Raw genomic sequence first — 57,671 nt, 5'->3', positions numbered from 1 at the left:
AGTCGCCGTATGCCTGGTAAGCCTCGAGCATCGCGAACTCGGGGCTGTGCGTGGAGTCCGCGCCCTCGTTACGGAAGTTCCGGTTGATCTCGAAGACCCGCTCGATGCCGCCGACCACGCACCGCTTCAGGAAGAGCTCGGGCGCGATGCGTAGGAACAGATTCAGATCGAAGGCATTCGAGTGCGTCACGAAGGGCCGGGCCGTCGCACCGCCCTGCAGCGTCTGCAGCATCGGCGTCTCCACCTCGACGAAGCCGCGCCGCTCGAAGGAGTCGCGAACCGACCGCACGACAGCGGGGCGGAGGCGGGCCATGGTCCTCGCCTCCGGCCGCGCGATCAGGTCCACATAGCGGCGCCGCACCCGAAGGTCCTCGGAGAGCTGGGCGCCCTCGTAGACGTTGGGCAGCGGTCGCAACGCCTTGGCCGTGATGGCCCAGTCCTGCGCGAGGACGGACAGCTCGCCGCGTCGGGACGACACGATCTCGCCGGTGACGCCGATGTGGTCGCCGATGTCGACGAAGGACTTCCAACGCTCGAGTGAGTCGGGGCCGACTCGATCGAGGCTCAGCATCACCTGCAGCGGCGTCCCGTCGCCCTCGTGCACCGTCGCGAAGCACAGCTTGCCGGTCGTGCGCAGGAACATGACCCGCCCGGTGACCGAGACCCTCTCGCCGGTCTGAGTGTCAGGCTGGAGGTCCGCCCACCGGGTGCGCACCTCGGCGATGGTGTGCGTGCGGGGGTAGCCCACGACGTACGGCTCGATCCCCTCCGCGAGCATCCGCTCGCGCTTCTCGTGCCGGACCCGTAACTGCTCGGGAAGCTCTGCCGAGACGTCGGTGTCCTCCACCGGCGACGGATCCTGGGTCATGGCGGGCAAGGGTAGGACGCAGGACGGTGGGGGCGACACCTGGGGCAGTTCCGGGGGTGGCCCCGTTGGGTGGTCAGCGTCGGCTGCTGGCCTAGCCGATGACGCGGTAGTCGGCGAGCAGATGGCCACTGGGCGAGGTCGTGCTTCGGATCGACTCCAGCCGGATCGCCGGCAAGCCGTCGAGGAGCCTTCGTCCGTTGCCCACGACCGCCGGAGCGATCACGAGCCGGATCTCGTCGACGACGCCGGCGGCAAGCAGCGCCTGGGCGACCGAGATGCTCGCATGCACGCCGATGTCGGCTCCGGGCCCGTTCTTCAGGTCACGCACGAACTCGACCAGGTCGCCGTCCACCGCGCTCGCATTGGGCCACGCACGGTCCAGCGGCGAGGAGGTGGCGACATGCTTCGCGACCCCGTTGATGAAGGTCGCGAAGGGTTCGATGTCGCTGCCCGGCCAGTAGTCCGCCCACTCCTCATAGCTGCGCCGGCCCAGGATGACCGAGTCCTGAGCCGCGATGACGGCGTCGAGGTTCGCGTCCATCGCGTCATCCCACTCGGTGAAGAAGCTGTCCGGCATCTCGGCAACGCCGTCGAGGGAGACCAGCTCGTAGACGACGACCTTGCGCACTTCGGCACCTCCGATGGACAAGGAGCGGGCTCGTGGACACGGCGCGCGGGTGGTGGTCTCGCGTCCCGCCGATGGTCGCAGGCACCCATCGAGATCGGGCGGCGCGTCAGGGGACGTTGCGCTCGTAGACCAGCCGAAGGCCGAGCAGCGTGAGGTCGGGGCGGTGGTCGGTGATGGTCTCCGACTCGGCGACGACTGCGGGCGCCAGGCCGCCGGTCGCCACGACCGCGGTCACCGAACCGCCGAGCTCAGCGACGATCCGCCGCACGATCCCGTCGACCTGCCCGGTGAAGCCGTACAGGAACCCCGACTGCAGCGCCTCCACCGTCGACTTCCCGATGACCGAGCGCGGCCGGGCGATCTCCACCTTGACCAGGCGCGCCGCCCTCGCGGCGAGTGCGTCGATGGAGATCTCGATCCCAGGCGCGAGGGCGCCGCCGAGGAACTCACCCTTCGGCCCGACCACGTCGAAGTTCGTCGAGGTACCGAAGTCCACGACCACACAGGGACCACCGAACAGCGAGTACGCCGCGAGCGTGTTCACGATCCGGTCGGGGCCGACCTCCTTCGGGTTGTCGTACTGCAGCGCGACCCCGGTGCGCGCCCCGGGCTCGACGACCACGACGTGGACCCGCTGGTGCCATCGGTCGAAGACCTGGCGAAGCTCCCCGAGGACCGACGGGACCGTCGAGCACAACGCGACCCCGGTGATCCGCGGCTGGTCGCTGAGCAGGCCGCGCAGGGTCAGCATCATCTCGTCGGCCGTGGCGCGCGCGTCGGTACGCACCCGCCAGGAGCGATGCAGTCGCTCCCCCGCGAACAGCCCCAGGACGGTCTGGGTGTTTCCGACGTCGACAGCGAGGAGCATCACACCGCCCGGAGGTCGAGACCGATGTCGAGGACCGGCGCCGAGTGCGTGAGCGCGCCGACCGCGAGATAGTCCACACCCGTCGCCGCAACGTCGTTGGCGTTCTCCAGCCGCAGCCCGCCGCTCGCCTCGAGGCGGGCTCGACCGGCGGTACGACGTACCGCCTCGCGCAGGTCCGCGACGTCCATGTTGTCGAGCAGCACCAGGTCGGCGCCGGCGTCGAGCACCTCGTCCAGCTGGGCCAGGGAGTCGACCTCGACCTCGACGGCCAGGTCCGGCCAGGCACGCCGGACGGCGTCGAACGCCGCGGCGACGCCGCCCGCCGACACGACGTGGTTGTCCTTGACCAGCGCCGCGTCGGACAGCGACATGCGGTGGTTGACACCGCCGCCGGCGCGCACGGCGTACTTCTCGAGTGCGCGCAGTCCCGGCGTCGTCTTGCGCGTGTCACGGATCGCTGCACCGGTGCCTGCCACCGCGTCCACCCATCGCCGCGTGAGGGTCGCCACCCCGGACAGGTGGCCGAGGAAGTTGAGCGCCGTGCGCTCCCCGGTGAGCAGGGCGCGGGTCGTGCCCTCGACGCTGAGCAGCAGCTGACCGGGACCCACGAGGTCTCCGTCCGCGACGGGGCGTTCGAGCAGGACGTCGCCCTCCGTCACCACCTCGAGCACCGCCTCCGCGACCGGCAGGCCGGCGACCACGCCGGCCGCCCGGGCCACAAGGTCGCCGACCGACCGCTGCGCAACCGCGACGGTCGCCACCGAGGTGACGTCGACACCTCCGGCGAGGTCCTCCTCGAGCGCGGCGCGCACGAGCGCCTCGACCTGGCGGGGGTCGAGCCCGGCTGTCGAGAGACGGGCGGCGAGCTCGGGGGACAGGCTCACCGCACCGGCTCCTCGGCGAGCTCCACGACACCGTCGACGAGACGGCCGAGCAGGCGTACCCGCCAGTGCTCGTCGTCGCGCTCCGGGTAGTCCTCGCGCCAGTGCGACCCTCGGGTCTCGCGACGACGCCGCGCGGCCGTGGCCAGGAAGGTCGCGACGGTGTGCAGGTTCGCGGCCTCCCACTCCCCCGCGCCGGGCTCCGCGCTGCGTCGGCCGGAGAGCTCCGCCAAGTCGTCGAGGGTTCGGCCGAGGCTGGCGTCGCTGCGCAGGACGCCGGCGCCCTCGGTCATGGTCTCGGCGACGGCGGGACGTACCGACTCCGCGAGCAGGTACGGCGTTCCCGCCGCCCCGCCCTCGGCCGGCTCGCGCCGGTCCGGCAGCCCACGGACGAGGTCCGCGCCGATGCGCTCGGCGAACACCAGGCCCTCGAGCAGGCTGTTGGAGGCGAGCCGGTTGGCGCCGTGCACCCCGGTGCAGGCGACTTCGCCGCACGCGTACAGACCGGGCACCGACGTGCGCCCGTCGAGGTCGGTGCGCACCCCGCCGCTCGCGTAGTGGCAGGCCGGGGCCACCGGGACCAGCTCGGTGACGGGGTCCACGCCGTGGCTGCGGCAGGACGCGAGGATCGTGGGGAACCGCCGTGCCCAGGTCGCCTCGCCCAGGTGGCGGCCGTCGAGCCAGACGTGGGGCGCACCGGTCTCGCGCATGCGGCGCATGATGGCCTTGGCCACGACGTCGCGCGGGGCGAGGTCGGCGAGCTCGTGCAGGCCGAGCATGAACCGCTTGCCCTCGTCGTCGACGAGGTAGGCGCCCTCGCCGCGCACCGCCTCGGAGATCAGTGGCTGCTGGCCGCTCACGTCGGGCCCCAGCCACAGGACCGTCGGGTGGAACTGGACGAACTCGAGGTCGGCGACCACGGCACCGGCGCGCAGCGCGACCGCGACGCCGTCACCGGTCGAGACCCGCGGGTTCGTCGTCTGCGCGAAGACCTGGCCGAGCCCGCCGGTGGCGAGCACGACGGCTCGGGCGTGCACCGCCCCGACGCCGTCGCGCTGCCCCTCCCCGAGCACGTGCAGCGTGGCGCCGCAGACCGAGCCGTCGGCGGCGCGCAGCAGGTCGATGACCAGGGCGTGCTCGATCACCTCGATGGCCGGGTCGTCGAGCACCGCACGGACGAGCGCACGGGAGACCTCCGCACCGGTGGCGTCCCCGCCGGCGTGGATGATCCGGTCCCGGTGGTGGCCGCCCTCCCTGGTCAGCTGCAGCTCCCCCGACGCGTCCCGGTCGAAGCTCGCCCCGAGCGCGATCAGCCGCCGGACCGCCCCAGGGCCCCGGGTGACGAGAGCCCGTACCGCCGCCTCGTCGCACAGGCCCGCACCGGCCACCAGCGTGTCGGCCTCGTGCTGCTCGGGGGTGTCCTGCTCGCCGAGCGCGGCGGCGATCCCCCCCTGGGCCCAGCGCGTGGAGCCCTCGTCCACCAACGCCTTGGTGACCAGCAGCACCGAGCCCGCGGACCGGGCCTGCAGCGCCGTCGTGAGCCCGGCCACCCCGCTGCCGACCACGACGACGTCCGCGGCGAGGGTCCACCCCGCGGACGGGGCGGGCAGGCGCGCGGGCAGCGGTACGGCCATCAGCAGGTCAGCGTCGTGTTGTCGATCAGCCGCGTCGTGCCCACCCGGGCCGCCACCAGGAGAAGGAGGCTGCCGGTCGCATCGTCGGCGACCTCCACGAGGGTTGCCGGGTCGACGAGGGCGAGGTAGTCCACGACCACGTCCGGCTGCTGGGCGAGGACGTCGCGGGCGGCAGCGCGTACGGCCCGCGCGCCCTGCGGTGCCGCCGCCTCGCCGGCCGCCAGGGCGCGGGAGAGCGCCAGCGCGGAACGTCGCTGCTGCGGGTCCAGGTAGACGTTGCGCGACGCCGCGGCCAGCCCGTCGGGGTCGCGCACGGTGGGCACCGAGGCCACGTCGACGCCGATGTCGAGGTCGGCCACCATCCGACGTACGAGCACCAGCTGCTGGGCGTCCTTGGCGCCGAAGAGCGCCACCTGGGGCCGGACCTGGCCGAGGAGCTTGGCCACGACCGTGAGGACGCCGTCGAAGTGCCCCGGCCGGTGCGCTCCCTCGAGGACGTCACCGAGAGGTCCCGCCGACACCCGGACGCTCGGCGGGCCGCTCGGGTACATCTCGTCCACCGCCGGGGCCCACACCAGGTCGACGCCGTGCTCGGCGCAGACGGCGAGATCCGCGGCGAAGGGTCGCGGGTAGCGGTCCAGGTCCTCGCCGGGGCCGAACTGCAAGGGGTTGACGAAGATGCTGACGACCACCCGGTCGGCGAGGTCGGCCGCGCGGGCCAGCAGGGCGCGGTGCCCGGCGTGGAGGGCCCCCATCGTGGGCACCAGGGCCGTGCGCGTGTCGCCGAGCCCGCCCAGGGCCGTCGCGAGCTCCTCCCGGGTGCGCGCGACCAGGGGCTGGGTCACGGGTGCGCCTCGGTGCCCGCGAGCGCGTCGAGCAGCGCCTCGGCGTCGGCGGCCCGCAGCCGTCCGGACGCGAGGGCGCGGTCCGCGGTCGCGCGGGCCAGGGCCCGGTACGTGCGCAGCGAGTCGGCGTCCACCTCGACGAGCGCGGCGACATGCGCGGCCACGGTGCCCGCGTCCCCGCGGGCGACCGGTCCGGTGAGCGCGGCGTCACCGCTGCGCAACGCGTTGTCCAGCGCCACCGACAGCAGCGGTGCGAGCACCCGGTCGGGCTCGGTGGCCCCGGCGGCGCGCAGCAGGTCGAGGGACTGGGCGACGAGCGTGACGAGGTGGTTGGCCCCGTGCGCGAGGGCGGCGTGCCACAGCGGGCGGAGGCCCTCCTCGACCCAGACCGGCTCCGCGCCGATCTCGAGGACCAGCGCCTCAGCGGCCGGGCGCAGGGCCTCGGGCGCGGTGACCCCGAAGCTCGCGCCGCCGAGTCGCGGCAGGTCGGCCGTGGTGCCGCTGAAGGTCATCACCGGGTGCAGCGCCAGCGGCAGCGCGCCCGCCCGGGTCGCGGGTTCCAGCACCGCGACGCCGTACCGGCCGCACGTGTGGACGAGGAACTGGCCCGGGCGCACGCTTCGGGTGGCGGCCAGCCCCGCGACGAGGCCGGGCAGCTCGTCGTCGGGAACGGTGAGCAGCACGAGGTCGCTTCGGGCCAGTACCGCCGGCGGCTCGAGCAGCTCGGCGCCGGGCAGCAGGGCGTCAGCGCGGGCGCGCGAGCGCTCGGAGACCGCCGCGGCCGCGACGACGTGGTGCCCCGCCCTCTCCAGGGCCGCCCCCAGCACCGACCCGACGCGACCCACCCCGACCACGCCGACAGACAGGCGGGCCGGACGCCGCCAGTCCGAGGGCTCGCTCATGATCCAGCCAGCCTAACGACGCCTGCCGACCCGGTGCTCCCGCGCCCGCGGCGGGTGCGGGAGCGCGCTCGGCGCTAGCGTGGCCGAGATGGCGTACGTCCCCTGGGAGCAGGCGTGGCAGGACGCCCTCTACGGACCGGCCGGGTTCTTCCGGACCGCCGCGGGCGGGACCGCCCACTTCCGCACCTGCGCCACCTCGGCCGCCTTCGCCGGCGCGCTCCTCCGGCTGGCCCGCGACCTGGACGTCGCGCTGGGCGAACCGGACGGCTTCGTCGTGGTGGACGTCGGGGCCGGTGACGGATCGCTGCTCACGCTCCTCGCCGCGCACGCGCCGCAGCGGTGGCGGCTGATCGGTGTGGACATCTCAGGGCGACCGGCCGGCCTGGCGGGCCGGGTGGAGTGGGCGAATCAGCCGCCCGCCGACGTCGTCGGCCTGCTGCTCGCCAACGAGCTGCTCGATGCGCTGCCCTGTCCCCTCGTCGCGTGCGACGACTCCGGCGTGACCCGCCTCGTCCTCGTCGACCCGGCCACCGGCACCGAGCGTCTCGGCCCGGAGCCGGCGGCGGCGGACCTGGCGTGGCTCGACCGGTGGTGGCCCCTGGCGACAGGCGAGCGGGCCGAAGTCGGCCGCCCCCGCGACCTCCTGTGGTCCTCCCTCGCCGACCGGGTCGAGGCGGGAGCGGCGCTGGCGATCGACTACGGACATACGCGCGACGACCGCGCGAGCCTGCCCGCCGGCTCGCTCGCCGGCTACCGCGACGGCGCACGGGTCCCGCCCGTCCCGGACGGCAGCTGCGACCTGACCGCGCACGTGGCCCTCGACTCGTGCGCAGCCGCCTCGCCCTCGGACGGGTGGACGCTGCTCGCGCGGCAGGCGGACCTGCTGCCCGTCCTCGGAGTCAGCGCCCGCCTGCCGCCGGCGGCGGACGCCCGCACGGACCCGCGGACGTACGCGCGCCGCCTGGCCGAGGCGGCCGATGCCCGACTGCTGCTCGACCCCGACGGGCCGGGGCGCTTCGGCTGGCTGCTGCACGGTCGCGGCCTCCCCGAGCCCGGCATGATGCCTTCGTGACCGTGCACGTCGCGACGTCCCCGCTGGCGGCGCTCGTGCCCGGCGAGCCCGTGGACCTCGTCCTCGACCTGGGTTCCGCCCACCCGTCGAGCCACCCGGGTCTGCGGCTGTCCTTGGAGGTCGACGGCGACCTCATCACCACGGCCCGCGCGCACATCGGGCTGATGCATCGCGGCGCCGAGAAGCTGTTCGAGGTCCGCGACTATCGTCAGGCCCTCGTGCTGGCGAACCGGCACGACTGGCTGGCGGCGTTCTCGGGCGAGCTGGGAATCGCTCTGCTCCTCGAGCGCATGCTCGGCATCGAGGCGCCGCCTCGCGCGACGTGGGCCCGGACCCTGCTGGCCGAGGTCGGCCGGGCGCTCTCGCACCTCGCCTTCCTCGGCACCTTCCCCCTCGACGGTCCCGCCGAGCGGGTGCGCGGGATCGACGGACGCGAGGCGCTGCAACGGGTCCTGGAGGAGGTCTCGGGCGGGCGGATCCACGCGATGCTCAACCAGGTCGGTGGCCTGCGGGCCGAGATCCCCGAGGGGTGGACGTCTCGGGTCCGCGAGGCGCTGCGCGTGGCCGAGTCAGCCCTGGACGAGGTCTCGACGGGCCTGTTCGACGACCCGCGCTTCGAGGCCGCGACGCGAGGGGTGGGCGTCGTGCGGCCGGACCTCGTCGAGCCGTACGGCCTTTCGGGAGCGGTGGCCAGGGCGAGCGGCTACGACCTCGACGTGCGCCGCGACGACCCGTACCTCGCCTACGCCGAGCTCGGCGAGCGACTCGTCGTGCCGCTGTGCGACGAGGGGGACGCGCGCGCGAGGCTGGAGCTGCTCGCGGAGCAGGCCAGGGTCGCCCTGGACCTCGCGGAGGTCAGCGCGGATCGCGTCGACGCCTGCGGGCCAGGCCCGGTGTCGGTGCGCATGCCGAAGTCGCTGCGCGTGCCCGAGGGCGAGGCCTACGTCTGGACCGAGTCGCCCCTTGGCGCGGCCGGGTACTACCTGGTCTCCCGGGGGGAGCGCACACCGTGGCGACTGAAGATGCGGACCCCGTCCTACGCGCACCTGCAGCTGCTGGAGGCCCTGCTGCCCGGCACGCGCGTGGGGCAGCTGGTGCCGGTCCTCGCCTCGCTCGCGTTCGTGCTCGGCGACGCCGACCGCTGACGCGGGCTCGCCGTGTCATGCGTCCTGCGAAGGCCCCTGTCAAGGTTCATGACAGCGTCAAGGTGCATGACCGCGAGGTCAGAGGAGGCCGACGGGCACCTTGCCGAGACGGGCGAACGGTGAGGCGTGCGCCTGGAGGGCGTCGAGCACCGGGCTCGGCAGCGGCAACGGCCGGCAGCTCTTGTCGGCATGGCCGGCGCCGGGTCGGCGCGTCGGCAGTGCGCCGTTCCTGAGGTACCTCGCCACCGCGTCGTCCACGCACGCGTTGCCGTTGAGGGAGTTCGCGTGCGACGTACCGCCGACCACCGCGACCAGCCGCGACTTCGGGAACAGGTGTCGCACCCACAGGCTGCCGGTGTACGGCGTCGCCGCGTCCAACGTCTCGTCGATGAGCAGGACAGGCGGCGCCTTCGCGCCGCTGACGTGCACCGGGTGCCCGGACTTCACCGGCCACGTGCGGCAGGGCATGTTGTACCAGGCATTGCCCCACGTGATGAGCGGCGCAACCTTGTTGACGCGGTCGTTGTCGCGCTTCCACGTCGACCACAGCTTCGGCCAGGGCGCGTCGAGACACTGGACCGCGTTGTACATCGCGTACGCGTTGTCGTCGCCCGGCGTGTCGGTCGCCTCGTACTCGTCGATGAGCTCGTCCGCCTTGTGCTTGTGCACCCAGCGCGCGAAAGCGTCGGCGAGCTCGACCCACGTCGAGGTGTAGTAGCCAGCCTCGAGGAACAGGTCGTTCCACTCGTCGGGGCCTACGACGCCTCCGGCGGGCTTGTGCACCAGCGCGTTCATCTGCGCGTAGAACAGGCGCTTGACCGAGCGCTCGCTCCGGCCGAGGTCGTACGTCGCATGGTGCGACGCGATCCACGTGAACCAGGCCGCCATGGTCTTCTCGAACGCGACGTCCTGGTCGAGGTTCGCGTCGTACCACACCCGTCGGGGGTCGACGTTGCTGTCGAGCACCATCCGGTAGACCCGCGTGGGGTGCAGGGTCGCGTAGACCTGCCCGAGGTAGGTGCCGTAGGAGAACCCGTAGAAGCTCATCGTGCCGACGCCGAGCGCGCGACGGATCGCGTCCATGTCCTGGACGGTGTCGACCGTGCTCACGTGGGCGAGCAGCGCGCCCCCGTGCTTGCCGCAGGCGGTGGCGTACGCCGCGGAGCGGTGCAACCACGTCTTCACCAGCGCGGGCGTCGTCGGCCGGTAGTCCGGGCGATCCGCACGGAAGTAGTCGGGGATGCAGCGGAGCAGCGGCCGGCTGGCCCCGACCCCCCTCGGGTCGAAGCCGACCCAGTCGTAGGTGTCGCCGACGCCGTCGGGAACGTTCCCGCCCTCCGTGGCGAGCCACCGCCCCGGGTCGCCCGGTCCACCCGGGTTGGCGAGCATCACGCCCTGGTAGGCAGCCGCCGAGCTGGTGTGGCGCACCATCGACAGGGCGAGGGAGATCGTCGGCCCGGACGGGTGCTTCCAGTCAAGGGGGACCTTCAGCGTCGCGCACAGGGCCCCGGACCCCGCCATGTCGGGGTCGGTACAGCTCTTCCAGGCCAGCGTGGAAGCCAGCTTCGCCGACGCCGAGGTGCCGCCAGTGGCACCGGCGGGGGTGGCCACGACCAGCAGGCCCAGGGCCAGGGCGGCACCGGTCGCAAGAGCGACCAGCCTGCGCACGAGGTTCCTCCGAGAACGAGTGGGACGGACGGCGCTCAGGCCGGACGAGCGAAGTGGGTCGTCGACGTGCTCGTGAGGTCCACCAGCTCCGACGAGCGCGGCTCCGTGCCGTTGCCGGTGGCGGTGCTCGCCGCGCCGGTGGACGGCTGGGTGGGCGACTCCACCGGGACGAACAGCGGCGTGACGGGGGCCACGGGCGCGGGGACCAGGGGCAGGTCGAGCGACGGCTCGCGGCGCGGCGCGGGCACATCGGCGAGCGGCCACTCCAGCGAGGGAGGTGTGAGCGAGGCCGCGGGGGCGAAGGGACCCGCGGGCTCGGGGAAGGGCGGAACGGTTGGCCGCAGCAGCTGAGGCTGTTGGGTCTCAGGCGCGACGGAGGGCGTGGTCGGGGCGGCGCCGGCGTGGACCGAGGCGGCGATGAGCGCCTGGCGCGCGGCCAGCAACCCCTCGGTGGCGGCCGTGAGGGCGTACACCGCGGCCTCCGCTGAGGCGGCCCGCTGCAGCGCCCGCTGGGCCCGCGCGTGGGCCTCGTCGAGCTCGACCCGCATGCGGTACGCCTCGCGCCGCTGGGCCTCGTTGAGCTCCTCGATGCGGGCCCTGGTCCGTCGCTCGACGCGGGCGGAGAGCAGCGCGAGGGCCGCGGCGGACAGCGACGCCAGGCCGACCGCCGGCCGGGCCGCGTTGTCCACCGTGTTGGCCAGGTAGGCGCCGGCCACGAGCACGACGAAGGCGAGCGCGATGAACCACCCGCCCCCACGCCCCCCGGAGGGGCGCGCGTGCTGACTCATGAGGACAACGCTACGGGGTCGGTGACGCTTCGCGTACCGGCATCAGCCACTCCGAGCACAGGGATCACCGTACGCACTGAGGCGATGACGCATCGTGCATCTAATCCGGCGATTCCTGTCGGTCACCGGGCTTGGCCGATTCGTCGTGCGGCAGCCGCAGGGCGTGCTCGAGGAGCAGCGAGCCGAGGACGACCAGGGTCGCACCGCCCGCGCAGGCGAGGCTGCGCCAGAACACCGAGTGGCGAAACGGCGTCGAGAGGTCGCCGACGACGAAGAGCGCGTACCCGAGATAGGCGCCCGCCACGATGGCACCGGCCCGCGAGCCGGCCACCCCCAGGGCGGCCAGCCGGGCGGCGACCAGCGGCGGCACCGGCGTGGTTCCGGGGCGGCGGGAGAGGCGGGCGCGCGTTCGGCGCGCGGTGAAGACCAGGGCGACACCGGATGCGGCGAGCACGATCGCGGCCGACCACGGTGGCACGCCCACCTCGCCGCGGCGGCTCTCCAGCATGCGCGCGAAGAGCCAGCCGCAGGCCGTCGCGACGACGACGAGCGGGACCAGCGTGCGCCAGTCGTTCGGCCTCACCGGGGCACCTCGTCGAGCCGGAGCACGTCGGCCCCGGCGGTGCGTCGTACGCCGTCGACGCTCGGCAGCGCCGCGAGCAGGGCGGCGACCGTCCGCTCGAGGCCCGGGACGGCGTACTCGGGATCGACCTCGGCCCAGGGGACGAGCACGAACGCCCGCTCGTGGGCGCGGGGGTGCGGGAGGGTGAGCTGTGGGTCGTCGCTCACCACGGATCCCACGGACAGCACGTCGACGTCGAGGGTCCGGGCCCCCCAGCGGACCTCACGGACCCGGCCGTGGGCGTGCTCGACCGCGAGCGCCCGCTCGAGCAGCTCGGCCGGCTCGAGGAGGGTGTCCGCGACGACCACGGCGTTGAGGTAGGGCCCTTGCTCGGGCCCCCCGACCGGCTCGGTCTCATAGACGGAGGAGACGGCGACCACCCGCAGCCCGCCGGTCGCCGCCAGGCCGCTGAGCGCGGAGGCGAGGATCCCCAGCCGGTCTCCGAGGTTGGAGCCCAGACTCAGTGCCGCGCGCCTCATCCGCGCTCCCGCAGGATGCGCACCTCGACGTCACCGAAGGCGACGTCGAGTGGCGCCTGCGGCTTGTGCACGACGACCTCGACGGCCCCGACCCGTGGGTCGGCCAGGCAGACGTCAGCCACCCGCTGAGCGAGCGTCTCGATGAGCCGGACCGGCGGACCCTCGACGACACCGACCACCGCCTCGGCCACCGACGCGTAGTCGACGGCGTCGGCCAGGTCGTCAGAGGCGGCGGCTGGGCGAGTGTCCACGTGCAGGACGACGTCGACGACGAACTCCTGGCCGTTCGCCGTCTCGTGGGCGAACCAGCCGTGGCGCCCCTGTGCGCGCAGACCGGTGAGGGCGACCCGGTCGCTCATCGGCGGCGCGCCTCCCGCCACGCGGCGGCCACCCGGACGGCGTCGAGGCTGCCGAGGGTGTCGTGCACGCGCACGCACCACACACCCGACTCGGCGGCGAGGGCGGACACGGCGTCGGTCGCGGCGTCGCGTTCGCCGACCGGCCGCGGACCGGTGGCGTCCGCCAGGAGCTCCCCCAGGAAGCGCTTGCGCGAGGCGCCGACCAGCAGCGGGCGGCCGAGCTCGGCCAGGACGTCGAGCGATGCGAGCAGCGACCAGTTGTGCTCGGCCTGCTTCGCGAACCCGAGGCCCGGGTCGAGCACGAGGGACGCCGGATCGAGCCCGGCGGCCTCGGCCGCCTCGACCCTCGCGGACAGCTCACGGCAGACGTCCGAGACGACGTCGTCGTAGTGCGCCAGGGTCGCCATCCGGTCGCTGGGACCGCGCCAGTGCATCACGACGTACGGCACACCGAGCCGGGCGACGGCAGCGAGCATCGCGTCGTCGGCCAAGCCGCCGCTGACGTCGTTGACCATGCAGGCGCCGGCGTCGACGGCGGCCAGCGCGGTCTCCGCGCGCATGGTGTCGATGCTCACCGGTACGCCCGCCGCGACCAGGCCGCGGACGACGGGCAGGACCCGACGCTGCTCCTCCCGCGGGTCGACCCGGAAGGCCCCCGGGCGCGTCGACTCGCCACCGACGTCGACCAGGTCGGCACCGGCGGCGTGCTGGGCGACCCCGTGGGCGACCGCCGTGGCGACGTCGGGGTAGCGACCGCCGTCGGAGAAGGAGTCGGGCGTGACGTTGAGCACGGCCATGACGGCGGTGCGGCCCAGCCCCGCAAGAGCCTCCGGCAGCCTGGCGGGTTCCTTGGGTCCGCTCACCGGCCCAGGATGAGGCTCATCGCCTCGGCCCTGGTGGCGGGGTCACGCAGCTGCCCGCGGACCGCGGAGGTCGTTGTCGTGGAGCCGGGCTTGCGCACGCCGCGCATCGCCATGCACAGGTGCTCGCACTCGAAGACGACGACCACGCCGCGCGGGCCGAGGACGCGGACCAGGGCGTCCGCCACCTGCGTGGTCAGTCGTTCCTGCACCTGGGGACGCCTCGCATACAGGTCCACCAGCCTCGCCAGCTTGGACAGCCCGGTGATGCGTCCGTCCCGGGAGGGGATGTAGCCGACGTGCGCCTTGCCGAAGAACGGGACGAGGTGGTGCTCGCAGTGGCTCCAGACCTCGATGTCGCGCACCATGACGAGCTCGTCGTGACCGAGGTCGAAGGTCGTCGTGAGCACGTCCTCCGGCTCCTGGCGCAGTCCGCTGAAGATCTCGGCGTACATCCGAGCCACCCGCGCGGGGGTGTCGCGCAGGCCGTCGCGGTCGGGGTCCTCACCGATCGCGAGGAGCAGTTCGCGCACCGCGCGCTCGGCCCGTTCGTGGTCGAACGGGCCGACACGCTGCGTCGAGGGCAGGCTGATCGAGTCGGTCACGGGCGGGCGCTCACTCAGCGGGGCGAGTCAGGTCGTGGTGGCCGACGTCGGTCGGCTCGCCGCCGAGGCTCGAGTGACCGTTGGACCCGTTGGAGCCGTTGGAGCCGTTCGGCGAGCCGTTCGCGCTCGCGAGCTCGCGCGGGGACACGACCGGCGGGCGGTCGGACACCGGGCGGCGCGCGGAGGACAGCCACACCGGCCGCGATGGGCGCTTCTGCACCGGCGCGAAGATGGCGGCAACCGCCTCCTTGTCGAGCGTCTCCTTCTCCAGCAACTCCACGACGAGGGTGTCGAGGACGTCGCGGTTGGCGAGCAGGATCTCGTACGCCTCGTCGTGGGCGTTCTCGACGAGCTTGCGCACCTCCTCGTCGACGATCTCGGCGATGCCCTCCGAGTAGTCGCGCTGGTGGCCCAGCTCACGGCCGAGGAACACCTCGCCGGAGTCCTGGCCCAGCTTGATCGCGCCGACCCGCTCGCTCATGCCGTACTGGGTGACCATCGCCCGGGCCACCGCCGTCGCCTTCTCGATGTCGTTAGCGGCGCCGGTGGTCGGGTCGTGGAAGACGATCTCCTCGGCCACCCGGCCGCCCAGCATGTACGCCAGCTGGTCGAGCATCTCGTTGCGGGTCGTGGAGTACTTGTCCTCGTCGGGCAGCACCATCGTGTAGCCGAGCGCCCGTCCGCGGGGCAAGATCGTGATCTTGTGCACGGGGTCGGTGTTGGGCAGCGCCGCGGCCACGAGCGCGTGACCGCCCTCGTGGTAGGCGGTGATCTTCTTCTCCTTGTCGTTCATCAGCCGCGAGCGCTTCTGCGGGCCGGCGACGACCCGGTCGATGGCCTCATCCATGGCTGGCGGGTCGATGAGCTTCTTGCCGCTGCGGGCCGTCAGCAGGGCCGCCTCGTTGAGCACGTTCGCGAGGTCCGCGCCGGTGAAGCCGGGGGTACGTCGCGCGACGGCCATGAGGTCCACCGAGCCGGCCAGGGGCTTGCCCTTGGCGTGGACCTTGAGGATCTCGAAGCGGCCGGTGAGGTCAGGGCGCTCGACGGCGATCTGCCGGTCGAAGCGACCGGGGCGGAGCAGCGCCGGGTCGAGGATGTCGGGTCGGTTGGTCGCGGCGATGAGGATGACCCCGCCCTTGACGTCGAAGCCGTCCATCTCGACGAGCAGCTGGTTGAGGGTCTGCTCGCGCTCGTCGTGGCCCCCGCCGAGGCCGGCTCCACGGTGCCGCCCGACCGCGTCGATCTCGTCGACGAAGACGATCGCCGGTGCGTTGGTCTTGGCCTGCTCGAACAGGTCGCGAACGCGGCTGGCCCCGACGCCCACGAACATCTCGACGAAGTCCGACCCGGAGATCGAGAAGAACGGGACGCCCGCCTCGCCGGCCACGGCGCGTGCGAGCAGCGTCTTGCCCGTCCCCGGCGGGCCGTACAGCAGGACGCCCTTGGGGATCTTGGCCCCGACCGCCTGGAACTTCGCCGGGTCGGCGAGGAACTCCTTGATCTCCTCGAGCTCCTCGACGGCCTCGTCCGCGCCGGCGACGTCGGCGAAAGTGGTCTTGGGCGTGTCCTTGGACACGACCTTGGCGCGGCTCTTGCCGAAGTTCATGACCCGCGAGCCGCCGCCCTGCATCGAGTTCATGACGAAGAAGAACAGGACGACCAGCAGCAGGATCGGCAGGATGTTGACCAGCAGGGAGCCGATCAGGCTCGGCGTGGGGTGGGAGTTGTCGTAGCCACCGGGCAGGTTCGCCTCGTCGAGGGCCTGCACGAGGATGGGTCCGAGCGGGTCGACGTACTGGGCCCGCTGCTTCTCACCGTTCTTGAGCGTGACCTCGATCCGCTGGTCGGTGTCGACGACCTTGGCCGACTCGACCTGACCCGAGCGGATCTCGCTGAGGATCGTCGAGGTGTCGACCTTCTTGGCGGTCCCTCCGCTGGAGAGCAGCTGCAGGGCGACCAGGAGGGCGATGACGACGACGACGATCCACAGCACGGGACCGCGGAAGTAACGCTTCACTGGCATCTCGGGACGCTGGCGGCCCCGACCTCCTGAACCTCGGGATCGACTGCGGCTCGCCCTCACGCGCCGCGATGTGGCCAGGCGACATCGGGTCGTCCGGACCACCAGGGTAGCCCGGCGGCCCGAGAGTCGCCCACATGGATGCCAACGCTGAGATTCGCCAGGACGTTCCTTCAGCTGTACACGGAGGGGTGGAGGGTCCCGATGAAGGGGAGGTTCCGATATCGCTCGCCGTAGTCGAGGCCGTAGCCGACGACGAACTCGTTGGGGATGTCGAAGCCGACGTAGCGCACGGTGACGTCGACCTTCGCGGCCTCCGGCTTGCGCAGCAGCGTGAAGACCTCGACCGACTCCGCCGCCCGGGAGCGCAGGTTGCGCAGCAGCCAGGACAAGGTGAGCCCCGAGTCGATGATGTCCTCCACCACGAGGACGTCGCGCCCGGTGATGTCCTTGTCGAGGTCCTTGAGGATGCGGACGACGCCCGAGCTCTTGGTGCCCGAGCCGTACGACGACACCGCCATCCAGTCCATCTGCGCGGGCAGGTGCAGCGCCCTGGCCAGGTCAGCCATCACCATCACCGCGCCCTTGAGCACGCCGACCAGCAGCAGGTCGCGCCCGGCGTAGTCCCGGTCGATCTGCGCGGCCAGCTCGGCGATCCTGGCGTGGATCTGCTTCTCCTCGATGAGGACGCGCTCGATGTCCGCGCCCACGTCCTCAGCGTCCACGGGGCTCATCCTGCACAGCCGCTGCCCCTGCCACCGCACCGGGGGTGAGCAGCAGCGCGCCGCCGGCGCGACGCCCGCTCGCCCCCGCGGGCAGCGACACAGGGCCCTGGCCGTGCCACTCGGTGACCAGGCGGTCCAGCTCCTCGACGTGCTCGAGTGCGAGCGGGGGGACCCCGGCGTCGGTCGCCGCGAGCCGCAGGACGCGGGAGCGTACGGCTCGCGGTAGGCCGGCCAGCTCCCCGGCGTCCAGAACGGCTCCGGCCCCGAGGCCGCGCCACGCGCTCTCCGCCCACCCGTCGAGGGCGTCGGCGTCCGCACGCAGCAGTCGCGCCGACCGGGCCAGGGCTGCGGCGACCCCTGGCCCGACGGCCCGCTCGAGGGCGGGAAGGGCGTCGCGGCGGACTCGCACCCGGGCGAAGGAGTCGTCGGCGTTGTGCGGATCCTCCCAGGCCGGCAGCCCCTCGGCTGCGCAGGCCGCTCGCGTGGTCTCCCGGGGGATCCCCAGCAAGGGCCGGCGCCACAGCCCGCTCACCGGGGCCATGCCGGCGAGGCTGCGGGCCCCGGACCCGCGGCCGAGCCCGAGCAGCACGCTCTCCGCCTGGTCGTCGAGGGTGTGCCCGAGCAGGACCGCCGCCGCGCCGACGTCGTCGGCGACGAAGCGCAGCGCGGCGTACCGGGCGTCCCGAGCCGCCGCCTCCGGTCCGCCGCCACGTCCCACCTCGACCCGCACGATGCGCACGGGCGTCAGTCCGAGGGCCAGCAGCTGGGTGCGGACCGACGCGGCGACCTCGGCCGAGCCGGGCTGCAGGCCGTGGTCCACGACGACGCCGCCGGCCGGCAGTCCCTCCCGGGGCGCGAGGAAGGACGCAGCGGCGGCGAGGGCGAGGGAGTCCGCACCTCCGCTGCAGGCGACGAGCAGGTGCGACCCACGCGGCAGGTCGGCCACGCACCGACGTACGGCGGCCCGCACGAGCGCCACTTCGGTCGCGGGACCGCTCATCCAAGGACCCGGTGCACCCATTCGCCAGGCGCCTGGATCTCACGGTCGGACGGCAGGTTGGCCGGGCGCTCCCAGACCCGGTTGAACCCCTCCATCCCGGCCGCGTCGAGCACCCCGCGGACGAAGGCGGCGCCGTCGCGGTACTGGCGGAGCTTGGCGTCGAGCCCGAGCAGGCGCCGCATCGCCGCCTCGATACGGCCCGGGTGCTCACGGCGCTCCTGGAAGCGGGCGCGGATCTCGGCGACCGAGGGCACCACGTCCGGCCCGACGCCGTCCATGACGACGTCGGCATGGCCCTCCAGCAGGCTCATGACCGCCGTCAGGCGCGCCATCCGCTCCCGCTGCTCGGGGCTCTGGAGGATGTGGTCGACCGCGGGTGCGCCGCCACCGCGCAGGGCCTCGCCCACGGCCTGCGCCAGGTCCCGCAACCGCTCGGCCAGCTCCCCGGACTGCGCGTCCCTGCCCACGCTGAGCAGCAGCTCCCGGACCTCGCCGACGAGGTGGTCCCGCAACCACGGCACCGCGGTGAACTGGACCCGGTGGGTCTCCTCGTGCAGGCACACCCACAGCCGGAAGTCGCCGCGGTCCACCCCGAGCTCCCGCTCGACCTGGGCGACGTTGGGAGCGACCAGGAGCAGCCGCCCGGGACGCCCGTCATCGAGCCCCGCGTAGATGTCGAACTGCCCGAGGACCTTGCCGGACATCCAGGCGAGCGCGGCACCGACCTCGCTGCCGGTCAGCGTCCCGCCCACGCGGCGCAACGCCTCGTTCTGCACCCGGGACCGCAGCACCTCCTCGAGCGGGGCGAAGAGCCGGGCCAGCCCCTGGGCGTTGGCCTCGATCCAGCGTCGCCTGTCCACCACCTCGACGGGGGCGTCGGCGGTGGGCGCGTCCAGACCGGTGTACGCCCGCACGTGCACCCGCGCCTCGGCGGCGCCCGCGCGCAGGGCGAGGACGACCTCGCGCGCCTCCTCCGGCGTCACGGCGGGTCCACGGCCGGCCAGCCCCGCACCGAGGCGGGCGGCGAGGTTCCAGTCGACGAGCGCTGAGGTCTCGGGCACCGCCCAACCGTACGCAGTCCCTCGGCGCGACCGCACCGTGCCCACCGTTGCGATGAACGCGGCGTAGTTGCACACCTAGTGCCACGACGCCGCGTTCATCGCACAGAAACGGAGGAAGAGCGGCAGGCAGCGGCAGCGCCGGGGGTAGCGGCAGGGTCAGCCGCAGCCGCAGGCGGCGAGCGCCGTGGCCGCCTCGTCGAGAGCCGCGCGGGCGTCGAGCGTGCTGCCCGCCGGGAGGCCGTCCGCGACCACGGCGAACGCCAGAACCCGGTCGTTGGCGTCGACCACCGTCCCGGCCAGTCCGGACACCGTGGACAGGGTGCCGGTCTTGGCGCGCACCAGACCGGCCGCGTCCTGGGTTGCGCCTACCCGGAAGCGATCGGCCAGGGTCCCCGTCCAGCCGGCCACCGGCAGCCCGCTCAGGATCGGGCCGAGCGTCTGATCGGTGGCGTCGGTGCCCGCGGCGAGAGCGAGCACCTGGGCGAGGAGGACCGGCGGGACCCGGTCGGCGTGCGAGAGCCCCGACCCGTCCACGAGCAGCAGCCCGGTCACGGACAGCCCGAGGCCCTGCAGCGCCTGCCGGGTCGCGACCGCCCCGCCGGCGAAGGTCCCGGGCAGGTGGGCGGCGACCGCGGTGCTGTGCGCGAGTGCCTCCGCCAGGTCGTCGTCGCTTTGGGTCAGCATCCGCTGGACGAGCGCCGACACCGGTGGGGAGGAGACCGACGCAACCTGGACCGCCGAGGCCGGCGCGCTCCCGGGGAGCGGGCGGCCGACCACGAAGATGCCCTGGTGGCGCAGGGCGACGGCGAAGACCCCGGCGGCGGCCGCCGGCGGGTCGAGCGAGCGGGACCGCCCGCCCGGGGAGGTACGGCCCTCGTCGACCGACAGCGCGGTGACCGGAGACACGACCCCCGAGGTCACGTACGTCGCCGGCCAGGTCGGCGACGTCCGCGGCCCACCGAACATCGAGGCGTCGTAGCGCAACTGGACGCTTCGGCGTCCCGACGCCTTCAGTGCCTGAGCAGTGGCCCGGGCGAGCTGGTCCATCGAGGCGGGGCGCTCGGAGCCGGTGCCGGCGGCGGCAGCGGCCGCCGCCGTGGAGGCCAAGGTGGCGTCCCCGCCCCCGACGAGCACCAGGTGGTCCGAACCGGGGGCGGCCACGACCTGCGTCGTGAGGACGGCCCGCGGACCGAGGACGGACAACGCGGCAGCGGCGGTGAGCAGCTTCAGGGTTGAGGCGGGCTGGACGACGCCTTGCCCGCGACGAAGGAGCACCTGCCCGGTGGCGACGTCGACCACGGCCTCGCCGGTGTGCCCGCCCAGCGGTGGTCCGGTCAGCGATGGCCGAAGGGCGGACGCGAGGCCGGGGGCGGTGGGCACGTCGGTGCCGCTGGGCGAGGGCAGCACGGGACCTGCCGGGACGGCGGAGCGGGCCGGGACCGGTGACGCCGCGGGGGAGAACTGGCTCGTCGACGTCGACGCGGTGGACACCAGGCTGTGCAGCGGGGCGTCGGAGGGCAGCAGGAGCAGCAGCAGGGTGAGCACGCAGGCCACGGCGACCGCGGCGGCGGCGTACCTCCAGCGCACTGCGATCCCCGTCCGTCTGATCGCGCGCGCGTCGTGGTCGTCGCGCGCCGAAGGACCCGCGGCTCGGTGGTGGCCGCCCTGTGGAAGGCTTCAGACTACGAGATGATCGGCGTTCGGCCCCCCGTGCCGCGATGCACCGCCGACCACCCGGACAGGAGCCATCCGTGGAGTTCGACGTCACGATCGAGATCCCCAAGGGCCAGCGCAACAAGTACGAGGTCGACCACGAGACCGGCCGGATCCGCCTCGACCGGATGCTCTTCACCTCGACCCGCTACCCCCACGACTACGGCTTCATCGAGGGCACCCTGGGCCAGGACGGCGACCCTCTCGACGCGCTCGTACTCGTGGAAGAACCCACCTTCCCCGGCTGCCTCATCCGCGCCCGGGCCATCGGCATGTACCGCATGACCGACGAGGCCGGCCCTGACGACAAGGTCCTGTGCGTGCCCGCCAACGACCCGCGGCTGCTGCACCTCCAGGACGTCTACCACGTGCCGGAGTTCGACCGGCTCGAGATCGAGCACTTCTTCTCGGTCTACAAGGACCTCGAGCCCGGCAAGTCGGTGGAGGGGGCGACGTGGAGCGGCCGGGTCGAGGCCGAGGCCGAGATCAGCGCCTCCTTCGCGCGGGCCAAGGGCGAGCCGCTGGACCACACGGCGATGCACGGCCTGTACGGCCCCGGCGCCTGAGCCACGCCCGCCCACGGGGGGTCAGGGGCGGGCGTACCCGAAGAGGTCGTACGGGTACACCGCGATGATCTTCACCACGTCCCCGGTGTGCGGCGCCTCGATCATCATGCCGCCACCGAGGTAGAGCGCCACGTGATAGATCGTGCGGTAGTCGTTGGGGTTGCTCGCGAAGAAGACGAGGTCGCCCGGTCTCGCCTGCGACGGGCTGACCGGCTGGGACTGCTCGTACTGCGCGACCGACCAGTGCGGCAGTGAGACCCCGCCGGCCTGCCAGGCACGCATGGTGAGCCCGGAGCAGTCGAAGGAGTCCGGTCCGGCGGCGGCGTAGACGTAGGGCTTCCCGAGCTGGCGCTTGGCGTAGGCGATGGCGCGCGCGGCCCCGGCCGTCGTCCCGCGCGCCGTCGCGACGACCGGCAGAACGACGCCAGGCGAGGCGACGGAGGACTCAGCTGCCCGGCGTGCCGCGGCCGCAGCGGCCGCCGCACGCTCCTGGGCGAGGCGACGCTGCTGGGCGGCCCGGGCCAGGCCGACCTTGCGGGCCTTGACCAGGTGGGCGGCGTGCAGGCGGGCGTACGCGAGTGAATGGCGCAGCTTCGCGATCTGGCTCTGCAGGCTCGTGACCTTGCTCTGCTGCTGGGCCGCGGCCTGGTCGGCGTGCAGCTTGGCCGTGGCGACCGCCTGCTCGGCGCTCGCCTGCGCGGCGAGGGCGTCCGCCGCCTGCTGGTGCATGACGGTGGCGACGATCTTCGCCGACTGCGCGGTCAGCAGTGCCCGTTCGACACTTTGACCGACGGCCGCGATCGCGTCCGCCCGCGACACCGCACCACCGGGCCCGCCGACCCCCAGGAAGATGTCCGCGGGACCGAAGTCGGCGCCGGAGCGGTAGGCAGCCGAGGCGAACCGGCCGACGACGAGCTCGGCCGCGTCGTAGCGGGCCTGCGCCAGCGCGGCCCTGCGCTGCGCCTGCTGGGCGGCCTGGGTGGCCAGCCCGAGCCGGTAGACCGCGCCGTCGTAGGCCTCACCGGCGATCTCGGCGTTGCGGACGAGCCGGTCCATCCGGGCCGTGAGGGTCGCCAGCCTCGCCTGCGCGGACCCGACCGCGCTCGCGGCGGCGCGGGCGCTGCTCTGCGCCTTGGCCACCTGCTGCTTGGTCGGCGTGGGCTTGTCGGCGGTGGCCACGTTCGCGGGGAGGAGGACCGCGACCACGAGCAGCGCGAGCAGGGCGATGACGCGGGTGATGGTCGGCGGGATGCGCACGGGCTCGTGTCCCTCCTCGTCGTCGTCCCTCGGTCTCACCCCGGATCAGGCTCCGGGCGGGGCTGGATTGTCGGGCTGCTGGCGGGCGTGCACTGGGCCGTTCGGGCGACGGCCGACGTTAGACGAGGTCGGCAGGTGACGGAACACCCTTCACTCCAGTCACAACTGTCACATCGGCGTGTCGGTCCGACACGCCGAGAACAACAACCGTGTGATTTGGCCTCCGGCCCGCTCCGACCTCTCCGGCCGGGCAGCACCCTGCCAGGCGATCGGGCGGCGGGGCCACCCCTTCGCGGAAGACCGCGAGCTCAGAGTCTCCACCTCACCTTGAGGGTGAGCACCTCGTGCGGTCGAAGATCCACCTCGACGACCCCGTCGTCCACCGAGAGCGTCTCGAGCACCCGCTCGGCCAGGTCGGTCCGCAGGGCCTCGGCCACGGCTCGGTCGAAGCGCAGGCGTGCCCGGGCCGGTGCGTGCTGGGTCTCCACGACCCGCAGGACGGTGCCGTCGCCGTCGTCGGCGACCTTCACGGTCTCGACCAGGATCCCCGGTCCGGCGTCGGCGAGGAAGCAGCGCTGCCCACCGTCCGGACCGTCCGGACCGTCCGGATCGTTCGGACTCTCCGCGCCGCCGCGCGCCGGGAGCTCGAGGAGGCGAAGCGGCGCACCCAGCTCGAACGCGGCGCGCGGCACGCCCGCCTCCTGCCAGGTCCCGGCGTGGGGCAGCAGCGCGTACCGGAACCGGTGGTGACCGGCGTCCGCCGTGGGGTCGGGCCACGAGCCGGCCTTGAGCAGGGACAGGCCGACGGTGGCGCCGTCGACGCTGTGCCCGTACGTCGCGTCGGTGAGCAGCGCAACGCCGCCCCCGCCGTCGGAGACGTCGAGCCAGCCGTGCACGGGGAGCTCGAAGCGGCCCTGCTCCCACGAGGTGTTGCGGTGGGTCGGGATCTCGACCGAGCCGAACGCACGCCCGGCCGTGGCGTGGCGGGCAGCGATCGCGAACGGGAAGCGGGCTCGCAGGAGCATGTTGCGCTCACCCCAGTCGACGGCGGTCTCCACCGTCACGGTGGGCGATCCCGCGTCGAGGGCGATGCGCTGCACGACGGTCGTGGGGCCGCTCACGCGGCGGACCACCACCTGGCCGCGCAGCCCGCTGCCATCGACCGCCTCGACCTCCTCCGCCTCGCGCAGCGGAGTCGGCTTGTCGGCATAGAAGGCGTCGATGTCCCAGGCGTCCCAGGACAGCGGCCGGTCCTCGTAGAGCACGAGCGCGTTGAGCGCCGCGGAGGCGAACTCGCGACCGGTGGCGTGCAGGACCAGGGAGGCGATCTCCCCGAAGCGGTCAACCGCGGCGCGCACGACACCGTTGTCCAGGACCCAGCCGCCGGCGGTCGCGGCGACGCGCACCGGCGCGCACTCGGCCACGCCGCTCGCCGCAACCTCGACCGGGGCGAACCCGTAGGACCCGACGAGCACCCGACGCGCCCTGCCCGCGTGCTCGATGACCTCGGTCCGCGGCCAGGGGACGCAGTTCACGACCACGGGACCGGGGGCGCCAGAGGCGATGGCGCGCAAGGCCTCGTCCCGCACGTCCGCAAGGGTCGCGAGCGCGGCCGCCTGCTCGGCCGCCGCGTCGAGGTACACCTGCGCGATGCTGCTGCCGGGCAGGATGTCGTGGAACTGGTTGCGCAACAGGGTGGTCCACGCCCCGTCGATGACCGGCTGCCGGTCGGGGGCGAGGCCGTCGCGCACCGCCCAGGCGTTGGCCCACTCCGCCTCCCGGGCGGCCTTCTCGAGGTCGCGGTTGGCCCGCTTGGTACGCGCCTGGCTCGTGAAGGTCCCGCGGTGCCCCTCCATGAAGAGGTCACCGGTCCAGGCGGGGAGGGAGCCGCGGTCGGCCCGAGCGAGCAGACGATCGAAGAAGCCGTCCGACCGGCCGAGCCGGACCTCGGGCAGACCAGGCAGATCGGCTAGCCAGCCGGCGACGGCAACCATCTGCTCGGTGGGGCCGCCTCCCCCGTCGCCGTGGCCGAACAGGTAGAGCAGCTCCTCGTTGGTCGGCTTGCCCCGGTAGTGCGCCCAGAGGCCGGCCACCTCACGCGGCGTCATCGAGCCGTTGTAGGTGTGCCACTGCGGGTCGGCGGGGTGGCCCACGTCCGCGGCGCTGGACGTCACGAAGTGGGCGATCACCTCCGAACCGTCGACGCCTCGCCAGCAGAAGGTGTCCGCGGGCATCCGGTTGACCTGGTTCCACGACAGCTTCGTGGTCAGGAACGCGCGGATGCCGAACCCGGCGAGGACCGTCGGCAGGGCGGCCGAGTATCCAAAGGAGTCCGGCAGCCATGCGGCGGGCGGCTGCTGCCCCGTCCACCTCGCGTAGTGCGCCAGGCCGTGCTTGACCTGGCGGACCAGGGCCTCTCCGCTCGGCAGGTTCGCGTCGCACTCCAGCCACATGACGCCGACCGGCTCGAGGCGACCCTCCGCCACCCGGGGCAGCATGCGCTCCCAAACCTCGGGCGCGTCCTCGCGTACGTACTCCCACGTCTGCGGCGCCGACAGGGCGAAGTGGTAGTCGGGGTAGCGGTCCATGAGGTGCAACGCGGTCGCGACGGTGTGCACGACCTTCTGCCGCGTACGCCACGTCGGCCACAGCCAGGCGACGTCGAGGTGGGCGTGGCCGATGGCCGTGACCAGCGGCCGGGCGGCATCCCCGCGGGGAAGGGACGCCTCGAGCCGGGGCAGCGCCGCGGCCGCACTGGCGCGGAAGCGCTCGCTGTGCCATCCCTCCCGCAGGTCGAGCGCGCGGTACGCCTGGTCCAGCGCGGCGACAACACGATGCAGCTCGACGTCGTTCTCGTCCCAGACGTCGATCGCGCCCAGCAGCGTGCGAACGAGCAGGCCGAGGCGCCACACTGCTGGGTCGCGGCGCCGCAGCTCGATCCCCGCGAAGGGGCGGCGGGCGGCGACGGTGCAGCGAGCGAGGACGTCGTGCGGACCGGAGCGAGCCCGCTCCGGCAGCAACACCTGGCGATGGAACTCGTCGAGCCCCGCCAGCACCGCGCCGTCGAGGTGCAGCAGGCCCTCGTACCCGATCGCCGGACCGCCCCGCGGGTCGTCGAGGGCGAGGAGCACGTCCTCGCCGACCCAGCCCGGCGGGACCACGAAGCGAGTACGTAGCCAGCTGACCGAGCCGCCGTCCGCCGGGTAGCCCCACAGGACGAGCGGGTGCTCGCGTCCCCAGTCCTCGCCGGGCTGGAGGGGTGTCCACCTCGGATCGTCCGGCCCTGGAGCCGGGCCGAGCGGCGACACCGCTGCCCCGTCGACGTCGCAGACCTCGACGGGGAGCGGCATCCGGTCGTGGACGCACGCCTGCTCGAGGTCGCCCACCCGTGCGAAGATCCGGGCCCGGATCCCGAGCACGTCGTCGCGCGGCCCGCTCACGCGCTCACCCTGCCAGGTGCCGGCCACCCCCGGCAGACGCCGGGCACCCGACACGCCTGCCCGGTCGGTAGCGTCGACGCGTGGCCTCGACGCGACGCCTGCGGACCAGCGAGGAGCACCTCGCGGTCCTCGCCGAGGAGACCACCCGTCTGCTCGAGTGGACCCGCGCGTCGGCCATGCCAGACGGCACCTTCGCCTGGCTCGACGACGACGGTCACCCGGACCCGCGGCGACCTCGCGAGCTGTGGATCACCACGCGGATGACCCACGTGCTCGGCCTCGGGGCGCTCCTCGGCCGCGAGGGTGACGCCCCGCTCGCCGAGGCCGGCCTCGCCGCGCTGCGCGGGGTCTTCGCCGACGACGGCTTCGGCGGATGGTACGGATCGGTTCGCGACGGGGTGCCCGTGGACACCGCCAAGCGGGCGTACGGGCATGCCTTCGTCCTCCTCGCCGCCTCCACCGCCCACGTCGCCGGACTCGATGCTGACCCGCTGCTCACCGAGTCCGCACAAGGGCTCTTGCGCTTCTGGGACGACGGCGCGGGCGCGCTGGTCGACGTGTGGGACCGCCGGTTCACCCACCTGGAGGCCTACCGGGGAGCGAACGCGAACATGCATGGGGTGGAGGCGATGCTCGCCGCGGCCGACGCCACCGGCGACGCCGAGTGGGTCGATCGCGCGGCGTCGGTGGCCGATCGCCTCGTCCTCGACGAGGCGCGCACGCACGGCTGGCGGGTACCGGAGCATCACGACGAGCACTGGCGGGTCGTGCGCGACTACAACGCGGACCGGACCGACGACCCGTTCCGGCCCTACGGGACGACGCCGGGCCACGGGCTCGAGTGGGCGCGGCTCCTTATGCACCTGAACACCCGGCGACCGGATTCCCGCTACGTCGACGCTGCGCGCCACCTCTTCGCGACCGCCGTCGCCGACGCCTGGTCGGACGAGCGGCCCGGGCTGGCCTACACCACCGACTGGGACGGGACGCCGCTGGTCCGCGAGCGGTTCCACTGGGTACTGTGCGAGGCGATCGGGGCGGCGGCGGTGCTGGCCGACGTCACCGGCGAGGAGACGTACGACGACTGGTACGAGCGCTTCTGGACGTTGGCGCAGCAACGTTTCGTGGACCATCGCCGAGGGGGCTGGGTCCACGAGCTCGACGAAGACGGGCGGGTATCGCGTCGGACGTGGTCGGGCAAGCCGGACACCTACCACGCCGTCCAGGCGTGCCTGCTGCCGCGGATCCCGCTGACCGCTTCGGTCGCCTCAGGGGTGGCCGCGCTCAGGCGCTGATCGCGTCGAGGGCGCGCAGCACCCGCTTCTCCGAGACCGGGTACGCCGTCCCGAGCGACTGCGCCCACAGGCTGACGCGAAGCTCCTCGAGCATCCATCGCACGCGCTCGACCTCGGGGGACATCGGCGACGCGGTCGCATACCGCCGCCACTCGTCCTCGAGCCGTCGCATCGTCGCCATGGCGGCCGCGTCGGTGGCGGGACGCTCGGGCAGCCGGTCGAGACGTACGGCGAGGGCCTTGAGGTAACGCTCGAGATCGGTCAGGTGCGACCAGCCGGTCGCGGCGACGAAACCGTCCCGCGTGAGCCGTTCGAGCTGGGCGCGGATGTCGGCCAGCGAGGCGAGGAGGCTGAGGGAGCGCTGGTCCCGCAGGTGACGTTCCACCGACGCGGCCGCATCAAGCGCGCGCACGACCCGGTCGACGACGGCACTGGTGCGCGCCGGCAGGTACGGGGCCACGTCGTCGCGCAGTGCCGCGAACCCGCGCCGATCCCAGGGCAGGTCGCCGTGCTCGTCCATGAGCGAGTCGAGGGCTGTGGCCTCGCAGTCGTCGAGCAGGGCGGCCGCGGAGGGGTACGCGCTTCGCGACAGCGACAGCCGCTGCTCGCTGGACAGCCCGCGCAGGATCCCCGGCAACGCAGAGGGCAGGGTCAGCAGGAGGAGCCGACGCACGCCCGCGCGATGGGCTTGCTGCTGCTCGGACGCGGTCGCAAGCACGCGTACGCCGACGCTCGCCCCCTCGTCGACGAGAGCAGGGTGACCGACGACCGGGGAGCCCTCCCGGTCGGCGGTGAAGCTGCGGGGCAGCTCATCGAAGGACCAGTCCGAGAGTCCGGTCCGCTCCAGGGATCGAGCGGCCGCGGAGACCGTACGTCGCAGCCGCGGCGCGAGCTCTCGTCTCAGCGCGGCCAGGTCCCGGCCCTCGCCCACCACCCGGCCGCGGTCGACGACGCGGATGTTGATGCGCAGGTGCTGCGGCACGGCATCGAGGTCCCAGTCCTGCGGGCCGACTACGACGCCCGTGAGGCGGCGAAGCTCACGCTCGACAGCGGGAAGCAGCGGCTCCCGGGTGTCCCCGAGCGCTGCGAGGACCTCACGGGCCCGGTCCGGCGCCGGGACCAGGCCGCGACGCAGCGCCTTGGGCAGGGACCGGATCAAGGCAGTGACCGTCTCCTCGCGCAGACCGGGGACCTGCCACAGGAAGTCCTCCGCGTCGACCGTGGGCAGCGCGGCCAGCGGGATCTCCACAGTGACGCCGTCGTCGGGGGCGCCCGGCTCGAACCGGTAGCTCAGCGGCAGTCGCAGGTCGCCCTGCCGCCAGACGTCCGGATAGTCATCGACAAGGACACCGGCGGGATGCGCGCTCGTCAACATCTCGACGGTGAACGTCAGCAGGTCGGGATGCTCGCGCCGCACGGCCCTCCACCAGCGGTCGAAGTGGCGCGAGGAAACGACGTGCGCCGGCACACGCGCGTCGTAGAGGTCGTACAGCGTGTCCTCGTCGACGACCACGTCTCGACGCCGGACCCGGTGCTCGATCTCGGCCACCTCGGCCATCCGGCGGCGGTTGTCGTGCCAGAACCGGTGGTGGGTCTCCCAGTCGCCCTCGACGAGCGCATGGCGGATGAACAGCTCACGAGAGAGCACCGGATCGATGCGGCCGTAGTCGACCCGGCGCCGGGCGACGAGGGGCACCCCGTACAGCGTCACGCGCTCGAAAGCCATGGCACCGCCACGCTCGCGTTCCCAGTGGGGCTCGCTGTAGTGACGCTTCACGAGGTGGGCGGCAACGCGCTCGACGCGCTCCGGCTCGACCCGGGCCACGACGCGCGCCCACAGCCTCGAGGTCTCGACGAGCTCGGCCGCCATCACGAACCGCGGTGGCCTGCGGGACAAGGCCGAGCCCGGCCACACGCCGAAGCGCGCCCCCCGCGCGCCGAGGAACTCCCTGGTGTCACCGTCTCGCGCTCCGACGTGGGACAGCAGTCCCGACAGGAGTGCCTCGTGGATCGCGTCGGCCTGCCCCTGGGTGCGCTCAGCCGCGGGTACGGCCTGCCGGTTGACGCCGTGCGCGCCGACCGAACGAGCCGCTCGACGCAACTGCACGACGAGGTCCTGCCACTCCCGGACGCGCAGGTAGTGAAGGAACTCCTCGCGGCACATCCGCCGGAACGCCGAGGAGGACAGCTCCGCCTGCCGCGACTGCACGTACTCCCAGAGGTTGAGCAGGGTCAGGAAGTCCGAGGTCTTGTCCAGGAAGCGTGCGTGACGCTGCGCCGCTGCCGCCTCGCGATCGACGGGTCGCTCGCGGGGGTCCTGGATCGACAAACCGGCCACGACGACGAGGACCTCCTCGAGGCAGCTGAGCCGTTCGGCCTCGAGGACCATGCGGCCCAGCCTCGGGTCGACCGGCAGCCGAGCGAGGCGGCGCCCGAGCGGAGTCAGCCGGGAGCCCTCGGCGGCGGAGTCGAGGGCGCCGAGCTCCTCGAGCAGCTGCAGGCCGTCTCGCACCTGGCGTGCGTCGGGCGGGTCGAGGAACGGGAAGTCCTGGACCGGACCGAGCTCCAGGGCGGCCATCTGGAGCAGCACCGAGGCGAGGCTGGTCCGCAGGATCTCGGGGTCGGCGTACGCCGGCCGCGCGAGGTAGTCCTCCTCGCTGTAGAGCCGGATGCAGATGCCGTCCGCGAGCCGGCCGCAGCGGCCCTTCCGCTGGTCGGCGGAGGCGCGGCTCACCGCCTCGATCGGCAGCCGCTGGACCTTGGTGCGGTTGCTGTACCGCGAGATCCGGGCCGTCCCTGGGTCGACGACGTAGCGGATGCCGGGAACCGTGAGGGACGTCTCGGCCACGTTGGTCGCCAGCACGACACGCCGCCCGGGGTGCGGCGTGAAGACCCGGTGCTGCTCGGCGGTGGACAGACGGCCGTACAACGGCAGGATCTCGGTGTCGCGGAGCTGGAGAGCGCGAACGGCTTCCGCGGTGTCGCGGATCTCCCGCTCGCCGCTCAGGAAGACGAGGACGTCCCCAGGTTCCTCGTGGGCGAGCTCGCTGAGGGCGTCGCAGATGCCCTGGACCTGGTCCCGGTCCCCGCTGCCCTCGACGGCCGCATCGTCCACGAGCGGCCGGTAGCGGACCTCGACCGGATACGTGCGGCCCGATACCTCGATGACCGGGGCCCCACCGAAGTGCTCGGAGAAGCGGGCGGGGTCGATCGTCGCCGACGTGATGACGACCCGCAGATCGGGACGAGACGGCAGCAGGCGCTTCAGGTACCCGAGCAGGAAGTCGATGGTGAGGCTGCGTTCGTGCGCCTCGTCGATGATCAGCGTGTCGTAGCGCTGGAGCATGCGGTCATGAGCCACCTCGGCCAGCAGGATCCCATCGGTCATCACCTTGACGAGGGTCTCCTCGCTTGTGCGGTCGGTGAAGCGCACCTGGTAGCCGACCAGGTCTCCGAGCGACGTACCGAGCTCCTCCGCGACCCGTTCGGCGACCGAGCGAGCGGCGATCCGCCTCGGCTGGGTGTGCCCGACGAGGCCGCGCACCCCACGGCCCAGGTCCAGACAGATCTTCGGCAGCTGCGTCGTCTTGCCCGAACCCGTCTCCCCGGCCACGACGACGACCGGGTGGTCGCGGATCGCAGCCGCGATCTCCTCCCGGGCAGCGGTGACCGGGAGGTCCGGGTAACGGATGGTCGGGATGCGGAGCCGACGCCGCTCGACCTGCGAAGCGGTGAGGGCCACGACGGCCGAGCCTAGGCGCCGCGCGGCGCGGGATCCGCGGCGAGGGCGATCGTCAGCTCCGCTGCAGCGTCGCGCGCCCCGCCTCCAGCCGCGCGACAGGGACGCGGAACGGTGAGCAGGAGACGTAGTCGAGCCCGGCCCGGTGGAAGAAGTGGATGGACTCCGGGTCACCGCCGTGCTCGCCGCACACGCCTAGGTGCAGCTCCGGCCTCGTCGCCCGACCCTCCTCCACGGCGATCTGGATCAGACGACCAACCCCGTCGATGTCGAGGGACTCGAACGGCGACTGGGTGAACACGCCCTTGTCGAGGTAGGCAGCGAAGAACGCCGCCTCGACGTCATCGCGCGAGAAGCCCCACGTCGTCTGCGTGAGGTCATTGGTCCCGAAGGAGAAGAACTCCGCTGTGTCGGCGATTCGATGCGCCGTCAGGGCTGCGCGCGGCAGCTCGATCATCGTGCCCAGTGGGATCCGGAGCTCGATGCCCTCGCGCTCGGCGACCTCGTGGACGAGGTGGTCGGTGTCGTCCCTGATGAGGTGCAGCTCCATCGCGGACCCGACGAGGGGCACCATGATCTCCGGGCGCGGCCGCCCACCCGCCTTGAGACGGATCGCGGTGGCCTCGGCGATCGCGCGTACCTGCAGGGCGAACAGGCCCGGGACGACGAGCCCGAGACGGACGCCGCGCAGCCCGAGCATCGGGTTGGACTCGTGCAGGCGGCTCACCGCGGCGAGCAGGCGGATGTCACCCTCGTCCGGCTCGCCACGCTCCTCCGCGAGCGCGACACGCACCATGAGCTCGGCCCGGTCGGGCAGGAACTCGTGGAGCGGTGGATCGAGCAGGCGGATCGTGGTCGGCAGGCCGTCCATGACCGTGAGCAGGTCGAGGAAGTCGGCCCGCTGCAAAGGAAGGAGGGCGGCCAGCGCCTCGTCGCGCGCCTCAGGGGAGTCGGCGAGGATCACCCGCTCGATGAGGACGCGCCGGTCGCCGAGGAACATGTGCTCGGTCCGGCACAGTCCGATCCCCTCGGCGCCGAGGTGGCGCGCACGCGAGGCGTCCTCGGCGTTGTCGGCGTTCGCTCGGACGCGCAGCCGTCGTACCTCGTCGGCGTGGGTGAGCAGCCGGTCCACGGCGCGCAGCAGGTCCGTCGTCTCCGGATCCGCCTCGCTGAGGACCACGTCGAGTCCCTCCGCCAGGAAGCGGGCGACGGGTGAGTCGACGACGGGCAGGGCTCCGACGAACACATCGCCGGTCGAGCCGTCGATGGAGACGAGGTCCCCCTCGCGCAGGACGACGTCGCCGACCCGCACGACGCGATCGACCGGGTCGACGTCGAGCTCCTCGGCGCCGCACACGCACGTCTTGCCCATCCCCCGTGCCACGACGGCGGCGTGGGAGGTCTTGCCGCCGCGAGCGGTGAGGATGCCGGCCGCGGCGATCATGCCCTCCAGGTCGTCGGGGTTGGTCTCGCGCCGGACGAGGAGCACCTGTTCGCCGCGCTTGACCCAGGCGACCGCGGTCGCCGAGTCGAAGACGATCCGACCCGAGGCGGCGCCGGGTGAGGCCGCCATGCCCGTGGTCAGACGGTCGCGCTGGGCTGCGGTGTCGAACTGCGGGAACATGAGCTGAGCGAGCTGGGCACCGTTGACCCGTCCCAGCGCCTCGTCGAGGGTGATCAGCTGCTCGTCGACGAGCTGCGAGGCGATCCGGAACGCAGCGGCAGCCGTCCGCTTGCCGACGCGGGTCTGCAGCATCCACAGCTTCCCGCGCTCGATGGTGAACTCGATGTCGCACAGGTCGCGGTAGTGCGTCTCGAGACGACGCATCACCGCCATGAGCTCCGCGTGCGCCTTCGTGTCGATGGTGTCGAGCTCGTCGAGGCTCAAGGTGTTGCGGATCCCCGCGACGACGTCCTCTCCCTGCGCGTTCGGCAGATAGTCACCATAGGCACCGGGACGACCCGTCGCGGGGTCGCGCGTGAACGCCACCCCCGTCCCGCTCGTGCCACCGAGGTTCCCGAAGACCATGGTGCACACGTTGACCGCGGTCCCGAGGTCATGGGGGATGCGCTCCCTGCGCCGGTAGATCCGGGCCCGCTCGGTGTTCCACGAGTCGAAGACCGCCCGGATGGCGAGGTCGAGCTGCTCGCGAGGGTGCTGGGGGAAGTCGCGTCCGGTCCGGTGCAGGACGTACTCCTTGTACGTCTTGACCAGCTCCTGCAGGTCCTCCGCCGAGAGGTCGGTGTCCGAGCTGACTCCGCGGGAGGCCTTCAGACGTTCGAGCTCCTCGCCGAAGACGTCGCCCTCGATGCCCAGGACTGTCTTGCCGAACATCGCCATGAGACGGCGGTAGGAGTCCCACGCGAAGCGCTCGTCCCCGGACGCCTCCGCGAGTCCCTGGACCGACGCGTCGTTCAGCCCGACGTTGAGGACGGTCTCCATCATCCCGGGCATGGAGAACTTGGCGCCGGAGCGCACGCTCACCAGGAGGGGGTCGTGCCGGTCACCGAGGCGTCGGTCCAGCCGGTCCTCGAGGCGGCGCAGGGCGGCGGTCACCTGGACACGGAGCTCAGGAGGTTCCAGGCCCTTCTCCAAGTAGGCGCGGCAGGCCTCGGTGGTGATGGTGAAGCCAGGCGGGACCGGCAGCCCGAGCCGCGTCATCTCGGCGAGGTTGGCACCCTTGCCGCCGAGCAGGTCGCCCTGCTCCTTGGTGCCCTCGGAGAACTCGTACACGTAATGGGTCACGGTGGACCGCCCTCCGCCGTCGAGAGCCGGCCGCTCTGGCCGTGCCCTGACCGTAGTCCGCCCGACCCGCCGGGAGCAGGGGCCTTGGGCGTGATTCGCCTCTCAGCCGCCGTCAGTCGAGCAGGCTCGCCGCGAAGTCGGGGACGTAGGTCTGCTCGTCGCGCGGTGGACGCTCGTAGCCCTTGGACGGCGGCCGCTTCGGGATCTCGATCTTGGGTGGCTCGACCTGCTGCCACGGGATGGCCGACAGGAGGTGGGCGATCATGTTGATGCGCGCGCGGCGCTTGTCGTCGCTCTCCACGACCCACCATGGCGCCTCGTGGATGTCGGTGTGGACCAGCATCTGGTCCTTGGCCCGCGAGTAGTCCTCCCACCGGGTGATGGACTGCAGGTCCATCGCCGAGAGCTTCCAGCGGCGCATCGGGTCCTCCAGCCGCGAGCGGAAGCGGGCCTCCTGCTCGGTGTCCGAGACGGAGAACCAGTACTTCAGCAGGCGTACCCCGTCCTCGACGAGCAACCGTTCGACGATCGGGCACTGGTGCAGGAATCGCCTGTACTCGTCAGCCGTGCAGAAGCCCATGACGTACTCGACGCCCGCGCGGTTGTACCAGGATCGGTCGAACAAGACGATCTCGCCCTTGGCCGGGAGGTGTTGCATGTAGCGCTGGAAGTACCACTGGCCGCGCTCCCGCTCGGTCGGGGCGGGGAGCGCCACGATCCGGGCGACGCGGGGGTTGAGGTACTCCGCTACCCGCTTGATGGCACCGCCCTTGCCGGCGGCGTCACGCCCCTCGAAGATGACGACGACTCGCTCACCCGTGGTGCGGACCCACTCCTGCATCTCGACCAGCTGGCCCTGCAGCCTCAGCAGCTCTCGCTCGTACGCCGTGCGAGAGACGCGCTGGCGCCCGACGTCCTCACCGTGTCGTCCCGTGGCCACAGAGGCAGTCTGTCGCGGCGGGGGCCCGCCCGCTACCGAGTCTGCGTGATCTTCCGCAGCCCGCGCGGGTGGTCCGGGTCGAGACCCCGGTCGGCGGCCATCCGTCGGGCCAGCCGCTGCAGGGGGAGGATCTCCACCACCGGCCACAGCTCTTCGACGATCCCGTCGGTCACCACCGGCAGGCCGTCCGCCGGTCCCACGAGCAGCGGGTCACAGCCCAGTCCGCGCAACCGCTCCACCACCGGCTCCATGGCCCGCCCGCTGCGTCCTGGTGTCGCCACGGCGATGACCGGGACGTCCGCGTCGACCATGGCCAGCGGCCCGTGCAACAGGTCGGCACCGGAGAAGGGGTGCGCCGACAGGTAGCACGTCTCCATCAGCTTGAGCGCGGCTTCGCGCGCCGTGGGATAGGAATATCCGCGCGCGGTCACGACCACTCGGTCGACGGTGCGATACTTCGCCGCGAGCGCCTCGGCGGCAACGCTCGCATCGAGCGTGCCCGCGGCCGCGTCCGGGAGCGCCGCCAGGCTCTCGCGGTCGAGCCGGCCGGCGGCGCCCGCGACGAGCAGATAGAGCGCGAGCAGCTCGGCGGTATAGGACTTGGTGGCCGCCACCGCGTGCTCGACCCCGGCATGTACGTCGACGACGTGGGCGGCGACCTCGGCCAGTGCGGAGGTCGGGTCGTTGGTCACCGCGACGGTCAGCGCGCCGCACTCCTCTGCGACCCGCGTGGACTCGACGAGGTCCGGGGAGGTCCCGGACTGGCTGACGGTCACGAAGAGGACTCCGTGGAGGTCCGGGCGGGCGCCGTACACGGTCGTCGTGGACGGCGAGCAAAGCCCGGATGCGACGCCGAGGATCGTCTGCACCAGATAGGAGCCGTACAGAGCCGCGTTGTCGCTCGACCCTCGCGCGGCGAACATCACGGTGTGCGGTCGGTACGCCCGCACGGTCTGCACGACCTCGTCGATACCCACGCGGCCGGAGAGGAGCCCGGCGAGCACCGCCGGCTGCTCGGCGGTCTCCGCCGCCATCCAGGCGCCGGGCCGGCCCGCGGCCGGGGTCACGACACCCCGGCCGCACGGAGCGCGAGCGCGGAGCGGATGCGCTCCTCGGCGCGCGCGTCGTGACCGACCAGGTCAAGCGCCAGCAGCGCGGCCCCGGCGACGGGCCTGACGTCCAGCACGCGCGGCAGCGCAGCCGGCAGGTACCCGAGGATGCGTTGCCGCACCGCGTCGAGCAGCACCGCAGGCCCGAGCTGGAGGGTGCTACCCGCCAGGACCACCGGAACAGCGGCCTCGACCAGGTCCAGGCGCCGCGCGAGGGCCAGCGCCAAGGTGGCGACCTCGTCGGCCAGGCGCAGCACGATGGACGTCGCGACCGCATCGCCGTCCTCGGCTGCGGCGAAGACGGCGGGAGCCAGCCCGTGCACCGTCTCCATCGGGACTCGGTCGTCCGCGAGCGCCAGCGCCACGGCCTCGGGCGATGGCATGCCGTAGTGCTCGGACACCGCGGTCCGCAGGCTCGTCGCCGGTCCACGCCCGTCCCCGGCGCGGACCGCGGCACCCAGCCCCGCCAGCCCGACCGAGTGACCGCCGCCCCAGTCACCGGTCACGTCGCCCAGGGCCAGGAAGCGGGCCTCGCGCCCGTCAGGGTGCACCCCGACCGCGTTGATCCCGGCCCCCGAGACCACCGCGATCCCCCACGCGTGCGGGCTTCCGGCGCGCAGCGGCGCGAGCGTGTCGTTGCGCACGACCAAGCGGTCACACAGGCCCTGCCGCCGGAGGTCCTCGAGGGCCTGCGCCTCCGCCTCGGCGACGTCGAGGTTGGCCAGGCAGAACGCGCCCGCCGAGATGGCGATCGTGTCGTCGAGACCGGCCTCGCGCCGGGCGGCCCGTACCAGCGCGGCCACACCGTCGACCATCGCCGGGACACCGACGACGTGGGAGCGGGTCCCGTCCCCGCGGACCTCGGCCAGCACCACACCGTCGGCATCGACCAGCACCACGTCGGTCTTGGAGTTGCCGCCGTCGACGGCGACCAGCAGCTCAGTCATCGGAGCCCGCCGCGAAGCGAGGCAGCAACCGCGCGTTGGCCGCCAGCAGCGCGTCGAGCAGGGGAGCGGCGACATCCCATTGGCGCACCAGCGGGTTGGCGATGAGCGCCCGCAGAGCCAGGTCGCGGTCACCGGAGCACGCCGCCTCGATCGTCAGCTGCTCGTATGCGGTGACCGCCTGCACGAGGCCGAGCATCTCGGGCGCGAGCGCAGCCACCGGGACGGGGTGCGCCCCGTCCAGGTCGACGTGAGCGGGGATCTCCACCACGGCCTCGTCGGGCAGACCCTCGATCACCCCGTCGTTGCGGACGTCCACGTAGTGGTGCGCGCCGTCGCCGGTCAGCAGGCTCGTCACCAGCGCGGCCGCCGCCTCGCTGTAGTACGCGCCGCCGCGCTGCTCGAGCAGCTCGGGCTTGTGGTCGAGGCTCGGGTCGGCGTACATGTCCAGCAGCTGCCGTTCCAGGACGAGGACCTCCTCTGCCCGGTGCTCCCCCGCCTGCTGCGCCCGCAGCTCCTGGTCCGTGCAGTAGAAGTAGTGCAGGTAGTACGACGGGATGGCCCGCTGCAGCTGCATGAGGCGAAGTGGGACCCCGACGTCCTCGGCCAGGCGCTCTCCCGTATCCCCCGCGAGTAGCTCGGGCAGGCGGTCCACGCCGTCGACCTCGACCGAGCGGATCCAGGACAGGTGGTTGAGACCCGCGTGACCCAGCCGGACCCGATCGGCATCGACACCGAACTGGGCGGCGAGCCGGCGCTGGAAACCGATCCCCACGTTGCACAGCCCGATCGCTCGGTGACCCTCTTCCAGCAAGGCGCGGGTGACGATTCCAACAGGGTTGGTGAAGTCCACGATCCAGGCGTCTGGGAGGGCACGCTTACGGACCTCCTCGGCGATCTCGAGCACCACCGGGACGGTGCGCAGCGCCTTGGCGAAGCCGCCGGGTCCCGTCGTCTCCTGGCCGATCATCCCGAACCGGTTCGGCAGCGTCTCGTCCACGAGGCGCGCCTGCTGCCCGCCGACGCGCAGCTGGACGAGGACCGCGGAGCATCCCTCGACGGCCGCCGCGAGGTCGGTCGTCGTGGTCAGCGAGCCCGGGAACCCCTGCCGGTCGAGGATCCGCTGCGCGAGACCTCCGACCACCTCCAGCCGATCCGTGGACGGGTCGTGGAGGACCAGCTCGCCGACGTCGAGCTGTGCCGCACGGCGCGCGAAGCCCTCCACGAGCTCGGGCGTGTACGTGCTCCCGCCGCCCACGACGGCGATGCGCACGCGACGGCGTACGTCCGGCCCGGTCATCGCCCACTCATCCCTTGCTCCCGGTCATGGCGATGCCCTCGACGAAGACCCGTTGCGCGCACAGGAAGATCACGAGGACGGGGAGCAGGAACATCAAGGACGCCGCCATCTGCAGCTGGAAGGCCGCCTGGTGGGCGCTCTTGGCCAAGGTGGTCAGACCGACGGCGAGGGTCTGGCTGGTCGTGCTGTTCCCCGTGTAGAGCAGAGGGTTGTAGAAGTCGTTCCAGGCGTACATGAAGGAGAACAGGGCCACCGCCGCGATCGCGGGGCGCGCCATCGGCACCACGACCTTGGCGAGGATCCGGAACTCCCCTGCCCCATCGACGCGGGCCGCCTCGATCGTCTCCTGCGGCAACGTGAGGAAGAACTGCCGCAGCAGGAAGATGCTGAACGCGTCGCCGAAGAAGGACGGCACGATGAGCGGCTTCAGCGTCCCGACCCAGCCCAGCCGAGCGAACAGGACGTAGAGAGGCAGGCTGGTCACCTGGTCGGGGATCATCATCGTCGCGAGAACGACGAGGAAGAAGGCCTCGCGCCCGCGCCACCTCATCCGCGCGAGGGCGTACGCGACGGGTACCGAGGAGATGACCACGCCGAGGGTGCTCAGGCCGGCGTACAGCACGGTGTTCCAGAGGTCACGGGCGAAGGGCATGGCCGTGAAGACCTCGCCGAAGTTCCCGAAGTGCCATGGCGAGGGCCACAGCTTTCCGGTTCCCGCCTGCTGCTGGGTCATGAACGCCGTGAGCAGGCAGACCGAGAGCGGCAGCAAGAAGCCAAGGGCGAGGGCGATCGCGAGGGCGTGGTCGGCGACGGTGTACAGGAACGCGCGCGTGCGGTTGCCCCTCGGCGCTCGCACGTACGACCTGCGGTCCACCGCGACGTCGGCCATCAGGACTCACCCGCCGCGTAGACCCAGCGCCTCGACAGCTTCAGGAAGCCCAGCGTGCACAGGAAGATGACGACGAAGAGCATCCACGCCATCGCGGAGGCGTACCCGGTCTTGAAGTAGACGAAGCCCTGCTGGTAGATGTCCGTGGAGTAGAAGAGCAGGCTCTGGGCGGGGTAGCCGAGGAGGTCGGAGCTCGACTGGATCGAGCTCGCAGAGCCGGACGCGACGAAGGCCTCGGTGAAGTACTGGAAGGTGTAGATCATCCCGGTGACGATCGCGAAGACGACCACAGGTGACAGGAACGGCAGCGTGACGTGCCGGAACCGCTGCCAGGCGTTGACGCCGTCAAGGTCGGCCGCCTCATAGAGCTCGCGCGGCACATCGAGCATCGCGGCGGAGAAGATGACGATGACGTCTCCACAGGCCCACAGCGCCATGATCAGCAGGCTCGGCTTCGACCACTTGGGGTCGGTGAACCAGCCCGGTCCGGAAATCCCGAAGTGCGCCAGCAGCGCGTTGACCGGTCCCTCCGGGTTCAGCATGACGACGAAGGCGAGCGCCGCCCCCACGACGGGGACGATGGCGGGGACGAAGAACAGAGTTCGGTAGACACCCACGCTTCGCCTCATGCGGCTGAGCACCCAGGCGGCGAAGATCGCGAACAGGGTGCGCAGCGGAACCATGATGAGGACCATCCACAGCGTGTTGCGGACGGCCACCCAGAACGTGTCCGACTGGGTCAGCAGCGTGACGTAGTTCTGCAGACCCACGAAGTGCACGGGCCGGTAGGAACCTTCCTGGAAGTTGGTCAGCGAGTAGTAGAAGGTCGCGGCCACCGGGTAGACGACGAACGCCGCCAGACCGATCACGAACGGCGAGATCATCGCGAGGGTCACCCAGGGGCTGGCCTTCGTCGGGTTCCTCCGCCGCCGCCGGCCACCCCCGGAGGCGCCGTTCTCTCCGCCCTCGACCGACGTCGTCAGCGTCGTGACGACGCTCATGGCTCAGCCCTTCGCCTGCTGGTTGACCTGGTCCACCTTCGCCGCCGTCGTCGCCAGCCCGCTCTGCAGGTTCGACACCTTGCCAGACTCGTAGGTCTGGATGAAGGTCCCGAAGGTGTTGGCGTCCTCGGCACCGGCTGGGGTCAGCTGCTTGTAGTACGACCCCGGGTTCTGGAAGATCTTGACGAGGGGGCTCCAGTGCGGGTCGCTGGCCTTGTCCCACGCCGCGAGCGCGTCGAAGGTGCTCGGGATGTTGTAGACGGTGTCGGCCAGCTTGTTGAGGAATGTCGTGTCCGTGGTCAGCTGCTGCAGTGCGAAGAACGCCTCGTCCTTGTGCTTGGAGCCGGCGGGGATGTACGCGACGGTGCCAACGGTGGTCCCGACGCCGTACGTGCTCGCGACGGCGTCGAGCACCGGGACCGGAGCTACCCCGTAGTCGAAGCTCGGGTCCTCGTCGGCGATCTCACCGACATGCCACTCGCCATCCACCTCCATCGCGTCCGCGCCAGTGAGCAGGGCGTTCTTGGCGTCGTCGCTGTGGCTGTTGTACGCCCCCACGAACTTCTGGACGTTGCCGGAGCCGTAGTAGTCGATCAGGCTCTTGTCCCACTGCAGGAGCTGCGCCCACTTCGGATCCGACGCGAACGTGGCCTTCCCCGCACTGTCGTAGTACTTGGTCCCGCTCTGCGACCCGACGTAGACCGAGCTGTTGTTGTTGTAGTCCGAGCGGGGCACGAAGCCGAACGTCTTGATGGATCCGTCGGCGTTCTTCACGGTGAGCTTCTTGGCGTCCGCGGTCAGCTCGGACATCGTCTTCGGCGGGGTCGTGATCCCAGCGGCCGCGAACATCTTCTTGTTGTAGAAGAGTGCGTAGGCGTCCGCCAGCAGCGGGAGCGCGCACTGCTTGCCCTGGTACTGCGTGTAGACCAGGGTCGCGGCCGGGAAGGTCTTCGGGACGTCGATCTTCGCCGCCTGCAGGTACGGGTCGAGCGGGGTTACCGTTCCGTTGTAGCAGAACTTCGCGACGTTGTCGGGGTCCGCGGACACGAAGACGTCCGGCGGGCTGCCCGCGGCCACCGCCTTCGCGAACGCGGCGTCGTCCTTGCCCGGGACGAACTTCACCGTGAGCCAGGGATAGGTCGCGTGCAGGTTCGCCAGAGACTCCTTGAAGGCGGCCACCTCGTGCGGCAGCGTGTTGAAGGACCACACGGTGATCGTGGTCGGCGCGTGCGACGCATTGGACGCGATCGCGCTGACCGGGCCGCTCGCCGTCGGGCTCCCCGGGCCGGAGGAGGTGCAGCCGGCGACCAGCACGGCGGCCCCCGCGGCGAGCAGCCCGACGGGGACGAGCGAGGTACGGCGCATCATGACTCCTGCAGCAGTAGTGGTGTCGGTGAGGTGCTCGTGAGCGCCGCGAAGGCGGAGTCACGGGCGAGCTCGGTGGCCATTGCGGTGGCGCCGAGCAGGACGGCGTCGGCTCCCAGGTCGGAGCTGACGAGAGCGGGGTGAAACGGCGACAGCTCGCTCAGATGGCGGGCTACGGGTTCGAGGAGCAGGTCGCCGTTCGAGCCGATCGCACCGCCGAGCACGACGCGCGCCGGGTCGACGACGGGAGCCACGCAGGCGACGACGTAGGCCAGCGCGCGCGCGGTCTCCTCGACCACGCCGGTCGCGACCTCGTTACCGGCGCGCGCCAGGTCGAAGACCTGGCGCGCCGTGAGGTCCGCGCCGAGACCGGCCTCCTGGCCGAGCGCGACCACGGCCCGGGCCCCGACATAGGGCTCCAGCGGGTCGCGCGTGAGCGGCGGGGCGGCCACCCGGACGGTGGGCTGGAAGTGCGGCAGGTAGCCGACCTCACCCGCCGCGCCGGAGGCCCCGCGGTGCAATCGGCCGTGCACCACGACCCCGAGACCGATACCGACGCCGAGGCTGAGCAGCACGAAGTCGTCCACGTCGACGCCCTTCCCGAGCGAGTGCTCGGCAAGGGCAGCGAGGTTCACGTCGTTCTCCAGCACGACGGGAGCGGGGAAGGCGGCGTCGAGGGCCTCCCCGAGCCCCGCCCCGTCGTCGGGGAGGGCGTCGGCGTAGCTGAGCTCCCGTCCGTCGGGACCGACGACGCCCGGGACGCCGACGACGACCTGGTCGACGTCGGCGACGCCCAGGCCGACCTGCCCGAGCACCGCCGCGGTGCAGTTGCGCACCTGGCGCACGAGACCTGCGCGGGTACGTCGGACGTCCGCCGTCTGGCTCGCACGGACGGTGCCGGTCACGTCGGCGACGGCGACCCGCAACCGGTCGTGCCCGATGTCGATGCCCACCGACCAGGCGCAGTCGGGCGCCACCTGGTAGAGGACGGCGGCCGGACCCTTGCGACCGCTGACCTGGCCGACCTCCTGGACGGCCCCGCGGTCGAGGAGCGCGGCGAGCATGGCCGAGATCGACGGCTTGGACAGGCCGGTGCGTCCGGCGAGCTCGGTACGGGTGAGCGGGCCCTCCACCGCGATGATCTCCAGCACCGCGCGCGAGTTGATCGCGCGCAGCATGCTCTGCGGCCCGGCGGGGAAGCGCTGGGTCATCGAGACGCCTCGGTACGGTTCGCCACGTCCACCTTCTATTAGGAAACTTTACGGAAGATAGGACGGACCGTACGCGCCGCCCCGGCAGGCGTCAAGGAATCGTTGCCTGATCGAGACCACGACCCGACGAGGCCCGCCTGCTTCACAACGAAGCGGCAGCCCCGAAGGTTTCGCGATGCTGACCCTTCAGTCAGGAGGTAGAGCGACTGCGTCCGGATGGCCCGGTCCCCAGGGCGGGAGGGGACTCCAGTCGTAGATCACCGACGTACGCAGCACGACATCCTGCAGCGACCGGTTCGCGCGGCTGGCCGCACACCACACCAGGCCGATCGGGAAATACACGCAGAACGCCGCGCGGATCAGGGCGGTGACCGGTGGGATCCGCCGGCCACGGAAGTTCACCACCCGCAGGCCCATGACGTGGCAGCCGTAGGTCCGCCCGCTGGCCATCCATCCGCCCGCCAGGTACAAGACGGCGACGCCTGAGCCGAGCAGGAGGCTCCGCACGAAGGAGATCGGGCTGAACTCGAAGGTGCGAGGGTTGAGCATGAAGCGGAAGCCGTTCAGCCCGAGGTATATCGAGAACATGATCACCACGACGACGACCAGGTCGATGGTCGCAGCGAAGAGTCGGGTGATCAGGCCGGCACGGTGTCCCTGGTAGGCGCGTGCCTCCCGTGGGATGGGGGAGACCTGCGGCTCGCTCACTTCTCCTCCGGCGGTCGCGTGTCATCCTGGTCCTCGCCCCGGAAGAGGCGGTCGAGCCCTCGCGCCTCGGTGTGCCGTTGCCGTCGGCGCAGCAGCAGGCGGTCGACGGCACGGCCGAGCGCCTCGTCGCCGGCGATGCTCTGGAGCCGGACTCCGCGCATCGTCTCCGACGCCACCGACCCCGTGGACTCGCGGATGATCTCGGGCAGGTCGATCTCGTCGATGACCTGGGTCGCGATCGCCGGCAGGTCGAGGCGCGCAATGATCGGGTCGAGGTCCACGTGGGCGACGATCGCGTCGAGGTCGACCTGCTCGAGGACGATGCTCGTCAAGTCGAGGCGGCGGATCACCGCCTCGATGTCGACCGCCGCCACGATCGCGTCCAGGTCCACCTGCTCGAGGACGATGCTCGTCAGGTCCAGCCGGCAGAGCACCTCGGCCGCAATCATCGGTACCAGGGCGTCCAGCAGTCCGCCGACCTGCTCGAGGGCGACCACTTGCTGGTGGGCGCCGCGGTTGGCGAGCGCCGCGAGCCAGCTGACCGGCTGGAGCGGCCTGGGCAGGAGCGGTGGGCGGAGGGCGACGCGGGTGATGGGCCGGGCGAGCTCACTCGTACGTCGGACGACCGCGCCGACGCCGCCGGCCGCGAGCGTCGTCGCCCCGAGGGCGACGTGGGCGGCAGCCACCAGCGCGGGGTTTGGCACCGGACCGCGTCGCGCGGGCACGAGCTCACCCGAGGCCGTCCCGGCGTCACCGTAGGGCGAGCGGCCGGGGTCCTTGCGGAACTCGGTCCGCTCGTCCACGTCAGGCCGACGCCGGGCGCTGAGACGGCTGAGGCGGAGGCGGCGATGCCTGCGATGGCAGCGGCGCGTAGACGTGTCCCGACGGGGCGTACGCAGCCTGCGCCGAACCGGTCACGATCGTCATGCCGTACACGTTGCCCAGCAGGCCCGGCTTGCCATCACGGACCACCGGTCTCAGCAGCATCGTGTCTCCCCTCTCCTCATGTCCGCCTCTCCTGATGTCCGCCCGGGCAGCCTCACTCGGAGGCCGGCTCCTCCGCTTCGATGGCCTCGAGCGCGCGCTGGACGCTCCCGGCGTCGATCCGATCGTGCAGGAGCAGCCGACCACCGGCGTCCTCGATCGCGGTGACGAGGGGTCGCGCCCAGACGTTCTCCCAGACGATGACCACGGCCGAGCTGCCCGGGTCCAGCAGCTGCCCGACCTTGGCGAGGTCCTCGACGCTGAGGAGGCCACCGGCGGCACCCTCGACGTCGAGGAAGGCGCGCGCGTCGTCGCCCTCGCCGAGCTCCCCGAGCTCGAAGGCGTCGACGGTCCCGTCAGCGTCTCGTGAGACGAAGGCGAGGTCGATGACCCGCACGATGCCCGACTCGACCAGCGACCCGAGGGCCGGGGCGATGCGGCCGTTGAACCTGCTGCCGGGGAAATCGACGACGGCCACCTCGACCGCTCCGGTGACGGGCACTTCGGCCACGGTGACCTCCTCGACATTCCCTGCTTCGGCCCCGAGTCTGCCGTACTCCGCGTCGCGGCGCCGGGAGACTCGGGCTGCCGACGCCTGCCGGACCCGTGGGGCCCTCGCCCATGCGCCCGCCCGGCGTTGGAGACGAGTGATCTCTTCGACCTCGGCCTCGACGTCAGGTGCCCGGCCCACGCAGCCGGGTGCGGTTCACGCGGGTTCGGCCGCCCAGTCGGCGACGCGGGCCCGCAGCCAGTCGACCCAGTCGTCCAGCCCCTCCCCCGTCCGCGCGCTCACCAGCAGGACAGTGGCCGACGGGTTCACCGCCCGAAGGTTGCCGAGGAAGGCGTCGAGGTCGAAGTCCAGGTGGGGCAGCAGATCGACCTTGTTCACGAGGACGAGGTCCGCCGACCGGAACATGACCGGGTACTTGAGGGGCTTGTCCTCGCCCTCGGTCACCGAGAAGACCATCGCACGCGCATGCTCCCCGACGTCGAACTCGGCCGGGCACACCAGGTTCCCGACGTTCTCGACGAGGACGAGGTCCAGGTCCGCGAGGGGTAGCCGGGCGAGCGCCGACCGGACCATGGGCGCGTCCAGGTGACACTCCCCACCGAAGCCGTTACCGGTGTTGACCAAGGCGATGGCGGCACCCAGCCCGCTGAGCCGGTCGGCGTCGATGCTGGTCTCGATGTCGCCCTCGACGACGCCGACCCGAACCTGACCCTGCAGCTGCTGCAGCGTGCGCCGCAGGACGGTCGTCTTGCCGGCCCCGGGTGAGGACATGACGTTGACGGCGCAGACGCTGGCGTCGCGGAAGTCGGTCCGGTTGGCAGCTGCGGTGCGGTCGTTCTCGTCCAGGATGCGTTCCAGGACCACGACCCGCTCGCGCCCGGTCTCGTACCCGGAGTGGTCACCGACGTCGGTCCGGACCTGGTCGTGGTCGTGCTCGTGGTCGTGCTCGTGCTCGTCGTCGTGGTCATGCGCGACGCCGTCGGGGTGGACGTGGAAGCGGCCCATGGGCGCTATACCTCCGCGAGCTCGAGGGAGGTGACGAGGAACTCCTCGCCGTTGACCAGGATGACGTCGGCCGACCCGCACGCGCGGCATTCGAGGATCGGCAGGTCGTCCAGCTCGGTGAGCGTCTCGCACGCCCGGCACTGGATGCGCACCGGGACGCTCTCGACCTCGAGCACCGACGCTTCGAGGGGGGAGTCGGCGACGACGAGCGACCAGCAGTAGACGAGGGTGTCCGGGACGACCTGCCGGAGTCGCCCGACCCTGATGTGGACCGTCTCCACCCGGCGCCCCTCGGCGCTGCGGCGAACGATGTCGGCGATGGAGCCGCAGATCGACAGCTCGTGCACGCGGGCCTCCTCCCTTGCGATGCCCGTCGAGCGGCCCACACGCTACCCACGGTCCGGCCCGACTGTCGCATGGTCGTCTGCCGTCAGCTGTGCAGCGTCTCCGACGGTGACTCCCCCCAGCGCTTGCGGTAGAGCCCGGCGAAGCTGCCGAGATGGTGGAAGCCCCAGTGGGACGCGACGCTCGTCACCGTCACTCCCTCCGACGCATCCGCGTCGAGGAGCTCCTCACGAGCCCGCTCGAGGCGTCGGTCGCGAAGGTAGGCCATCGGTGTGGTCCCGAGTTCGTCGCGGAAGCCCAGCTGGATCGTCCGCACGCTCGCTCCGCAGTGCGTGGCGAGCTCCTCCATGGCGATCGGTTCCGACAGGTGGTGCTCCATGTAGTCGAGGGCACGGCGGACGACCCGCCGACCCGGGCTCCCCGGCGCCCTGCGCAGCAGCTCGCTGAAGCTCGAGGGCTGCATGATCAGGAGCGCGCTCATCACGAACTCCTCCAGCGGGCCGATGCCGAGGCCCTGGTGCACGAGCGAGCCCGGGTAGAAGACCTCCGAGTGCAGCAGCTGGATCGCCCCGTTCCAGCGCATCGCGCTGTCGTCGGTGAGGTTGATGACCGGCTCGAAGACCAGAGGGTGGTCGAGGGTCCGGCCGACAAGCCGCGTCAGGTAGCGCTCGATGGCGTCCTGCTCGATCCGGACGATGAGCTGCGGGGAGTCGTGGTCCATGCGCATGCGTACGGAGTCACCCGGGTTGGTCACCAGGGACTGGATCGGGTTGGCCTCGAACTCCCGCCCGTTCGTCATCCCGACGGCACGACCGTTCATGGGGGCGTGGACCGCGTAGTAGGCGCCGCAGTGGCTGACGTCGAGGTCCACGGGGACGTGCAGGTCGAGGTAGAGCAGGCTGATGTCGCGGAACCTGATCCCGTGCAGGCTGGCGGCGAACCCACTGGCGCCGATGGCGCCCACTGTCAGCGTGTTGGGGGCCAGCGCCTGCCCGACCAGGCGGCTCGCCTGTGCCGGGTCCTCGGTGTAGAAGACCTCGTGGTCCTCCAGCGCTGGCGGCACCCCTCGGGAGCGCACCCTGCGGCGCACGGGCTGCTCCGTGCGGTGGGTGTCGATGAAGCCCAGCCGGGACAGGCGGCTCACCGCGCTCCCTCACCACCCTCCATCGGCTGGATGTCAGCCTAGGCTCGCTGGTTCGCTCTCGTGACCGACATGTTTCGCGAATGTGATCAGACCGTCGCATCGGCGATAGGCCCAAGAGGCTTTGGTCCCTAGTGTCCGGGCAACCACGTGGGATTGGGTCGATGCCCCGGCGAGGGCGTTCGGGGTCGCTATCCGAACCATCTGGCGCAACCAACGACGACGACGACCGGTCGGAGGAGCCTGTGGTCTCAGTCCTCGAACCCTCGGTGGAGCCCGACCGCGTCGAGGCGCTGGTCGCCCGGCTCGACGACCCGGACGTCTCCCGGTCGCTCAACACCCTCCTCGATCACGTCGATCTCCTGGCGCTGTTCGCCGTGGCCCTCGACGGACTGCTGCAGCGCGGGGACACGATCACCGAGTCGCTCTCCCAAGGGGTCGATGACCTGCGCGGCATGGAGAGCGGCCGCGGGATGCCCACCGCCGAGCAGGTGGTCGAACTCACCCAGGGGTTGGCGAAGCTCACGCCGGCCCTGCTCGACCTGCTCCCGACGATCGACCTGCTCCTGCGTTCCGACCTCGGCGACCCCAGGGTCATCGGCATCGCGGGGATGGGCGGGCGCGCCCTGGTGCGCGGCGCCGAGCAGGCCGAGACCCAGCAACCTCGCGTGAGCGGCGTGCTGTCGCTGATGAAGGTGCTGAAGGACGACGACGTCTCCCGCGGCTTGGGCTTCCTCGTCTCCGTCGCCAAGGCCTTCGGCCAGGAGCTGAAGACCTCTCCCCCCATCTGACCCGTCCCGCCCGCGCTGCACAGCGCGCCCGACCACGACCGCCAGACCGCGCCGAAAGGACATGAGATGTCGTCAGTGCTGTGGTTCCAGGGTGGCGCCTGCAGCGGTAACACGATGTCGTTCCTCAACGCCGACGAGCCGAACGTCGTCGACCTGATCACCGACTTCGGGCTGGAGCTGCTCTGGCACCCCTCCCTCGGTCTCGAGCTGGGCGACAACGCGCAGAAGCTCTTCCACGCCTGCGCACGCGGTGAGCGACCCCTGGACATCTTCGTGTTCGAGGGCACCGTGATGGAGGGGCCCGACGGGTCGGGACGCTACGACATGTTCGCCGACCGCCCGATGAAGGAATGGGTCACCGAGCTCGCGGCCGCCGCCAGCGTGGTCGTGGCCATCGGTGACTGTGCCTGCTGGGGTGGGATCCCCGCGATGGACCCCAACCCCACCGACTCGACCGGCCTGCAGTTCCTCAAGCGCGAGAAGGGCGGCTTCCTTGGACCGGACTTCCGGTCCAAGATGGGCCTGCCTGTCATCAACGTCCCCGGGTGCCCCGCACACCCCGACTGGATCACCCAGATCCTGGTGGCGCTCGCGACCGGCCGGGCGGGCGACATCGCCCTCGACGAGCTGCACCGGCCACAGACGTTCTTCAAGACCTTCACTCAGACCGGCTGCACGCGCGTGCAGTTCTTCGAGTACAAGCAGCCGACCCTCGCCTTCGGCGAGGGCACACGGACCGGCTGCCTGTTCTACGAGTTCGGCTGCCGCGGGCCGATGACCCACTCCCCGTGCAACCGCATCCTCTGGAACCGCCAGTCCTCAAAGACGCGTGCCGGCATGCCGTGCACGGGGTGCACCGAACCCGAGTTCCCGTTCTTCGACCTGGCCCCCGGCACCGTGTTCAAGACCCAGAAGGTCAGCGGAGTCGTCCCACGGGAGGTCCCCGAAGGAACCGACCACCTCACCTACATGGCCCACGCAACCGCCGCCAGGATCGCGGCCCCGCAGTGGTCCAAGGAGGACCTGTTCGTCGTCTGACCCGTGCGGCCCACGCCCGCCCGGAACCGAACCGGAAGGAAACCCGATGACCGCGGTCGACCTGTTCGTCAGCCCGCTGGGCAGGGTCGAGGGTGACCTCGACGTGCGCGTCACGATCGAGGACGGTGTCGTGACCTCGGCGTGGACCGAGGCCGCGATGTTCCGCGGCTTCGAGATCATCCTGCGCGGCAAGGACCCCCAGGCGGGGCTGATCGTGACGCCGAGGATCTGCGGGATCTGCGGCGGCAGCCACCTGTACAAGTCGGCGTACGCCCTCGACACGGCATGGAAGACGCACCTTCCGCCGAACGCGACTCTGGTTCGCAACATCGCCCAGGCCTGCGAGACGCTGCAGAGCATCCCGCGCTACTTCTACGCGCTGTTCGCGATCGACCTGACCAACAAGAACTACGCCAAGTCGCCGCTGTACGACGAGGCGGTCCGCCGCTTCGCGCCGTACGTCGGCAGCAGCTACGGCCCCGGGGTCGTGCTCTCGGCGAAGCCGGTCGAGGTGTACGCCATCTTCGGCGGTCAGTGGCCGCACTCCTCGTTCATGGTTCCTGGCGGCGTCATGTGCGCCCCGACCCTGTCCGACGTGACCCGCTCGATCGCGATCCTCGAGCACTGGAAGGACAACTGGCTGGAGAAGTACTGGCTGGGCTGCTCGATCGACCGCTGGCTGGAGAACCGCACCTGGGAGGACGTCCTCGCCTGGGTCGACGAGAACGAGGCGCAGCACGACAGCGACTGCGGCTTCTTCATCCGCTACTGCCTGGACATCGGACTGGACAAGTACGGCGCCGGCGTCGGGAACTACATCGCGACCGGCACGTACTTCGAGCCGTCCCTGTACGAGAACCCGACCATCGAGGGCCGGAACGCGGCGCTGATCAACCGCTCCGGCATCTACGCAGGGGGTCGCTTCGCCGAGTTCGACCAGGCGCGGGTGCGTGAGGACGTCGCGCACTCCTTCTACGAAGGGACGCAGGCCCGGCACCCCTTCGAGGGGGAGACGAAGCCGATCGACCCCAAGGTCGGGCGCGAGCAGGGTAAGTACAGCTTCGCCAAGTCACCTCGCTACGACGTGCCGGACCTCGGGTACGTCCCCCTGGAGGCCGGGCCGCTGGCCCGGCGGGTCGCCGCCGCGGCACCGGGCGCCGGGGCCCACCAGGACGACGACCCGCTGTTCCTCGACATGCTCCAGAAGATCGGGCCGTCGGTGCTGACCCGCCAGCTCGCTCGCATGCACGAGGCACCGAAGTACTACCGATGGGTGCGGCAGTGGCTCGACCAGCTCGACCTGCACGAGAGCTTCTACACCAAGCCGGTCGAGCACCTCGAGGGCAGGGGATTCGGCTCGACCGAGGCCGCGCGCGGGTCGCTGTCGGACTGGATCGTGATCGAGGACGGCAAGATCGCGAACTACCAGGTGGTCACGCCCACCGCATGGAACATCGGCCCCCGCGACGCCGCCGAGAACCTCGGGCCGATCGAGCAGGCCATGGTCGGTTCCCCCATCGTCGACGCCTCCGACCCGGTCGAGCTGGGACACGTCGCCCGCAGCTTCGACTCCTGCCTGGTCTGCACCGTCCACGCCTATGACCGCCGAGGACGCGAGCTGAGCAAGTTCGTCATCAACGGCGCCGTCTGACCGAGGCGCCCTGTGGCGGGAGCAGCCGAGCACGTGGACGCCGCGTCGTCGGTGCCCACGTGCGATCTGCTCGTCGTCGGATGCGGCAACCTGCTCCGGGGCGACGACGGCGTCGGCCCGATCCTCGTCCGCCACCTGTGGGACGGGGGGGTGCCCGGCTCGGTGCGCCTCGTCGACGGCGGGACCGCCGGGATGGACGTCGCCTTCCAGATGCGCGGCGCGGCCCGGGTCGTCATCGTCGACGCCTGCCGGACCGGGGCCGCCGCGGGGACGGTGTTTCGCGTCCCGGGTCCCGCTGTGGAGGACCTCCCGCCGCTGACCGAGCTGCACACGCACTCCTTCCGCTGGGACAACGCGCTCGCCTTCGCGCGATGGCTGCTGGGCGAGGACTACCCGGACGACGTGACGGTCTTCCTCATCGAGGCCACCAGCTTCGAGCCGGGCGCCGAGCTCGGCCCCGAGGTGGAGAAAGCCATGCACGAGGTGCTCGGCCTCATCCGCGACGAACCGGCCTTCGCCGCTGCCCCGTCCACCCCCGAGGACCGCCCCGCGGAGGACTCCATCGACGTCGAGTTCGCGGACGGCTACCTGCGCCTCGACGCGTCCACCGCGGCTCGCTACGTCCCCGGCGGCCACGCCGTCGTCCAGGCCCGTGACGACCAGATCGTCCTGGTGCCCTTGCGCGGGCCCGGCGCCGGAGGTCTGATGCTCAAGCAGCGAACCGCGGCAGGCGACCGGTGCCTCCTGGTGACCGAGGCCCTGCACGGCGAGGTCCCCGAGGGCCGCAGGGCTGCGCGCTGGGACGAGGACCAGGGAGCGCTCGTGATCAGCAGGGACGCAGCCGGGTGACGGCGGGCGAGGTGGTCATGGGTGCCATCGGCGTGGAGGTGGAGGTGGTCCCCGAGCGGGGCCAGTGGGCGGTGGACATCATCGTCATCTTCGACGACGGCGTCGTGCGCCGCCGCATCCAGACCTATCGCACCGAGCGGTTGGCCCGGATCAGTGCCGGGTACATCAAGCGGGGAGCCGAGCGTGACATCAGCGGGCCGATCAATGGCTGAGCAGGCTCGCGAGACGCCGCGCCGACCGTTGCCGGTGGGGGCGTTCCCGCTCCCGTTCGGCTACCTCCTGCTGCCCCCCGACGTGGCGGCCGAGGCGGCCTACGACGCGCTGATTGCCGGGCGTCTCCCGACGGCCTGGCCGCCGGTCCTGCGCGGGCACGAGCTGGCCCTGCGCGGGGATCTCGAAGGGGCGATCGTCGCGATGGCCGGCGAGGATGCCCTCAGCCGGTACAACCGTTTCGTCCTCGACCCGGACCACGGGGACCCGGTGAGGCTGCGGGCCGACCTCGGACACCCCCTGGACGTCCTCGTCGACGTCGTTCTCGTGTCTCTCGGCCGCTCCGACTCCCCGCCGTCGCCCGACGGCCTCGATGCGGAGCTGGCGGCGATGGCCTTGGCTGCTGCTGCCGCGCTGCGGCTCGAGGGAGACGACCCCCTCGCCGCGGCCGAGCTGCTCGACCGCGCGGTTACCGAGGTGCGCGAGGCGTACCCGCCCCTGGCGGGGGTGCTCTGCGGGGCGCTCGCGAGCGCCCGTCGAGCTGCCCGGGATCAGGCCGCGGCCCGCACAGCCCTGGAGGAGGGCATCGCCCTGCTGAGGGGGACCGACCTCGGTCTGACGCTCGCCGAGCTCCACCTCGAGCTCGGCTCGCTCCTGCACGAGGGCTCGGCCGAGGGTTCGGCCCGGCTGTCCGAGGCGGTGCACCACTACCACTGCGTCCTGCAGACGATCGGTCCCGACGACGCACCGGAGCTGTTCGCCGCTGCCCACGCCAACCTCGCGGCGGCGTACCTCACCATGCCCATGCTCGAGGCCTCCGACCAGCTGCGCTTCGGGGTCGCCGTGGGGTCGCTGCGCGCCGCGCTCACCGTGTACCAGCCGGAGACCCACCCCGCACAGTGGTCGAGCACCCAGCTGAACCTGGCCAACGCCTTGGTCTACGCGCCCTCGACCCACCCCCGGGAGAACCTCGTCGAGGCCGTCGAGCTCTACGAGGCCGTGCTGGGCGTTCGTGACCGCGACGCCGACCCCGCGGGGTACGCGCGCGCCCTGGCCAACCAGGGCAACGCCCTGGCGCACCTCGGCATGTTCGACGAGGCACGAGGACGGCTGGTCGAGAGCCGGTACGTCTTCGAGGAGCTGCACGAGTACGACGCCGCGTCGTCGGTGCGTGGCCTGCTGGACGAGATCGCCCGCCGGAGCGTCCGCGACGACCCCGTGGTGACCGGCGGCGGGTCGTGACCAGCCTGGCCGAGCGCCCGGCCGAGGAGACGGCGGTCGCCCCCGAGACCACGATGGAGGCGCTCGCGGCCTCGGTGGACGAGGCGCTGCGCGCCGCCTCGACGCTCACCGGGGCGGCGCGAGCCACCGCCGACGCCGTCCGGGAGTCCATCGAGGCGGTCCATCGGGCAGCGCTCATCACCATCGTCCGCCGGGTCCGGCAGGACGAGGCAGGCCGCGCCGCCCTGCAAGAGCTGCTCGACGACCCGCTGGTCCGGATGGTGTTCTCGCTGCACGGCATCATCCGCACCGCCCCGGCGACGACGCCGGCTCCCGAGCCCCCGACACGAAGCGGTCCGGTGCTGATCCCGCTGTCCTCGATCGGCCGGCCGCGCGACGGACTCGACGGCTGGATGGACGCGGGGGACGCCACCGCCGTGACCGACGGGGCGGTCACCCGGTTGGACGTCATGACCGGCTCGGGAGGTCGCCTCGACGTCGTCGTGGTCCGCATCGGCGCCAGGATGGCGGCCTTCCTCAACCAATGCGCCCACCAGGCCCTGCCCCTGGACGACGCGGTGCTCGACGCGGGCTCCGGCACTCTGACCTGCCCCTGGCACGGCTTCTCCTACGACGCGCTCACCGGAGAGTGCCTGAGCGCCCCAGGCGCGACCCTCGAGCCGCTGGCCGTGCGCGTCCGGGACGGGCGCCTGTGGGTGCGGGCGGACCCGTGAGGACGGTCGCGTTCGTGAGCGCCGGGTCGCTGCCGCGGCCCGACGCTCCCGAGGGCGACCGCAGCGGCGGGTGGTGTCCGTCGGTGCGCGTCGGGGCGCCGGCGACGTACGGACTCGCGCTGCCGGCGGCGGCCCCGACCGCGTCCTGGCTGTACGCCCCCCGGGGCGTGCACATCGGCCGGGTGGGCGACACCGACGTCCTCGTCGTCGCCGACACCGGCAACCACCGGGTGCTCCTGTGGTGGGGGCTGCCCGACCGGGACGAGCAGCCGTGCGACGTCGTGCTGGGGCAGCCCGACGCCACCAGCGAAGGACCAGCCGCGGGCGGGCGCAGCATCCGCGCCGGCATGAACCTGCCAACGGGGGTGCTGATCCACGACGGGCGCCTGGTCGTCGCCGACGCCTGGCACCACCGGGTCCTCGTCTACTCCGAGGTGCCGCGGACGTCGTACGCCGAACCCGACCTCGTCCTGGGCCAGCCGGACCTGGAGGCGGTGGAGCCGAACCGCGGACACGGGTGCTCCCGCGAGTCGATGTACTGGCCCTTCGGCGTCGCGGTGGTCGCCCGTCGCTTCTATGTGGCGGACACCGGCAACCGCCGGGTCCTCGGCTGGTCCGGCGGCCTGCCGACCGACCCCGCGACCCCGCCCGACGTGGTCCTCGGCCAGCCGGACGAGCACGGGCGCGAGGAGAACCGTGGCGGCGAGCCCGGGCCGGACAGCTTCCGCTGGCCGCACCACATCACCGGGGACGAGAACCTCCTGCTCGTCGCCGACGCGGGCAACCACCGCCTCCTCGGGTGGCGGCCACAGCCCGACGAGGACCGTCCAGCGGACCTCGTGCTCGGCCAGCCCGACTTCACCACCGCCACGGAGTGGCCCTACGCGCCGCAGCGCGCGGACGGGCTGCGCTTCCCGTACGCGGCGGACCTGGACGGTGGCCGGCTGGCCGTCGCCGACACCGCCAACAACCGCGTGCTCGTGTGGGACGCCTTCGAGACCGCCACCGGCGTCGGGGCGCCTGCCGACGTCGTCCTCGGCCAGCCGGACTTCGCCTCGAACGGCGAGAACCGCTGGGCCGGCCTGGCGGACGACACCCTCTGCTGGCCGTACGGGCTCTCGCTTCGGGGCGAGGCTCTCGCGGTCGCCGACTCGGGCAACAATCGGGTCATGCTCTGGCGGCGCGCATGAGCCCGGCTGCCACCGGCGTGGAACCGGTCGTGCGGGTCCGGGCACGCGTCGAGGGGGTCGTCCAGGGGGTGGGCTTCCGACCCTTCGTCCACCGCGTCGCCACGCAGCTGGGGCTGTCCGGTTTCGTGGGCAACGACGCCACCTCGGTCTTCCTCGAGGCCGAGGGCTCCGCGGGCGCGGTGGAGGAGCTGCTCGACCGCCTCCACGAGGACGCGCCGCCGCTGGCCCGCGTGGTCGCGGTCGCGGCGGAGCCCGTACCGCCGCTGGGCGACGCGGGCGAGGGGTTCCGGATCGTCGCCAGCCGGGGCGGGCAGGCCGCCACCACGCTGGTGCCCGCCGACACCGCCGTGTGCGAGGACTGTCTGCGCGAGATGGGGGACCCGGGCGATCGGCGCCACCGCCACCCCTTCATCACGTGTACGAACTGCGGGCCGCGCTTCACGATCATCCGCGACCTGCCCTATGACCGGCCCCGCACGACGATGGCGAGCTTCGCGATGTGCGAGCGGTGCCGGCGCGAGTACGACGACCCGGCCGACCGCCGCTTCCACGCGCAGCCGCTCGCCTGCCCGGCCTGCGGCCCGTCGCTGTGGTTCGTGGACGCGGCCGGCGGGCGTACCGAGGGATCGGAGGAGGCGCTGGCCGCCGCGCACCGGGTCCTGCGCGAGGGCGGGATCGTCGCGGTCAAGGGGATCGGCGGTTACCACCTGGCGTGCCTGGCCGACGACGACGGAGCCGTCGCACGGCTGCGCGAGCGCAAGCGGCGCCCCGACAAACCCTTCGCGGTCATGGTCCGCGACCTGGCGACCGCACGCCGCCACGCGACCATCGACGAGACCGAGGCGGCGCTGCTCGCCGGGGCGGTCCGACCGATCGTCTTGCTCCGGCGCCGTCCGGAGAGCCCCCTGGGCGGTCTCGTCGCGCCGAACAACCCACGCATCGGGCTGATGCTCCCGTACACCCCGGTCCACCACCTGCTGCTCGGACCGGTTCCGGGCGGCGGCGGCTGGGCCCCCGCGGCCCTCGTCATGACCAGCGGGAACCTCACCGACGAACCGATCTGCTACGACGAGCGGGCCAGCGAGCGGCTGGCCGGGATCGCCGACGCCTTCCTCGAGCACGACCGCCCGATCCATCTCCCCTGCGACGACTCGGTGCTGCAGGTCGTCGACGGCGAGATGATGCCGGTACGCCGCTCCCGCGGGTGCGCACCGCTGCCGGTCGACCTGGGTCGCACCGTCGCCCCCGTGCTGGCCACCGGTGGCGAGCTCAAGAACACCGTGTGCCTCACCCGGGGCCGCTACGCCTTCATGTCCCAGCACCTCGGGGACATGGCGGGTCTGGAGGGCCTGCGCGAGCTCGAACGGACCGTCGACTCCCTCCAGCGGCTGTACGAGGTCGACCCGGTCCGCGTCGCCACAGACTCCCATCCCGGCTACGCCACGCGCGCGTGGGCGCACCGGCACCTGGGCGACCGAGAGCTCGTCGACGTCCAGCACCACCACGCTCACGTCGTGTCGCTCCTCGCCGAACGCGGCCGCCTGGGCGAAGCCATCCTCGGTGTCGCCTTCGACGGGACGGGCTACGGCACGGACGGCACCATCTGGGGCGGAGAGCTGCTGGTCGTGGGGAGCGACCCCACCCGCGTCGAGCGCGTCGGTTCGCTCGCGGCGGTGCCGCTCGCGGGTGGCGACACCGCAGTGCGCAACCCGTGCCGGGTCGCCCTGTCCTGGCTCCACCAGCTCGGCATCGCCTGGGACGCCACCCTGCCTCCGGTGGCGGCGACGGAGGAGCAGGAACGCGCGATGCTCCGGGCGGTCCTCGACCGCGGGACCGGATGCATCCCGACGTCCAGCATGGGACGGCTGTTCGACGCGGTCGCCTCCCTGCTCGGCGTCCGGCACCGCATCAGCTTCGAGGCCCAGGCCGCCATCGAGCTCGAGGCGGCGGCCGAGGCCGCCGCGGCCTACGGCGCGAGCCCGGTCCCGGGCCGTCCCGCGATCACCGTGCTGCCCGACGCCACCATGGACCCGGGCGACCTCCTGCGCTGGTTGGCCGATCAGGTGCGGTGCGGGGCCGACGTCGCGGGGCTCGCCCTCGCCTTCCACGAGGCGGTGGCCGACAGCGTGGCCGACGCCGCCCGCACGCTGGCCCGACCCCGAGGCATCGAGCTGGTCGGGCTCACCGGCGGTGTGTTCCAGAACGCCCTGCTGCTCTCGCTCACGCGGCAGCGGGTCGCCCGCCTCGGTCTCGAGGTGCTGACCCACCACGAGGTCCCTGCCAACGACGGCGGCCTGTCCCTCGGGCAGGCCGTCGTGGCCGCCCTCCGCACGGGCGCCACCGACCGCACCGACGCGAAGGAGTGACCATGTGCCTTGGAGTCCCGGGACGCATCACGGAGATCTGGGAGGACCGCGGCACCCGGATGGCGCTGGTCGACTTCGACGGCGTCAGCAAGGATGTGTGCCTCGCCTACCTGCCCGACATCGAGGTCGGCGACTACACCATCGTGCACGCCGGCTTCGGGCTGACCAGGATCGACGAGGCCTCGGCGTTGCAGACCCTGGCCCTGTTCAACGACCTCGGCCTGCTGGGCGAGGAGCTCGGTCCGCCGGCCGAGGCGGTCGGCGCGCAGTCCGCAGAGGAGGCGCGGCCGTGAAGTACCTCGACGAGTTCCGCGACCCGGTGCTGGCCCGTCACCTGCTGGATGAGATCGACCAGACCGTCACCCGACCCTGGGCGATCATG

52 protein-coding genes (1 of these 52 running past the window's edge) are annotated in these 57,671 nt (G+C 72.3%); 14 read left to right on the top strand and 38 right to left on the bottom strand.

What is annotated here, in order from left to right; all coding sequences use genetic code 11:
• The 7 genes from lysS to VMI11_04610 all read right to left on the bottom strand — a co-directional run.
• On the bottom strand, window positions 1-868 hold the 5' portion of the coding sequence (gene lysS, locus VMI11_04640) for a lysine--tRNA ligase (GenBank protein ID HTY71698.1). The gene continues 656 nt to the left of window position 1, outside the view; the window shows 868 of its 1,524 coding nt (coding positions 1-868); it begins with the start codon at window positions 866-868; its stop codon lies off the left edge, out of view.
• A 91-nt stretch (window positions 869-959) separates the two neighbouring features.
• Complete coding sequence (locus VMI11_04635; GenBank protein ID HTY71697.1) at window positions 960-1,496, bottom strand: dihydrofolate reductase family protein; 537 nt, start codon at window positions 1,494-1,496, stop codon at window positions 960-962.
• Between the two features lie 106 nt (window positions 1,497-1,602).
• On the bottom strand, window positions 1,603-2,364 hold the full coding sequence (locus VMI11_04630) for a type III pantothenate kinase (protein HTY71696.1): 762 nt from the start codon (window positions 2,362-2,364) through the stop codon (window positions 1,603-1,605).
• Window positions 2,364-3,248: a carboxylating nicotinate-nucleotide diphosphorylase gene (gene nadC / locus VMI11_04625; GenBank protein ID HTY71695.1), complete on the bottom strand. Its 885-nt coding sequence runs from the start codon at window positions 3,246-3,248 to the stop codon at window positions 2,364-2,366. The genes VMI11_04630 and nadC overlap by 1 nt, the downstream gene beginning before the upstream one ends.
• Window positions 3,245-4,879: an L-aspartate oxidase gene (locus VMI11_04620; GenBank protein ID HTY71694.1), complete on the bottom strand. Its 1,635-nt coding sequence runs from the start codon at window positions 4,877-4,879 to the stop codon at window positions 3,245-3,247. Before VMI11_04620 ends, nadC begins: the two co-directional genes overlap by 4 nt.
• A complete protein-coding gene (panC, locus tag VMI11_04615; protein ID HTY71693.1) occupies window positions 4,879-5,724 on the bottom strand; it encodes a pantoate--beta-alanine ligase in 846 nt (281 codons plus the stop codon). The genes VMI11_04620 and panC overlap by 1 nt, the downstream gene beginning before the upstream one ends.
• Entirely contained in the window at window positions 5,721-6,626 is a 906-nt protein-coding gene (locus VMI11_04610) for a DUF2520 domain-containing protein (GenBank protein ID HTY71692.1), read from the bottom strand. Before VMI11_04610 ends, panC begins: the two co-directional genes overlap by 4 nt.
• Before the next feature lie 88 nt (window positions 6,627-6,714).
• On the opposite strand from VMI11_04610, the gene VMI11_04605 reads away from it, so the two are divergent.
• Both VMI11_04605 and VMI11_04600 read left to right on the top strand, forming a co-directional pair.
• A complete protein-coding gene (locus tag VMI11_04605; GenBank protein HTY71691.1) occupies window positions 6,715-7,698 on the top strand; it encodes an SAM-dependent methyltransferase in 984 nt (327 codons plus the stop codon).
• Window positions 7,695-8,843: an NADH-quinone oxidoreductase subunit D gene (locus tag VMI11_04600; GenBank protein HTY71690.1), complete on the top strand. Its 1,149-nt coding sequence runs from the start codon at window positions 7,695-7,697 to the stop codon at window positions 8,841-8,843. Before VMI11_04605 ends, VMI11_04600 begins: the two co-directional genes overlap by 4 nt.
• Before the next feature lie 78 nt (window positions 8,844-8,921).
• On the opposite strand, the gene VMI11_04595 is transcribed toward VMI11_04600, so the two are convergent.
• From VMI11_04595 to dacB, 12 genes are all read right to left on the bottom strand, one after another.
• A complete protein-coding gene (locus tag VMI11_04595) occupies window positions 8,922-10,511 on the bottom strand; it encodes an alpha/beta hydrolase (protein ID HTY71689.1) in 1,590 nt (529 codons plus the stop codon).
• Window positions 10,512-10,546: 35 nt separating this feature from the next.
• On the bottom strand, window positions 10,547-11,299 hold the full coding sequence (locus VMI11_04590) for a hypothetical protein (GenBank protein ID HTY71688.1): 753 nt from the start codon (window positions 11,297-11,299) through the stop codon (window positions 10,547-10,549).
• A gap of 100 nt (window positions 11,300-11,399) precedes the next feature.
• The gene (locus VMI11_04585; GenBank protein HTY71687.1) at window positions 11,400-11,882 is read right to left on the bottom strand and encodes a DUF3180 domain-containing protein; all 483 of its coding nucleotides are present in this window, start codon (window positions 11,880-11,882) and stop codon (window positions 11,400-11,402) included.
• Window positions 11,879-12,400, bottom strand: a complete 522-nt coding sequence (gene folK, locus VMI11_04580; GenBank protein ID HTY71686.1) for a 2-amino-4-hydroxy-6-hydroxymethyldihydropteridine diphosphokinase — start codon at window positions 12,398-12,400, stop codon at window positions 11,879-11,881. The genes VMI11_04585 and folK overlap by 4 nt, the downstream gene beginning before the upstream one ends.
• Window positions 12,397-12,759, bottom strand: a complete 363-nt coding sequence (gene folB / locus VMI11_04575) for a dihydroneopterin aldolase (protein ID HTY71685.1) — start codon at window positions 12,757-12,759, stop codon at window positions 12,397-12,399. Before folB ends, folK begins: the two co-directional genes overlap by 4 nt.
• Window positions 12,756-13,556: a dihydropteroate synthase gene (gene folP, locus VMI11_04570; protein HTY71684.1), complete on the bottom strand. Its 801-nt coding sequence runs from the start codon at window positions 13,554-13,556 to the stop codon at window positions 12,756-12,758. The genes folB and folP overlap by 4 nt, the downstream gene beginning before the upstream one ends.
• A 62-nt stretch (window positions 13,557-13,618) precedes the next feature.
• Window positions 13,619-14,224, bottom strand: coding sequence for a GTP cyclohydrolase I FolE (gene folE / locus VMI11_04565; GenBank protein ID HTY71683.1), 606 nt, complete (start codon window positions 14,222-14,224; stop codon window positions 13,619-13,621).
• Window positions 14,225-14,234: 10 nt separating this feature from the next.
• Window positions 14,235-16,247 (bottom strand): ATP-dependent zinc metalloprotease FtsH, encoded by a 2,013-nt coding sequence (ftsH, locus tag VMI11_04560; GenBank protein ID HTY71682.1) that lies wholly within the window; start codon window positions 16,245-16,247, stop codon window positions 14,235-14,237.
• A gap of 170 nt (window positions 16,248-16,417) precedes the next feature.
• Window positions 16,418-16,969, bottom strand: a complete 552-nt coding sequence (gene hpt, locus VMI11_04555; GenBank protein ID HTY71681.1) for a hypoxanthine phosphoribosyltransferase — start codon at window positions 16,967-16,969, stop codon at window positions 16,418-16,420.
• Window positions 16,959-17,969, bottom strand: a complete 1,011-nt coding sequence (tilS, locus tag VMI11_04550) for a tRNA lysidine(34) synthetase TilS (protein ID HTY71680.1) — start codon at window positions 17,967-17,969, stop codon at window positions 16,959-16,961. Before tilS ends, hpt begins: the two co-directional genes overlap by 11 nt.
• Window positions 17,966-19,030 (bottom strand): zinc-dependent metalloprotease, encoded by a 1,065-nt coding sequence (locus tag VMI11_04545; protein HTY71679.1) that lies wholly within the window; start codon window positions 19,028-19,030, stop codon window positions 17,966-17,968. The genes tilS and VMI11_04545 overlap by 4 nt, the downstream gene beginning before the upstream one ends.
• Window positions 19,031-19,186: 156 nt before the next feature.
• Window positions 19,187-20,617 carry a D-alanyl-D-alanine carboxypeptidase/D-alanyl-D-alanine-endopeptidase gene (gene dacB / locus VMI11_04540; GenBank protein HTY71678.1) on the bottom strand — a complete coding sequence of 477 codons (1,431 nt, stop codon included), beginning with the start codon at window positions 20,615-20,617 and terminating at the stop codon, window positions 19,187-19,189.
• Window positions 20,618-20,781: 164 nt separating this feature from the next.
• On the opposite strand from dacB, the gene VMI11_04535 reads away from it, so the two are divergent.
• Window positions 20,782-21,309: an inorganic diphosphatase gene (locus VMI11_04535; GenBank protein ID HTY71677.1), complete on the top strand. Its 528-nt coding sequence runs from the start codon at window positions 20,782-20,784 to the stop codon at window positions 21,307-21,309.
• Window positions 21,310-21,330: 21 nt separating this feature from the next.
• Here VMI11_04535 and VMI11_04530 read toward each other — a convergent pair whose 3' ends face one another.
• Complete coding sequence (locus VMI11_04530) at window positions 21,331-22,605, bottom strand: C40 family peptidase (protein ID HTY71676.1); 1,275 nt, start codon at window positions 22,603-22,605, stop codon at window positions 21,331-21,333.
• 269 nt (window positions 22,606-22,874) lie between these two features.
• Entirely contained in the window at window positions 22,875-26,006 is a 3,132-nt protein-coding gene (locus VMI11_04525) for a glycoside hydrolase family 38 C-terminal domain-containing protein (GenBank protein ID HTY71675.1), read from the bottom strand.
• A gap of 80 nt (window positions 26,007-26,086) precedes the next feature.
• Between VMI11_04525 and VMI11_04520 the strand changes: the two genes are divergently transcribed.
• Window positions 26,087-27,301, top strand: coding sequence for an AGE family epimerase/isomerase (locus VMI11_04520; protein HTY71674.1), 1,215 nt, complete (start codon window positions 26,087-26,089; stop codon window positions 27,299-27,301).
• Here VMI11_04520 and hrpA read toward each other — a convergent pair.
• The 17 genes from hrpA to VMI11_04435 form a co-directional block, all read right to left on the bottom strand.
• Window positions 27,291-31,214: an ATP-dependent RNA helicase HrpA gene (hrpA, locus tag VMI11_04515; protein ID HTY71673.1), complete on the bottom strand. Its 3,924-nt coding sequence runs from the start codon at window positions 31,212-31,214 to the stop codon at window positions 27,291-27,293. The genes VMI11_04520 and hrpA overlap by 11 nt on opposite strands.
• The gene (gene ppdK, locus VMI11_04510; GenBank protein HTY71672.1) at window positions 31,096-33,786 is read right to left on the bottom strand and encodes a pyruvate, phosphate dikinase; all 2,691 of its coding nucleotides are present in this window, start codon (window positions 33,784-33,786) and stop codon (window positions 31,096-31,098) included. Before ppdK ends, hrpA begins: the two co-directional genes overlap by 119 nt.
• Before the next feature lie 112 nt (window positions 33,787-33,898).
• Window positions 33,899-34,726 (bottom strand): polyphosphate kinase 2, encoded by an 828-nt coding sequence (gene ppk2 / locus VMI11_04505; protein ID HTY71671.1) that lies wholly within the window; start codon window positions 34,724-34,726, stop codon window positions 33,899-33,901.
• 32 nt (window positions 34,727-34,758) lie between these two features.
• On the bottom strand, window positions 34,759-35,760 hold the full coding sequence (locus VMI11_04500) for an SIS domain-containing protein (GenBank protein ID HTY71670.1): 1,002 nt from the start codon (window positions 35,758-35,760) through the stop codon (window positions 34,759-34,761).
• Between the two features lie 29 nt (window positions 35,761-35,789).
• The gene (locus VMI11_04495) at window positions 35,790-36,782 is read right to left on the bottom strand and encodes a BadF/BadG/BcrA/BcrD ATPase family protein (GenBank protein HTY71669.1); all 993 of its coding nucleotides are present in this window, start codon (window positions 36,780-36,782) and stop codon (window positions 35,790-35,792) included.
• On the bottom strand, window positions 36,775-38,079 hold the full coding sequence (locus VMI11_04490) for a 6-phospho-beta-glucosidase (GenBank protein HTY71668.1): 1,305 nt from the start codon (window positions 38,077-38,079) through the stop codon (window positions 36,775-36,777). Before VMI11_04490 ends, VMI11_04495 begins: the two co-directional genes overlap by 8 nt.
• Before the next feature lie 7 nt (window positions 38,080-38,086).
• Complete coding sequence (locus VMI11_04485) at window positions 38,087-38,968, bottom strand: carbohydrate ABC transporter permease (GenBank protein ID HTY71667.1); 882 nt, start codon at window positions 38,966-38,968, stop codon at window positions 38,087-38,089.
• Entirely contained in the window at window positions 38,968-39,969 is a 1,002-nt protein-coding gene (locus VMI11_04480) for a sugar ABC transporter permease (protein ID HTY71666.1), read from the bottom strand. Before VMI11_04480 ends, VMI11_04485 begins: the two co-directional genes overlap by 1 nt.
• A 3-nt stretch (window positions 39,970-39,972) precedes the next feature.
• The gene (locus VMI11_04475) at window positions 39,973-41,334 is read right to left on the bottom strand and encodes an extracellular solute-binding protein (GenBank protein ID HTY71665.1); all 1,362 of its coding nucleotides are present in this window, start codon (window positions 41,332-41,334) and stop codon (window positions 39,973-39,975) included.
• Window positions 41,334-42,545 (bottom strand): ROK family transcriptional regulator, encoded by a 1,212-nt coding sequence (locus tag VMI11_04470; GenBank protein ID HTY71664.1) that lies wholly within the window; start codon window positions 42,543-42,545, stop codon window positions 41,334-41,336. The genes VMI11_04475 and VMI11_04470 overlap by 1 nt, the downstream gene beginning before the upstream one ends.
• Window positions 42,546-42,731: 186 nt before the next feature.
• Window positions 42,732-43,253, bottom strand: coding sequence for an RDD family protein (locus VMI11_04465; GenBank protein HTY71663.1), 522 nt, complete (start codon window positions 43,251-43,253; stop codon window positions 42,732-42,734).
• Window positions 43,250-44,056: a hypothetical protein gene (locus VMI11_04460; protein HTY71662.1), complete on the bottom strand. Its 807-nt coding sequence runs from the start codon at window positions 44,054-44,056 to the stop codon at window positions 43,250-43,252. Before VMI11_04460 ends, VMI11_04465 begins: the two co-directional genes overlap by 4 nt.
• 1 nt (window position 44,057) lies before the next feature.
• Entirely contained in the window at window positions 44,058-44,240 is a 183-nt protein-coding gene (locus VMI11_04455; GenBank protein HTY71661.1) for a hypothetical protein, read from the bottom strand.
• 52 nt (window positions 44,241-44,292) lie between these two features.
• Window positions 44,293-44,748: a DUF6325 family protein gene (locus VMI11_04450; protein ID HTY71660.1), complete on the bottom strand. Its 456-nt coding sequence runs from the start codon at window positions 44,746-44,748 to the stop codon at window positions 44,293-44,295.
• 195 nt (window positions 44,749-44,943) lie between these two features.
• Window positions 44,944-45,753, bottom strand: coding sequence for a hydrogenase nickel incorporation protein HypB (hypB, locus tag VMI11_04445; protein HTY71659.1), 810 nt, complete (start codon window positions 45,751-45,753; stop codon window positions 44,944-44,946).
• 5 nt (window positions 45,754-45,758) lie between these two features.
• Window positions 45,759-46,100, bottom strand: coding sequence for a hydrogenase maturation nickel metallochaperone HypA (locus tag VMI11_04440; protein HTY71658.1), 342 nt, complete (start codon window positions 46,098-46,100; stop codon window positions 45,759-45,761).
• A gap of 83 nt (window positions 46,101-46,183) precedes the next feature.
• Window positions 46,184-47,242: an AraC family transcriptional regulator gene (locus VMI11_04435; GenBank protein ID HTY71657.1), complete on the bottom strand. Its 1,059-nt coding sequence runs from the start codon at window positions 47,240-47,242 to the stop codon at window positions 46,184-46,186.
• A 242-nt stretch (window positions 47,243-47,484) separates the two neighbouring features.
• On the opposite strand from VMI11_04435, the gene VMI11_04430 reads away from it, so the two are divergent.
• The 10 genes from VMI11_04430 to VMI11_04385 all read left to right on the top strand — a co-directional run bounded on the left by VMI11_04430 (window position 47,485) and on the right by VMI11_04385 (window position 57,582).
• Window positions 47,485-48,030, top strand: coding sequence for a DUF1641 domain-containing protein (locus VMI11_04430; GenBank protein ID HTY71656.1), 546 nt, complete (start codon window positions 47,485-47,487; stop codon window positions 48,028-48,030).
• A gap of 66 nt (window positions 48,031-48,096) precedes the next feature.
• Complete coding sequence (locus tag VMI11_04425; GenBank protein HTY71655.1) at window positions 48,097-49,068, top strand: hydrogenase; 972 nt, start codon at window positions 48,097-48,099, stop codon at window positions 49,066-49,068.
• Between the two features lie 46 nt (window positions 49,069-49,114).
• Window positions 49,115-50,719, top strand: a complete 1,605-nt coding sequence (locus VMI11_04420; GenBank protein ID HTY71654.1) for a nickel-dependent hydrogenase large subunit — start codon at window positions 49,115-49,117, stop codon at window positions 50,717-50,719.
• A 12-nt stretch (window positions 50,720-50,731) separates the two neighbouring features.
• Window positions 50,732-51,568, top strand: coding sequence for a hydrogenase maturation protease (locus VMI11_04415; protein HTY71653.1), 837 nt, complete (start codon window positions 50,732-50,734; stop codon window positions 51,566-51,568).
• Entirely contained in the window at window positions 51,565-51,780 is a 216-nt protein-coding gene (locus VMI11_04410) for a hypothetical protein (GenBank protein HTY71652.1), read from the top strand. The genes VMI11_04415 and VMI11_04410 overlap by 4 nt, the downstream gene beginning before the upstream one ends.
• Window positions 51,773-53,020, top strand: a complete 1,248-nt coding sequence (locus VMI11_04405; protein HTY71651.1) for a hypothetical protein — start codon at window positions 51,773-51,775, stop codon at window positions 53,018-53,020. The genes VMI11_04410 and VMI11_04405 overlap by 8 nt, the downstream gene beginning before the upstream one ends.
• Window positions 53,017-53,733, top strand: a complete 717-nt coding sequence (locus tag VMI11_04400) for a Rieske (2Fe-2S) protein (GenBank protein HTY71650.1) — start codon at window positions 53,017-53,019, stop codon at window positions 53,731-53,733. The genes VMI11_04405 and VMI11_04400 overlap by 4 nt, the downstream gene beginning before the upstream one ends.
• A gap of 14 nt (window positions 53,734-53,747) precedes the next feature.
• Window positions 53,748-54,923: an NHL repeat-containing protein gene (locus VMI11_04395; GenBank protein ID HTY71649.1), complete on the top strand. Its 1,176-nt coding sequence runs from the start codon at window positions 53,748-53,750 to the stop codon at window positions 54,921-54,923.
• Window positions 54,920-57,289, top strand: coding sequence for a carbamoyltransferase HypF (gene hypF, locus VMI11_04390; protein ID HTY71648.1), 2,370 nt, complete (start codon window positions 54,920-54,922; stop codon window positions 57,287-57,289). Before VMI11_04395 ends, hypF begins: the two co-directional genes overlap by 4 nt.
• Before the next feature lie 2 nt (window positions 57,290-57,291).
• A complete protein-coding gene (locus VMI11_04385; protein ID HTY71647.1) occupies window positions 57,292-57,582 on the top strand; it encodes a HypC/HybG/HupF family hydrogenase formation chaperone in 291 nt (96 codons plus the stop codon).
• Window positions 57,583-57,671 lie beyond the last annotated feature (89 nt).

The organism is Actinomycetes bacterium, from assembly GCA_035506535.1.
In the GTDB taxonomy this organism is placed as follows: domain Bacteria; phylum Actinomycetota; class Actinomycetes; order DATJPE01; family DATJPE01; genus DATJPE01.
Note: the sequence above shows the minus strand (reverse complement) of the source record. Positions and strands in the feature narration are given on the sequence as shown.

Excerpts from the sequence above, each read along its gene's own strand:
- VMI11_04500 (HTY71670.1), bottom strand. The coding sequence starts at position 35,760 with ATGGCGGCGGAGACCGCCGAGCAGCCGGCGGTGCTCGCCGGGCTCCTC.
- ftsH (HTY71682.1), bottom strand. The coding sequence starts at position 16,247 with ATGCCAGTGAAGCGTTACTTCCGCGGTCCCGTGCTGTGGATCGTCGTC.
- VMI11_04490 (HTY71668.1), bottom strand. The coding sequence starts at position 38,079 with ATGACCGGGCCGGACGTACGCCGTCGCGTGCGCATCGCCGTCGTGGGC.
- VMI11_04495 (HTY71669.1), bottom strand. The coding sequence starts at position 36,782 with ATGACTGAGCTGCTGGTCGCCGTCGACGGCGGCAACTCCAAGACCGAC.
- folP (HTY71684.1), bottom strand. The coding sequence starts at position 13,556 with ATGGCCGTGCTCAACGTCACGCCCGACTCCTTCTCCGACGGCGGTCGC.
- VMI11_04455 (HTY71661.1), bottom strand. The coding sequence starts at position 44,240 with ATGCTGCTGAGACCGGTGGTCCGTGATGGCAAGCCGGGCCTGCTGGGC.
- VMI11_04485 (HTY71667.1), bottom strand. The coding sequence starts at position 38,968 with ATGGCCGACGTCGCGGTGGACCGCAGGTCGTACGTGCGAGCGCCGAGG.
- VMI11_04630 (HTY71696.1), bottom strand. The coding sequence starts at position 2,364 with ATGCTCCTCGCTGTCGACGTCGGAAACACCCAGACCGTCCTGGGGCTG.
- VMI11_04620 (HTY71694.1), bottom strand. The coding sequence starts at position 4,879 with ATGGCCGTACCGCTGCCCGCGCGCCTGCCCGCCCCGTCCGCGGGGTGG.
- tilS (HTY71680.1), bottom strand. The coding sequence starts at position 17,969 with ATGAGCGGTCCCGCGACCGAAGTGGCGCTCGTGCGGGCCGCCGTACGT.
- VMI11_04420 (HTY71654.1), top strand. The coding sequence starts at position 49,115 with ATGACCGCGGTCGACCTGTTCGTCAGCCCGCTGGGCAGGGTCGAGGGT.
- VMI11_04610 (HTY71692.1), bottom strand. The coding sequence starts at position 6,626 with ATGAGCGAGCCCTCGGACTGGCGGCGTCCGGCCCGCCTGTCTGTCGGC.
- VMI11_04385 (HTY71647.1), top strand. The coding sequence starts at position 57,292 with ATGTGCCTTGGAGTCCCGGGACGCATCACGGAGATCTGGGAGGACCGC.
- hypB (HTY71659.1), bottom strand. The coding sequence starts at position 45,753 with ATGGGCCGCTTCCACGTCCACCCCGACGGCGTCGCGCATGACCACGAC.
- folB (HTY71685.1), bottom strand. The coding sequence starts at position 12,759 with ATGAGCGACCGGGTCGCCCTCACCGGTCTGCGCGCACAGGGGCGCCAC.
- VMI11_04405 (HTY71651.1), top strand. The coding sequence starts at position 51,773 with ATGGCTGAGCAGGCTCGCGAGACGCCGCGCCGACCGTTGCCGGTGGGG.
- VMI11_04425 (HTY71655.1), top strand. The coding sequence starts at position 48,097 with ATGTCGTCAGTGCTGTGGTTCCAGGGTGGCGCCTGCAGCGGTAACACG.
- folK (HTY71686.1), bottom strand. The coding sequence starts at position 12,400 with ATGAGGCGCGCGGCACTGAGTCTGGGCTCCAACCTCGGAGACCGGCTG.
- hypF (HTY71648.1), top strand. The coding sequence starts at position 54,920 with ATGAGCCCGGCTGCCACCGGCGTGGAACCGGTCGTGCGGGTCCGGGCA.
- VMI11_04590 (HTY71688.1), bottom strand. The coding sequence starts at position 11,299 with ATGAGTCAGCACGCGCGCCCCTCCGGGGGGCGTGGGGGCGGGTGGTTC.
- VMI11_04605 (HTY71691.1), top strand. The coding sequence starts at position 6,715 with ATGGCGTACGTCCCCTGGGAGCAGGCGTGGCAGGACGCCCTCTACGGA.
- VMI11_04480 (HTY71666.1), bottom strand. The coding sequence starts at position 39,969 with ATGAGCGTCGTCACGACGCTGACGACGTCGGTCGAGGGCGGAGAGAAC.
- VMI11_04470 (HTY71664.1), bottom strand. The coding sequence starts at position 42,545 with ATGACCCAGCGCTTCCCCGCCGGGCCGCAGAGCATGCTGCGCGCGATC.
- VMI11_04475 (HTY71665.1), bottom strand. The coding sequence starts at position 41,334 with ATGCGCCGTACCTCGCTCGTCCCCGTCGGGCTGCTCGCCGCGGGGGCC.